This window comes from Kitasatospora phosalacinea, from assembly GCF_000716545.1.
GTDB classification, from domain to species: Bacteria; Actinomycetota; Actinomycetes; order Streptomycetales; family Streptomycetaceae; genus Kitasatospora; species Kitasatospora phosalacinea.
In genome coordinates, this window is sequence record NZ_JNWZ01000054.1 from 1 (window position 1) to 57,671 (window position 57,671).

Consider the following 57,671-nt stretch of genomic DNA (forward strand, 5'->3'; position numbering starts at 1 on the left):
CAGAAGACGGCATACGAGATCTAGTACGGTCTCGTGGGCTCGGAGATGTGTATAAGAGACAGGGGCGGGAGGCTGTAGGGCGGTGCGCTGAGGTAGCGGGCGACGAAGCGCGGCGGTTCGAGCGGCTCGCCGGGGGAGGGTGCGGGGCGGCTGGTGCCGGGGACCCAGGCGTGGCCGGCCCAGTAGCGGAGGAAGCCGGGCACCGAGGGGTCGGGGTAGTAGCCGGGCGATCCGGCGTTCCCGGACAGGGTCGCGCCGAGAATCGAGCCTGCTGTGGAGGGCCGGTCCGTCATTGCGTCTTCCTTCGTACCGGCACCGCGGCGTGCGGGTGTGCGGACGTGGGTGGGGGAGCCGCGGGCGGAGAGTCGCCGGGCAGTCACAAAGGGTAGTACCTCGAACGACCTCGTCCCCCGGGTTCACCGGAACTCGTGAAACGAGCGGGGACACGTGGTACTGCGGGTGCGCCCGGGGCGGCTGGGGCCGTTCCGGGGGCGGGAGGGCGGGGCCGCGGTCGGGCGGTCCCGGCGTGCCGGTGTTCCCGTCCGGAACAACCGGGGCGGGGCGGAAAAGGTTCTGCTGGGGGCCGCCGGAAAAAGTTCCGCGGGAAGTCGCGGAACCCGTGTAAGAGTCCGCGCCGTCCGGGCTCTCGGCTGGTGCGGGGGTCGAACGGCGGCCCCGCGAGGCGGAGAGGGTGAGGACGATGGCCGGACAGTCGACCGGAGTGGTGGAGCAGGAGTTGGAGCTGAACCTGGTGCTGTCGCCGGAGCGCAGCGTCCCGGTGGCGGCGCGGCTGTCGTACGGGAGCCACGACCCGTTCGCGGTGTACGTGACCTTCCACCTGGACAGCGGGACGCCGGTGACCTGGGTGTTCGCCCGCGAACTGCTGGTGGAGGGGACGTTCCGGCCGTGCGGTCAGGGCGACGTGCGGATCTGGCCGACCAGGTCGGGGCGGCGCAGCGTGCTGTGCATGGCGCTGAGCTCGCCGGCGGGGGACGCGCTGCTGGAGGCGCCGCTGCCGACGGTGGCGGCCTGGCTGGAGCGGGCACACCGGCTGGTGCCGCCGGGGGCGGAGCTGGAGGCGATGGACCTGGACGGTTCGCTGGCGGAGCTGCTGGCGTGAGGGGGCGCGGACGGCCGGCCCGAGCGCGGGTACGGGCGCAGTCCGGCCCGACCCGCCCGCCCGGCCGTCCCCCGGAACGCCCGCCGTCGGGGCGCCCCGGACACCCGGAGGCGGGCACCCGCGCGGAAGCGGAAGGCAGCGGTGCGGAAGGCAGCGGCGCGGAAGGCGGCGGCGCGGAAGGCGGCGACCGGGGAGGCCGCAGCGCGAGGAGCAGCCGCGTGGAGGCGGGCGCCCGCGCGGCCGCCGGGGTTCAGCGGGCCGCGGGGGCCTTCTGGGCGCCGGAACTGCCGAGGCCGTCCGAGTCGGTGCGCGGGGCGGGGACGCGCACCAGCGGGGCGCCGGCCGCGAGCCGCCGGGAGCGGACCCGGAGCGCGGCGACGGCGAGGAAGCACAGGCCCATCAGCGGGTAGACGCCCGCCGGGAACTGCTCGAACGCCGACAGGTGCAGGTCGAGGTCGCCCTTGTGGGGGACTATCCACATCGCGAAGGACAGGAAGCCGAGCAGCGTCAGGCCGAAGATCGGCCGCCAGCGCAGGCGCCGGACGGCGGCGGGGCGGGAGCGCTCGTGCGCGGCCTCGGCGGCGAGCAGCACCAGCACGGGCACGCACCACACCCAGTGGTGGGTCCAGCTGATCGGGGAGACCAGCACGGCGGTGACCAGGGCGGTGCACACGCTCCAGGCGTCGGCGCGCGGCGACCAGCGGGCGCTGCGGTGCGCCCAGACGGCGATGGTGAGGCCGGCGGCGGCGACCAGGGCGGCGAGCAGGGTGGCGACGGCGCCGGGGGTCTCGACGTGCAGCAGCCGGGCGACCAGGCCGCGCAGCGACTGGTTGTCGACGATGACGGTCTTGCCGACCCGGCTGGAGTCGAACATGTACTTCGTCCAGTAGCCGCGGGTGGCGTCGGGGAGCACCAGCGCGCCGATCAGGAAGGTGCCCACGAAGGTGGCGCCGGCCGTGAACGCGGCCCGGACCCGGCCGGTGATCAGCAGGTAGACGGCGAACAGGCCGGGGGTGAGCTTGATGCCGGCGGCGATGCCGATGGCCAGGCCCTTGCCGCGGGCGGAGTCGGGACGGGTGAGGTCCCAGAGGATCAGGCAGGCCAGTGCGAGGTTGATCTGGCCGTAGCGCAGGGTGGTGAAGACCGGCTCCAGCCAGACACCCAGTCCGGTGACGAGCAGGACGCCGACCGGACGCAGGTCGCGGCGCGGCCAGTCGACCAGTTTGAAGGACAGGTGGGCCAGGGTGGCGAGCAGCAGCAGGTTGCCGGCGGTGATGGCCACCCGCAGGAAGGGGAGGCCGAACCAGGTGGTCGGCACGAACAGCATGGCGGCGAACGGCGGGTAGGTCGCGGGCAGGCTCCACTCGGTGACCCGCAGCGCGTACAGGTCGTGGCCGTCGGCGACGGCGGCGCCCTCGGCCCGGTAGACCACCATGTCGACCATCGAGGTGCCGGCGAGGTGCCGCACCACGGCGTAGCCGAGCAGCGAGAGCAGGGCGATCCCGGCGGCCGCCAGCAGCGGGCGCCGGGGGGCGGCGCGCAGGGCGGCGGTGACGGCGGCGCACTGGCGGACGGGGGCGGTGAGGGCGCGCTGCCAGGCCGGCGCGGTCGGCCGGGCGGGGCCGCCGGGGAGTGTGCCCCGTTCCGTTTGCACCGTGGTCACTGTGTTGCTCCGTCCGACGTCGACCTGCGCTGGGCCAGCAGCCGACACTACCCGAACGGTCGGCGGGCGCCACCGGTCGCGGTCGCCCCGGGCTCCCCTCCTGGGGCTGCCGTCCGGCCGCCGGGGAGGGCGGCCGGGCGGTCGGGCCCGGCCCGGGGCGACCGCGGTTCGGGTCCGGTCCCCGGGAACGGCACGGGCCTCGGCGCGTCGGCCGGTGGTCGGCGGTGCGGTCCCCGGCGGCGCGGACGGCGCGGTGCCGGTGCGCGCGGTGGTGCCGGTCACGTGCGGCGGCCGCACCGTCCGGGGCGGAACGGGCCCCGGCGCGCGCGTACGGGTCCCGGGGGTGGAGCGGCTCCCGGTTCGCGCACGTGTTCCGGGGTCGCTGACCCCGGTGCTGGCTGACGTTGGCCGGGGCGCCGGGCCCGATCGTCCGCGCCGGTGCGGCATGAGACGGCTTTGGTCGCCGCTTAGGACGCATTTAAGGGAGGAGGGGCCGGGCCGAGCTGTCGCCCCCGCGGTGACAGCTCCGGTGCCGGCGTCGTCCGTCTCCCGGTCCGCTAGTCCTTGCGGATCAGTCGGCCGGTCCGGCGGCGTTGCTGCCGGGGCAGTTCGACTTCGGTGCGGGTGTTGATCCGCACCGTGACCTCGGCGCCGCCGAGGGCGGAGCGTCCGAGCCGGACTTCGCCGCCGGTGCCCTCGGCGAGTTTGCGGACGATGTCCAGGCCGAGGCCGGTGGAGCCCTCGCCGCCGTGGCCGGCGCCGCGGCGGATCGCCGTGGCCGGGTCGGTGATGCCGGGCCCGCCGTCGCCGACCAGGACGGCCACCGTGTCCTCGGTGGCGACCACGTCGACGGCGAAGGGGGTGCCGACGGCGGTGTGCCGGAAGACGTTGCCGAGCAGCGCGTCGACGGCGGCGGCCAGGTCGCCGCGCTGCACCGGGACGGGTGCCGGGGCGTCGTCGCCGGCCAGCTGCCAGGGGCGTCCCTCGTCCTCGGCGAGCGCGGACCAGAACGCGACCCGGTCCCGGACCACTTCGACCGCGTCGCAGCCGAGGGCGACCGGCGGGGCGTCCACCGGGTCGCGGCGGGCGGTGCGGATGATCTGGTCGACCTCGCGCTCCAGTTGGGAGACCGCGTGCCGGGTGGCGTCGGCGGCGTCCCCCTCGCCCAGGGCGGCGGCGTTGAGCCGGAGCACGGTGAGCGGGGTGCGCAGTCGGTGCGAGAGGTCGGCGGCGAGTTCGCGTTCGGCGGCGAGCAGGTGGACGACCCGGTCGGCCATGGCGTTGAACGCGTAGGCGGCCTCCCGGAGCTCCTCGGGCGCGCCCGCCGCCTCGCGCCCCTCCACCGGGACCCGGACGCTGAGGTTGCCGGAGCCGAGCGAGCGGGCGGCGGTGGCCAGGCGGCGGGCGGAGCGGATGATCCGGGTGCCCATCCGGTCGGCGACCGCGACGGACACCGCGACCAGGGCGAGCGCGACGCCGGAGAGCACCAGCCAGGCGGTGCCGACGCCGCGCGACAGGTCGGTGTCCGGGACGTACACCTCGACCATGGCGATCCCGCCGCCGTCGACGGCGACGGGCTGCAGCAGCACGTAGCCGCCGTCGACCCGGGCGGTGCCGGCCCGGACGGTGCGGGTCCAGCCCTGGTTCCCGGTGCCGGGCAGCTGGTCGTTGTCGGTGCGGGCGCTGCCGACCGTCACGCCGCCGGGCAGGTGGACGGCGAGCCGGTCCCGGGAGCCGGCGTCGGTGGAGGCCATGGCCTTGGCGACGGCCTGCTGGTCGGTGGTGATGGCGAGAGCCGGGCCGAGCGCGGCGGCCTGGCGCTCGGCGGCGGTGAAGGCCCGGTCCCGGGCGGTCTGCTGGACCATCAGGCCGAGCGGGATGAGGAAGGCGAGCGCGACCATGACGGTGCCGGCGATGGCGGCCTTGACCATCGCCCAGCGCAGCGAGCGGAGGACGCGTTTCACGTCGCCCCCCCGACCGGTCCGGAGGGCGCCTCCAGACGCACCCCGACGCCGCGCACGGTGTGCAGGTAGCGCGGGTTGGAGGCGGTCTCGCCGAGCTTGCGGCGCAGCCAGGACAGGTGGACGTCGATGGTCTGGTCGCCGCCGTAGGTCTGCCGCCACACCTCGGCCAGGATCTCCTTGCGCGGGACGACCACGCCGGGGCGGGCGGCGAGGAAGGCCAGCAGGTCGAACTCGCGGCGGGTGAGGTCGAGCCGCTGTCCGTCGAGCAGGGCCTCGCGTCGCTGCGGGTCGATGGCGAGGCCGCCGACCCGCAGGATCTGGGGGGCCGTCAGGGCGCCGCCGCCCAGTCTGCGCAGGACGGCGGCCATCCGGGCGGTCAGGTGTTCACCGGAGAAGGGTTTCACCAGGTAGTCGTCGGCCCCGTCGTTCAGCAGCCGGACGATCTCCGCCTCGTCGTCCCGCGCGGTGGAGATGATCACCGGGACGTTGGTCAGGCCCCGGATCATCTTGAGCGCCTCGCTGCCGTCCAGGTCCGGCAGGCCCAGGTCGAGGACCACCAGGTCGCAGCCGACCTGGGCGACTTCGCGCAGGGCCTCCAGGGCGGTGCCGACGGAGCGCACGGCGTGGCCGGTGTCGGCCAGATGGCGGATCAGGGCGGAACGCACAAAGGGGTCGTCCTCGACCACAAGCACTGTTGCCATGGGGCTGCACGGTACGGCATCGCGGTCGAGTGGTCTGTACCTCGGGGGGTGCCCTCCGCCCGGGCGGGAGGCGGCCGCTTGAGCTTCCCTGAAGCTCGGCGGTCCTTTTCCACAAGGTTCCCGCGGATACCCCGGCCCACTGACCTGCCCGTGACATTCGTACGGCAGGATGGGCCCGCGATGCGGAGCGGACTGGTTCAACTGGGCGCCTGGACGGCAGCCACCGGAGCGGCGGTGGCGTTGTCCTGGCTCGGCGTGCACGCGGTGCTCGTCGACACGGTGTTCGAGCAGCCGACCGCGATCCAACTGCCCTCGGTGGCCTCGTCCGCGCCGGCGGGGACGCCCGGTCCTCCCGCCTCCCCGAGCGCTCCGCCGGCCTCCCCTAGCGGTTCGCCCCCGGCGGCGGCCCCGAGCCCGTCGCCCGACCCTGCCCGGACGACGGGGGCGACCGCGACCTCGCGGTCCACCCCCACGGCCCGCAAGAGCAGCAGCCCGCCCAGCACGGTGCACAGCTACCCGGTGCTGGGCGGCCGGGTGGCGCTCGACCAGCGGCCCACCGAGGCCAAGCTGGTGTCGGCGGTGCCGGATCCGGGCTGGTCGATGCAGGTCTGGCACGGCGACCAGTGGATGCAGGTCAGTTTCTCCAAGGACGACCGGGCCTCGATGGTGATGGTGTCCTGGAACGGGCACGAGCCCGACGTACAGACCTTCGTCGTCGGCAACTGACCGGCCGCCGGGCGCGAGGCTGACGCGCGGGCCGCGCCGCCCGCACAATGTCGGTCGACGCCCGACCCCCTCGCACCGCCCTGGAGCCGCCCCGTGCCCCCGCAGCCCGACGCCATCGACGCGCTGGACGGAAAGCTGATCCGGCTGCTCGCCGAGGAGCCGCGGATCGGCGTGCTGGAGTGCTCGCGCCGCCTGCAGGTGGCGCGCGGGACGGTGCAGGCCCGGCTGGACCGGCTGCAGGCGCGCGGGGTGATCGGCGGTTTCGGCCCGCAGGTGGACCCGGCGGCGCTCGGCTACCCGGTGACGGCGTTCGCGACGCTGGAGATCTCGCAGGGGCAGGGCGCGGACGTCCGGGCGCACCTGGCGGCGGTGCCGGAGGTGCTGGAGCTGCACACCATCACCGGCCACGGGGACATGCTGGTGCGGATCGTGGCCCGTTCGAACGCGGACCTGCAGCGGGTGATCGACCGGGTGGTGGGGTTCGACGGGATCGTCCGGGCGTCCACCGCGATCGCGCTGGAGAACCCGGTGCCGTACCGGGTGCTGCCGCTGGTGGAGCAGGCGGCCGGTGCGGGGGGCGGCGGCTGAGCCTGCTCCGGTGCCCGTCCTCCTGGGCGCGCCTCCCCTTGCCGGAGGTTTTTTGGCATATGCCTTCTGCTCGTGCACGCAAAGATCGCAGCCATGAGCATATGGACCGCACTCCCCGAGTGCCCACCGGCCGTCCCTCCGTCAGCGCCCCTCCCCGGACGGGCCGTTCGTCCACGGGAGGTCCAGCGATGAGCCGGGCCGCCGAGCCGCAGACGACCCTGATCACCTCCGCGCAACGGGCCCTGCGGCTGCTGGAGGCCGCCGCCCGGCACCCCTCCGGCGCCACCGCCAAGCAGCTCGCCCGGGACACCGGACTGGCCCTCGGCACCACCTACCACCTGCTGCGCACCCTGGTCCACGACCGGTACCTGGAGCGCCACGAGGGCCTGTACTGCACCGGCCCCGCGGTCTCCGGCCTGACCCGGGAGGAGAGCCCGGCGGCCGGCCGGTCCCGGCTGGACGGGCTGCTCGGCCGGATCGCCCACCAGCTGTCCGCCGCCGTGCACTTCGCCCGGTACAAGGACGGCGAGGTCGACCTGGTCGCCGCGGCGCCCGCCCCCGGCGCCCCCACCGCCGACCCGCGGCACTTCCGGGCCGGGGCGCACGCCCACGCGGCCGGCAAGACGCTGCTGGCCCTGATGTCCGCCGACGAGCGGCGCCGGCACCTGGCCCGCTACCCGATGGTGCCGTTCACCCCTTACACCCTGCGCGAACCCGCCCACCTGCCGCTGCTGCCCCGGCACGGGCCGCAGCGGGCCGCGCCGATCACCCAGTACCAGGAGTACGCGCTGGGCATGGCGGGGGCCGCGGTCCCGATCGTGCTGGGCAGCGGGCTCGCCGCGATCGCGGTGGCGCTGCCGATGACCCAGGCCCACCGGTTACCGGAGATCGCCGCACGACTGCGCGCCCGGGTCGGCGACGACCTGGTGACGGCCGCGTTCGGGCTGTAGGCCCGGCCGCTCCCCGGGGGAAGTACGCGTACGAGGGCCGGGCGCACGGGGGTGCCACGCCCGGTCCCAGCTGTCCGCCGCGACCGCCCGCGCCGGGCCGTCAGCAGTGCGGGACGGCGCCGCCGCCGTTCAGCGCCTGGAGCGCGGCGACCGAGTCGGAGAGGGTGTCCACCGGGATCAGCTGCAGGCCGTCGGGGGTGTTGACCTTGCCCTGCGCGCACTCGCTGCGCGGTAGCAGGAACACCGTGGCCCCGGCCTCGCGCGCCGCCTGGGTCTTGAGCGGAATGCCGCCGACCTGGCCGACCCGCCCGTCCGCGTCGACCGTGCCGGTGCCGGCCACGTTCCGCCCGCCGGTCAGATCGCCGCCCCTGCCGTCGCCGGCGATCTTGTCGATGATGCCCAGCGCCAGCATCTGGCCGCCGCTCGGCCCGCCGATCTGGCCGAGGTCGATCTCCACCTTGACCTGGTCCGGCGACAGTTTCAGGTAGCCCAGCGCCGCCAGGGTGGCGCTGTCCTGGGACTGCGTCATCTGCTGCTGCGTCGCCTCGTCGGCCTTCTCCGGATCGCCCTGCGGGTAGACCTCGTCGGTGGGCACCACGGCCTGCTTCGGGTCGCCCCAGGCCGTCACCGCGTCCCACAGGGTGCTGCGCACGCCCGGGTTGGTGGCGCTGACGGTGACCACCCGCAGCTGCCCGGAGGTCTCCCGCTGCTGCGTCCCGCTGATCGTGATCACCCGGGCGCCGTCGTACGTGCCCAGGGTGTCGGCGGTCTCCCCGGGCGACTCCAGGGTGTAGGGCAGCGGCACGAAGGCGGCCACCGCGAACAGCGCGAGCACCGGCAGCGCGCACAGTCCGAGGGCCCGGGTGCGCGGGGAGGTCAGGACCGGGGGCAGGTTCTGGGAAGCCACCCCCGCATCCAAACACACCGCGGCGCCCGGCACGGACGCCCGCGCGGATCGCCGCGGTGCGGCCGGGCTCAGCGCAGCGCGTCGGCGACCTCGGTGGCGGCCTCGATCACCCGCGGGCCGACCCGCTCGGGGACGAGGCCGTTGAGCATCACCACGCCGACGCTGCCCTCGATGCCGCTGAGGCCGATCAGCGCGGCGGCCGCGCCGCTGGCCCCGGACTGCTCCTCGGCGCGGGTGATCACGCAGCCCTGCTCGGGGCGGCGCTGGCCGGGGAAGTTGCGGGCCTCCAGGATGGCCCGGCCGGCCGCGCTCTCGGAGAGCGGGTGGCGCAGGCCGGTGCGGTAGGCGACGTGGAAGTCCGTCCAGGTCGGTTCGACCACCGCGACGGCGAGCGCCTCGTTGCCGTCGACCAGGGTGAGGTGGGCGGTGGCGCCCAGGTCCTCGGCGAGCGAGCGCAGCGCGGGCAGCGCGGCCTCGCGCAGCAGCGGGTGGACGCGGTGGGCGAGCCGGAGCACGCCGAGGCCGACCCGGGCCCGGCCGCCGATGTCCCGGCGGACCAGCCCGTGCTGTTCCAGGGTGGCGAGCAGGCGGTAGACCACCGTGCGGTTGACGGCCAGCCGGGCCGCCAACTCGGTCACCGTCAGCCCGCGTTCGGAGTCGGCGAGCAGTTTCAGCACCCGGACACCCCTGTCCAGGGTCTGGGAGGTCTCAGCAGTCACGAGGCGCCAGGTCCTTTCCGCGGCAGGTCCGACCTTACGACAGAACTGCCTTTGGCCGCACCGGAATTGATCGCGCGCGGGGAGGGTGTTCCAGCGCGGGAGTCCGGCCTCGGCGACATCGACAGGGCACGGGACTCCGCGACACCCGACCGGGCCGGCGGGTGGGGTCCGGGTGAGTGTGGGGAGACGCTAATGAACGAGGGCGCCCGGTGGAAGTGGTTGTCCAAAATTCGGGCGTCATCGATGGAAAGTCGTGATGACAAACCGGACCAAGCGGCGCATAGTCCGCGCCGCGAACGCTCGAGCGTCCGATATCTGGGCGCCGCCCCGACCGGTCGGCACCCGGTCGGGGCGGTCCGGCCGCGGCGGCCGGGCGGGGCTCAGCCCTGGACGGCCCACTCGCGGATCCGGGCGATCCGCGCCTTGAGCTGGTTGGCGGTGGCCTGCGCGGTGAGCGGCCCGCCGCACTGCCGGCGCAGCTCGTTGTGGATGCTGCCGTGCGGCTGCTCGGTGCGGTGGTGCCAGGCGGCGACCAGCGCGTTCAGCTCCTTGCGCAGTTCGCGCAGCTCCTGGTGGGTGACCACGGGCCGCTCGTCGGCGGGCAGTTCGAGCAGGTCGGCCTCCTCGGCGGGCCTGCCCTTGGAGCGCTGGATCTGCCGGTGCTGGCGCTTCTGCAGCAGCATCTGCACCTGGTCGGGTTCGAGCAGGCCCGGGATGCCGAGGTAGTCCTCCTCCTCCTCGCTGCCGGGGTGCGCCTGCATGCCGAACTCCATGGCGTTGTACAGCACCCGGTCGAAGACCGCGTCGCTGCCCAGCGCCTCGTAGGAGAACTCCTCGGTGCCGGTGTCGGCCCCGTCGTTGGCCTTCTCGGCCTCGGCGAGCAGCCGGTCCTCCTCGTCGAACAGGCCCTCGCCCTCCTTCTTGGGCCGGTCCAGGACGTGGTCGCGCTGGAGCTCCATCTCATTGGCGAAGCCGAGCAGCATCGGGATGGTCGGCAGGAACACCGAGGCGGTCTCGCCGCGCTTGCGGGCGCGCACGAAGCGGCCGACGGCCTGGGCGAAGAACAGCGGGGTGGAGATCGAGGTGGCGTACACGCCGACGCACAGCCGGGGCACGTCGACGCCCTCGGAGACCATCCGGACCGCGACCATCCAGCGCGAGGTGCCCTCGGCGTAGTCGGAGATCCGCTTGGACGCCTCGGCCTCGTCGGAGAGCACCAGGGTGACCTTCTCGCCGGTGATCTCGCGCAGCATCTTGGCGTACGCGCGGGCCACCGTCTGGTCGGTGGCGATCACCAGGCCGCCGGCGTCCGGGATGCCCTTGCGGACCTCGGTCAGCCGCCGGTCGGCGGCCTGCAGCACCGCCGGGATCCACTCGCCCTGCGGGGAGAGCGCGGTGCGCCACGCCTGGGCGATCAGGTCCTTGGTCATCGGCTCGCCGAGCCGGGCCTCCAGCTCGTCGCCGGCCTTGGTGCGCCAGCGCATGTTGCCGGAGTAGCTGAGGAAGATCACCGGGCGGACCACGTGGTCGGCCAGCGCGTGCCCGTAGCCGTAGGTGTAGTCGGCGACCGACTTGCGGATGCCGTCGCCGCCCGCCTCGTACTGGACGAACGGGATCGGGTTGGTGTCGGAGCGGAACGGGGTGCCGGTGAGGGCGAGCCGGCGAGTGGCCGGCTCGAACGCCTCGAAGCAGGCCTCGCCCCAGGACTTGGAGTCGCCGGCGTGGTGGATCTCGTCCATGATCACCAGCGTCTTGCGGGCCTCGGTGCGGTTGCGGTGCAGCATCGGGTTGACGCCGACGCCCGCGTACGTGATCACGATGCCGTGGTAGTCCCTGGACAGCGGGCCCGAGGAGTACGCCGGGTCGAGCCGGATCCCTATCCGGGCGGCGGCTTCGGCCCACTGCTTCTTCAGGTGCTCGGTGGGCGCGACCACGGTGATTTGCTGCACCAGGTGGTTGTGCAGCAGGTAGGACGCCAGGGTCAGGGCGAAGGTGGTCTTTCCGGCGCCCGGGGTGGCGACCGCCAGGAAGTCCCGGGGCTGCTTCTCGATGTACAGGTCCAGCGCGCCCTGCTGCCAGGCCCGGAGGCTGGCGGCGGTGCCCCAGGGGGCGCGGCCCGGGAAGGCCGGGGAGAGGTGCGCGGCGGCGGAGGTGCCGCTCGGGCGGGGGTGGGTGCTGTCGGCGTGCGAGAACAGCGGGGCCATCGAGGAGGAGGCGGCGGTAGTCACGGTCTCCGAACGGGGTCGTCGCAGGTCAGAGCCTGTTTCAGGCCCTTCCCCCGCGGTCGGCGGGCGGTCGTGGAACCCGCCCAGCCTAGCCCCTTCCGGAGCCCCGACGGCCGCCGCGGCACGCCTCTGTGGCGCGCGTCCCACCGGATTCGTACGACTGTCACCACACCTTCACACGGCAGGGCCGGCCGTCCGGCGCGACCGCCTCCCGGGCCGGCCGCGGGTGCGTCCGGCCGCCGCCGAATGCCCGGATCGGCCCGCTGGAGTGTGGCGCGGATCACTCGGAACGGCCCCGGAACCGGCGTCATGGTTCCCGTCCCCCGTGACTCCCCATCAGCAGGAGGCGACACCGGTCGCACCCGCACCACCACGCACCCCCGGAGGAACGCCGCGTCCGCAGCGCCCGCGCCGGTCGAACAGACCACGCACGCCCGGCTGATCGTCAGCACCCACCGCTCCGCGCTGCTGCGGGTCACCCTGCGGTACCGGGCCGACGACCCGCTGGCGGTCCGGATGGTCTTCCCCGCCGAGTACGCGCTGGAGGCGGTCGACGCGCCCGACGGGCCGCCGGACGACCTGCCCGGCCCGGCCGACGACCCGGCCGACGGGGTCGAGTGGGTGTTCGCCCGGCAGCTGCTCGCCTCCGGGCTCGACCTGCCCAGTGGCGAGGGCGACGTCCGCGTCCGCCCCGCGCCCGAGCGGTGCACCGTCGTCGAGCTGCGCTCCCCCGACGGCGTCGCGCTGCTCCGGTTCGACCGCGCCGAACTGCGCCGCTTCCTGCGGCACAGCCACCTGGCGGTGCCCGAGGGGCAGGAGCTGCGCCACCTGGACTGCGACCGGGCGCTGGCCGAACTGCTGGCCCGAGACGGCCGCCGTCCCGGCCGGGCGCCCTCGCGGCCCCGCCAGGACGGCGACCGCTCAGGCCCGCTGGGTGCGCACCAGGTGCGCGTACACCACCACGTTCCCGTCGTAGCCGCCCTCCCGGGTGAAGCCGCCGCCGCAGGTGATCAGGCGCAGCTGGGCGTCCGGGGTGGCCGCGTACACCTTGCGGTCCGGGAACTCGCTCTTCGGGTAGACCTCCACGCCGTCGACCTGGAACCAGGCGCCGGCCCCGTCCGCCCGGGAGACCTCCAGCTGGTCGCCCTTGCGCAGCGTGCCCAGCCGGTAGAACACCGCCGGGCCGTGCGCGTTGTCGACGTGCCCGGCCAGCACCGCCGCCCCGCTGGAGCCGGGCGCGGCGCCGTCCCGGTACCAGCCGGCCAGGTTGCGGTCCTCCTGCGGGGGCGGCTGCAACCGCCCCTCGTCGTCCAGGCCGAGCCGGGCCACCGGGGCGTCCACCCCGAGCACCGGGATCCGCACCCGCACCGGCGGCGAGGGCGGCAGCGCGGGGACGGCCGGGCCCACCGGGGTGCCGTCGTACGCCTGCGCCGCGGCCGGCGCCGGCGGCAGGGTGCCGGCCAGCCCGCCGTGCAGCAGCCACGCCCCCGCGACGACGGCGGTCGCGGCCGCCACCGCGCCCTTCCACGTCCGTTCGCCCACCGCACGCCCTCCGCCCGCCGACCCTGACCCGCCCAGTTCACCCGGCGGCGGGGGCCGCAGCACCCCGTGGGTTCTGTCCGGGTGACGCCGGGTCAGGGGGTGCGGCCGCCGCGGCGCAGCCGGGGCCTGGTCAGGAAGCCCTCCGCCCACATGGTGGCCAGGCCGATCGCGGGCAGCTCGGAGGCCTTCTCGTACAGCACGTAGCGCGGCTCCCAGTCGGGCCGGTAGCGCGCGTTGGCCCGGTACCGGGACTCCAGCCGCCACCACCGGGACAGCAGGCGCAGCACTCCGCGCCACAGCCGCAGCACCGGCCCGGCGCCCAGCCGCGGTTCGAACGCCTCGCGGAACATCGTGAAGTTCAGCGACACCCGGGCCGTCCCGCTCCCGGCGGCCCGGCCCAGCAGCGCGACGACGGCGTACTCGACCAGCCCGCTGTCGGACTCCCGGTCGCGGCGCACCAGGTCGAGCGAGAGCCCGTCGTCGCCCCACGGGACGAAGGACAGCAGCGCGGCCGTCCGCCCGGCCCGGTCGCGGCACTCGGCGAGCACGCAGTCGCCGTCCGCGGGGTCGCCGATCCGGCCCAGCGCCATCGAGAAGCCGCGCTCGGTGCGGCCGTGCCGCCAGGCGTCGGCCAGCCGGGCCAGGTCGGCGAACTCCTCGGGCGGGACGTCCCGGTGGCGGCGGACCAGCACCGTGTACCCGGCCCGCTCCACCCGGCGGCAGGTCTGCCGCAGGCCGCGCGCCTCGCGGCCCTCCAGGGTGAAGCCGGCCGTGGCGACCACCGCCTCGTCGCCCAGGTGCAGCGCGCGCAGCCCGGCGGTCCGGGCGTAGACGGTGCCGCCGCGCTCGCCGGCGCCGGTGACGGCGGGGATCCAGGCGTGCGTCCGGGCCAGCCGGTGCCACTCCTCGATCGCCTGCGGCCACGCCTGCGGGTCGCCCACCGGATCGCCGGAGGCCAGCGCCACGCCGCCCACCACCCGGTAGGCGACGGCGGCCTTGCCGCTGGGCGAGAAGCACACCGACTTGTCGCGGCGCAGCGCGAAGTAGCCCAGCGAGTCGCGTCCGCCGTGCCGCTCCAGCAGGGCCCGCAGCGCCAGTTCGTCCTCGGGGCCCTGCCACCCGGCGCCGTGCGGGGAGCGCAGCAGGATCCGCAGGGTGAGCAGCAGCAGGGCGGTGGCGAGCAGGTTGAGGGAGAGGTCGAGCCAGCCCGGCACGTCCACGCCGGCCGCCTCGACCACGCCGGAGACGGTGACCAGCCGCAGCACCGCGTACCGGGCGGCCTCCCCCCAGCCGGGCACCGCGCCGGTGTGCCAGAGCCGGACGGCGAGGGCGCCCAGCCCGGTCAGCAGCGCCCCGCCGAGCAGCAGCACGGCGGCGGCCAGCGGCAGGTTGCCGCGCCCGCCGCGGACCCGGAACACCGGGCGGGCGGCCAGCAGGACCAGCAGCAGCGCCAGGGTGAGCGCGGTGGAGACCCAGTTGAACGGGTGCGCGCGGTACTCGGGGAAGGCCAGCGCGAGGGCGTAGACGGCGGTGTGCGCGGCGGTGATCGCCAGCGCGGCGATCCAGGCGGCCCGCTTGCGGCGGCGCAGCATCACCGCGAGCAGGCCGGCCAGCAGCGCGGTGGTGAAACCGGAGGTGACCAGCACCGGGGTGAAGTACTCGCCCCGGTCGGCCCGCTCGACCTGGGCCCGGAACGGGGCGACCAGCGCGCCGGCCAGGTTCAGCAGGGTGGCGGCCAGCAGGTACCACCGCGCGAGCACGGCGCAGCGCAGCCGCCAGGGCGCGTGGGGCGGCTCGGCCTCCGTCTCCGTCTCCGTCTCGGCTTCGGCCTTGGCCTCGGCCTTGGCTTCGGCCTTGGCTTCGGCGAGCGCGGGCACGGGTGCGGGTGCGGGCACGGACGCCGGTGCCGGTGCGGGTTCGGGCCCCGGGGCCTCCGGGTCGGCGTCGGGCTGGCCGGCCACCAGGTCGTACGCGGCGGTCTTGACCGCGACCAGGCGGCGGTGGAACCGGTCCTCGCGGCGTTCGGCCCGGGCCAGCCGACGGGGGCGGGAGCGGTAGCGCCAGCGGGCCCACGGGCTCGCGGGGCGGGCCAGTCGGACGGCGCCGACCAGGGCGACCGGCCAGAGCATGATGCCCAGCAGCCCCGTCCAGGTCTTGCCCTTGAGCAGGCTGACCATCACCAGCGCCAGCAGCACGGCCGCCCCGGCCAGGGTCGGCCCGTCGGGGTGCCGGGCGAAGCCGCCGAGCGGGAGTTCGCCGACCAGCAGCAGGCCGATCATGGCGACGGCGAACATCACGGCGTCCACCGAGGTGCGGCCCTGGGTGGACCAGTAGACGTCCTTGAGGTGCAGGACCAGCGCGAACTCGTCCAGCACCAGGCCGGCGCCGACGCCGAAACCGAAGCCGAGCAGGTTCCACCAGGCGCCGCCGTCACCGCGCACCGCGAACGCGGCGACCCCGCACACCAGCAGCAGGGCCTGGCCGAACACCACGTGGTGGATGTGCACCCCGCCCGGGGAGACGTTGCCCGGCCACCAGCGGACCCGGGCGCGGATCATGCGGGTGCTGAGCCGGATGAACAGGAACGACAGCACCAGGCCGAGCAGCAGCAGGAACAGCGGCTCCCGCCCGGTGTCGACGATCCGGTCCCGGTAGGCGTCGATCAGCGGCTGCCACATCGGCGGGTGCGACCTCCGTGTCTGCGGGCGGGCCCGGTGCGGTGCGGCGCGGTGCGCCGCCTGATGCCAAGTCAACTCCCCCGGAGCACCGCCGCTCCGACCAGGTGAGCCGAACAGGTGAGCGTCCCGGCGTGCCGTCCCCCGGTCATCCGTACCAGGGCCGTGCTTACCGGCACGACGGGCGGACGCGTGCCATGCTGAGGCCGAATCCCCCGGACGACGCATCTCTCCATTTCATCCGATGGACCGTTCATCCGGCCGGTGACTTCCCCTTGCTCCCTGGTGAACGGATGTGAGACATGGACGCCCTCTCCCGCAGGACGCTGCTGGCCGCCGGTGCGGCGACCGCCGCCACCCTCGCCGCGGGCTGCGCGAGCACCTCCGGGAGCGGGGGCTCCGCCCCGCCCGCGCAGGCCGACGGCCTCGCCTCGAGCGGCAGCCCCAGCGCCGTCCCCAAGCCCCCCGCGACCCTGATCGGCGACGGCTCCACCTCCGACACCGGCCCGCAGCCCAACCAGCCGCAGGCCGTCCCGCTGGAGGCCGGCCAGCGGCCCCCGCAGTTCGTGGTCTTCTCCTGGGACGGCGCCGGCGAGCTCGACAACCAGCTGTTCAGCCGGTTCCGGAAGCTCGCCCGGGAGCACGACGCCACCATGACGTTCTTCCTCAGCGGCATCTACACGCTGCCCGAGTCGAAGAAGTCGCTGTACCACCCGCCGCAGCACCCGGTCGGCGCCTCCGACATCGGCTACCTCAGCGACCAGCACATCCGCGCCACCATCGAGCAGGTCAGCGCGGCCTGGCTGGAGGGCCACGAGATCGGCACCCACTTCAACGGCCACTTCTGCGGCGCCAACGGCGGCGGGAAGTGGTCCCCCGAGGACTGGGACAGCGAGATCCAGCAGGCCATGGACTTCGTCATGAACTGGCGCACCAACACCGGCAACACCGACCTGCCCGCGCTGCCCTTCGACTACCGCAAGGAGCTGATCGGCGGCCGCACCCCCTGCCTGGAGGGCCAGCGCGGGCTGCTCCCCACCGCCGTCAAGCGCGGCTGGAAGTACGACAGTTCGGGCCCCGGCGGCCTGCAGATGTGGCCGCAGAAGTTCGCCGGCGGCGCGCTGTGGGACATGCCGCTGCAGTCCATCCCGTTCCCCGGGCACACCTTCCAGGTGCTCTCGATGGACTACAACATCATGTACAACCAGTCCGGCGACAACACCAAGGGCGACCCCGGCAAGCAGGCCTTCTGGCAGACCCAGGCCCGCGACGCGTACCTGGCCGGCTTCGACCGCGCCTACAACGGCAACCGGGCGCCGTTCATCATCGGCAACCACTTCGAGCAGTGGAACGGCGGCATCTACATGAACGCCGTCGAGGAGACCATCAAGCGGATCGCCGACAAGCCCGAGGTCCGGATGGTCTCCTTCCGGCAGCTCGTCGAGTGGCTGGAGGCGCAGGACCCGGCGGTCCTCAAGAAGCTCCAGGCGCTCGCCCCCGGCCAGGCCCCGAAGGAGGGCTGGAACGCCTACCTCGGCGGGACCGGCGCACCGGCCGGCGGGGCGGCGTCGCCGTCCGTCCCGGTGGTGTCCGGCGGCAAGTAGCCTCCGCCACCGGCTCCGGCCGGGTCGTGCTCCCCCGGAGCCGCGGCCCGGCCGGAGCCCTGTCCGGCGCCCGTCCCGTCAGGACTTCCCGGCCGCCGTCGCCCGCCCGGACAGCACCGCACCGACCAGCGCCACCACCGGCATGGTCAGGAACACCGCGGCGAACGCCCCCGCCGGCAGCGCCGCCCCGTCGTGGGCGGCCGCGCCGACCGCGCCGCCGCCCAGGGCCGCGAACAGCACCCCGGCCAGGCCGGTCAGCAGCACGTTGCCCAGCGCGTCGCTGAGCTGCAGGGCCGCCGAGTTCCCGCCGGTCTCCTCCGGCTTGGACAGCTTCATCATCAGCACGCTGATGCTGGCGATCGCCAGCCCCATCCCGGCGCCGCCGACCGCCCAGAACACGGCGGTCACCCATACCGGCACCGACGGGAACAGCACCAGCGCCGCCCCGCCGACCGCCACCGCCGTCGACACGAAGCCGGTCCGGATCAGCGCCGCCCGGTGCCGGTCCACGCCCGGCCGCCCCTGCAGCCAGGAGCCGAACGCCCAGGACAGCCCGCCCGGCGCCAGCGTCAGGCCCGCCATCGTCACCGACAGCCCGCGCTGGGTCTGCATCATCAGCGGGATGAACAGCTCGGACGCGAAGAACGCGCCCGCCGCGACCCCGCGCAGCAGGATCACCGTCGGCAGCCCGCGCACCGCCCGCAGCGTGCCGCGCGGCAGCAGCCGCAGCACCGCCGGGCCGAGCAGCGCCAGCCCCGCCGCCGCCGGCAGCAGCGCCCAGCCGTCCAGCCGCTGCCCCGCGTACTGCAGCAGCGCCGCGCCGACCGCGACCATCGCCGCGTCCCGGGTGCGCCGCCAGTCGTACGGGCCGGCCTGCGGCGGCTGCTGGGACTTCTCCGAGCGGCGCAGCGCCGGGCCCATCACGGCGAGCGGCAGCAGCACCAGCACCGGCACGGCGAGGAACACCCAGCGCCAGCCGAGGTGCTGGGTGACCGCGCCGGAGATCACCGGGCCGAGGATCGAGGGCAGCACCCAGGCCGCCGAGAACGCCGCGAACACCGACGGCCGCAGCCGCTCCGGGAACGCCCGGCCGACCACCACGTACAGCGCGACGATCACCAGGCCGCCGCCCAGGCCCTGGACCGCCCGGCCCGCGACGAACATCCACATGTTCACCGCCGTGCCGGCCGTCACCAGCCCGGCGGCGAACACCGCGATGCCGCTGAACAGCGGCGCGAGCGGGCCGCCGCGGTCGCACCACTGCCCCGAGACCACCATCGCCAGCAGCGTGGTGGTGAAGTACCCGGAGAACGCGAAGGCGTACAGGCCGATGCCGTCGAGCTGCTGGGCGGCCGTCGGCATCGCGGTGTTCACCGCCGTCGCCTCGAAGGCCAGCAGCAGCACCACCGACACGATGCCCAGGGTCAGCGCCCGCCAGGGGCCGCTGAGCACCCCGCCGGTGCCGTCGTCGGGGAGGGGCGGACGCGAGGGTGCTGCCGTTTCGGCCGGGGAGGTGCTGGTCACCACGACATGGTAAGTGCCGTTGACGTGTTTCGATCCTGACCTGCAGGCGGAACGGGGGCTCCGCCGACAGACCTAGGACGCACCCGGCCGCTCCGGCCGCCTCAGTGCAGCGCCTTCAGCCCGACCACCCCGGACAGGATCAGCACCAGGCAGGTGATCCGGGCCGCGCTCGCCGCGTCCCCCATCGCCGCCATCCCGTACAACGCGGTGCCCACCGCGCCGATGCCCACCCACACCGCGTACCCCGTACCCAGCGGGATCGACCGCATCGCGTACGCCAGACCACCCATCGAGAGCGCCAGCGCCACCGCGAACACCACGCTCGGCACCAGCTTCGAGAACCCCTTGGACGCCTCCAGTGCCACCGCCCACACGGTCTCCAGCACTCCGGCGACGATCAGAACGACCCAGGCCATGACGACGGACTCCTTCGCAGTAGTCGAACCACCTACCGCGCCGTCTTGTCCTGCCGGGTACGACGCACCTCGTCCGGGGGGCCGCGAACGACCGCCTCACTTCGAAGGTAACACGGCGCCGACACACGGAATTCACCGGCGAATATTGACGCCGCCCCGCTTCCGCCCGCTATAGTGAATTCACCGGAACGAACCGGCGCAGCCCTTACGGCGACAGGAGACGGCGATGAACAGGAAGACGGTGGCCCTCGCGGCGCCCCGCACCTGTGCCCCCTGTCCCGGCTGCGCGTGTTCCTGTCGCTGTTGCGCCTGAGTCGCAGCCGCCCTTCTCCGCAGGCCCGTTGACGCCCGCCGTCCCGCCTCGCCCCACGCCTGACCATGTGCCCGAGTGGCTTAGGGAACCGCCTGCAAAGCGGTTTACACGGGTTCGATTCCCGTCATGGTCTCCACCCGGAATTCACCGGTCACCCCTCCTTCCCGGACGGGCGACCGGTGAATTCCGCTGCCGTTTTCCTTTTCCGTCGGCGTTATCGGATTTCCGACGGCCCCGGGAATTCCGGCCGTACGACGGCGGCGGGCGCCGGCGGCGGCCCCCCAGGACCACCGCCGGCGCCCGCCGGCCACCCCGTCCGCCTACTCGATGACGCCGGGGTTCGCCTCGCCACCGCGCCAGGTGTCCTCGTCCTCGACGAGGTAGTCCGGGCGGTTGCTCTGGTTCTTCTTCTTGCTGTTCGCACCGCCGGTGCCGCCGTGCATCCCGGCCGCGCCCGCCTGTCCGGCGGCGCGCCCCTTCCCGATGCCCGAACCGCCCTCGGTGAACGCCCGCGCACCGGCACCGCCGGCCTTGGCCCCGCCCACCGTGCCGCCGGCCTTGCGCACCAGGCCGCTGCCGCCGCTCTTGCCGCCGGCACCGCCCCGCGCGCCACCACCGGCACCGCCGTGCATGCCGCCCATCCCGCCGGCGCCCGCGGCCCCGCGGCCACCCGCGGCACTCGCGCCGCCGGCCCCCGCACCGCCGCCCGCACCGCCGGCGACACCGCGGCCCGCCGAACCCGTCGAGCCGGAGCCCGCCGTCCGACCGCCACCGGCACCGCCCGTCCCGGCCAGGCCGCCGCCGGTCACCCGGCCGCCACCGCCGAGACCGCCGCCACCGGGCACGTACCCGCTGCCGCCGATCCCCGGCAGGTACCCGGCACCGCCGATCCCGCCGCCACCGCCGGCGCCACCGCCGCCGGAACCGACTCCGGGCAGCGTGCCGACGCCGCCGGGCGTCCCGACACCGGGGCCGATCGGCACCCCCACCGAAGGCGGCAGGTCGATCCCGTCGATCCCCGTCCCCGGCGAGTGCACCGGAGGGAGCTGCCCGGGCGCGGGCAGGGTCGAGAGCGGGGGGACTCCGGGCAGCCCAGGCTGGTTCGGGATGCCCGGGAGGCCCGGGTGGTTGATCCCCGGCAGAGACTGACCCGGCTGCGTGGGCTGCGTCGGCTGCTGCGGCGGCACGCCCTCGGGGTACTTCGGGGTCGGCATGCTCGGCGGGGTGTGGCCGGGAGGCGCGACCGTGGTCGGCGGGTCCGGCGGGAAGTTCTGCGACGGCTCCGAGACACTGCCGTCACCCAGGAGCTTCACGGCCTCGATGTACTGCGGGCTCAGGTGCTCCATCACGCCGATCGCGTACTGGTGCGCGACCTCGGTGGCGGACAGGTCCTCCGCGTTCTTGTTGACCGCGTCGATCCGGTTCATGCCCGAGGCGAGGTCGCGCTTGAAGCCGGCGTCCGAGCTGGCGAAGCCGTCGGACAGGGTCTTGCCGACCCGGTCCATGAAGCTCGGGACCTTGATCCGGTCCATGGTCGACTTGGTCTGCTCCAGGGCCTCCCCCGCGTAGTTCATCGCGACGGACGTGTTCTGCGCGTGCGCGGCGGTGGCGGTCATGCCCTGCTGGATCTGCGCGCCCTTCGCCGCGAAGCCCTGCGCGGCGGCGCCCGTCCAGTTCGCGGTGGCGTGCTCGATCGCCGCCTGGAGATCCGCGGCCGCCTGCATCAGCTCCTGGTGCACGTTCTGCCAGTGCTGCCCGACTTCCTTGATCAGTCCGGGATTCGAGCCGCTGACCATGTTCTTGAGCGGGATCAGGGCGTAGTTGTCGAACTGAGTCCTCTGGGCCATCTCTGACTCACCTCGCCTGGATCTGGGTCATGGTCGCCTGGCCGTCGTCCTCGCGGCCCACGTAACGGTCGTGGACGAGCTGGGTCTTGTCGCCGTACTCGTTGATGAGCGCGTCGATGGACGAGATCGTCTGCGTCAGGAACGCCTGCATGTTCCCGTGCGCGGCGTACAGCGCCCGGGCTTCGGCGAAGTTGCCGCCGAAGGCGTCCGGAGTGATGTCTGTCTTGTACTTGGTGTTCGTCCCGCAGGTGCTGATGTTCTGCTGGAGGGCCCGCAGTCGCTTGACGACTGCCTCCAGCTCTGCAGGGTTCACGCTGTATCCGTCGGACACGAGGCCCTCTCCCCCTGGAGTGTCGAAAACTTCCCCGTGATGCTGCTCCGGCTGTCGGGTTGTCCGTCAAGCCAGAGCGTTCGATCGTATCGCGCTTGGGCGGTGTACTGACACACCGTCAACGCGATTGGTTTCCGCCCTGGTACGGGTTGTCGTAGGGCGGTTGCTGCTGGGGCGGGTAGCCATACGGCGGCGGGGGCTGCTGCCCCGGCTGGCCGTACGGTTGCTGTGCGGACTGGCCGTACGGCTGTTGACCGGGCTGGCCGTACTGCGGCTGGGCCGGGGGCCACCCCGGCTGGGCGCCGTACGGGCCCGGGGCACCGGCCTGGGGCGGCAACTGCTGTGCGCGGTTGCGCTTGCGGCTGCTCGCCACGGCGAGCGCGATGACCACGACGAGCAGCACCAGCAGGGCGCCGGCGATGCCCAGGATCAGTGGCAGGGACGATCCTGACGACTGCTTGACGTTCGGCAAGGCTCCCGGGGAGGGGGCCCTGCCGGTGTCCGCGCCGCCGCTGCCCGAGCCCTTCGAGGTCTCGGCTCCGGCGGACGGGGCGGTTTCGGCACCGGCGGCGGCCAGCGGGCCCTGCGCCGGTCCGGCCGGGATGTTCGCGGTCAGCGCCTTGTACGGCTGGACGATGCCGTAGCCGTAGTGGGCGTCCGGCAGTTTGGCGGCTCCGGCGGGGGCGGCGGCGGTCTTCACCAGCCGGTTCGCCACCTGGCCCGGCGTCAGGTCGGGGTACTTGGCGAAGACCAGGGCCGCCGCGGCGGAGACGTACGCGGTGGCGTCCGAGGTGCCGTCGGCCTTGCAGTACTGCTTGGTGCAGGTGCCCGATCCGATGCCGGCCATCACGATGTCCACGCCTGGTGCGGTCAGCATGAGTTCGGGGCCGTAGTTCGACTTCGCCCAGACCTGCTGGTTTTTGTCCACCGCACCGACTGCCAGCACGCCGGGGACGTTCGCGGGAGTTCGGACCGGTCCCGCGTCGTTGCCGGCACCCGCCACGACCAACACCTTGTGTTGGAGGGCGTATGCCACTACCTCGGCAAAGCCGTCGTCCGCTCCTACCGGCGTGACCTGGGAGATGTTGATGACCTTGGCACCGTGCTCGACCGCCCACTTGATGCCGTCCTGCATGGATCCACCTTCGCCCCGGTAGATCGGCAGGATCTTGACACCGGGCGCGAGGCCGAGCATCCCCTCGCCGTTGCCGTGGCCGTGGGCGGCGATCAGGCTCGCCATGCCCGTCCCGTGGTCCTCCGTCGGATTGGTCTCCCGGCCGTTGCCGTCCGGGTCGTACCCGGGCAGCAGCGACCCCGCCAGGTCCGGGTGGTCCGGCTTCACCCCGGTGTCGATCAACGCGACGGTCACGCCGTCGCCCTTGGTGATCGACCACACCTTGTCGAAGTCGAAGTACTGGTTGACCCACTGCGCGTCCCGCACCTGGTCCGCCGACGCCACCGGCGCCGACGTGAACAGCGTGCCCGCTGTCAGGGCCGTCGCGCCGAGCACGCCCGCCAGTCTGGTCAGCCTCATCACACACCCCGTCGGTCGACAGCCCGTCCGCCCTAGCAACGCCCCCGGAACGCGGGACGGTTCCGATCGTATCGTCCGTCACCCGGCCGGACACGGCCGCCCGTGACGGGACCGCTACATTTCACCGGACCATGACTCCCCGTCGGCCGCCCCCGCGCGGGAGGAGACCGGTCGCATCGCCCACGGAGGGTCCGGCGGTGGGCGGGGAAAGCGGCCGGTGGGGGTGGTGGGGGGCTGTGCTATGAATGGCGCGTCGTTCACCCAGGGGGATCTCGTGACGTACCCGCCGCAGCCCGGTGCTCCCGCGCCGGGCCAGCCGCCCTACCAGCAGCAGCCGTATCCGCAGGCTCCGTACCAGCAGGCTCCGTACCAGCAGCAACAGCCTTACCCGGTACAGCAGTTCCCGCCGTACGGGGTGCCGGGGCAGCAGCCGCCACCGCCGCCCCGGCGGGGTGGGGCGGGGCGGACGCTGGCCTGCCTGGGGGTGTCGCTGGTCGTGCTGCTGGGGGTCGCGGTGGGCGGGGTGGTGGTGCTGCGCGCGGTCCGGCAGCCGCCGAAGATGGACGCGTTGAAGTCCGACACCGAGCCCTGGCAGAAGCTCACCAAGGGGCTGACGGACGCGCTGGCGGCCAAGGACGAGGAGGCGTTCGTCAAGCCGTTCGCGGCGGGGGCGACCAAGGAGAAGCAGCGGAAGGTGTTCCGCAACCTGGTCAAGATCCCCTGGGCGACGGCCCGTTGGGAGAGCAGCCTGGTGATCGACGGGCGGCTGACGGTGGACTTCGTGCACCAGGTGAAGGGGGTGGACAACTACCCGATCAGCGAGCGCTACGAGTGGAGGGTCCTGGGCCCCGACACCAAGGCGACCGGGGCGGGGCCGGAGACGGCGGTGCCCGAGGGCGCGGAGGTGGTCACCGAGGTCGGCGGCCCCACCGACAACCGGGGCAAGACCATGAGCGACGGCTACTACCCGTCCCCGTGGGACGCGTACGACGAGCTGTCCGTGCAGGTCCGGGACCACCTGGTGGTGATGTCCGACAAGGGCCAGGAGGCCGAGCTGAACCGGGACGCGGACGTCCTGGCCCGGGCGGCGAAGGACGACCTGGACGCCTGGCAGAAGTGCGCGCCGGCGCCGACCGGGAAGACCAAGGGGGCCGAGGGCTTCTTCGTGGTGCTGGAGAAGAACCGGGACGTCTACAACAAGCTGTACCAGGGCGACGGGAAGCCGGACGACAGCCTGGAGGCCGGCGTCAACATGTCGGTCTGGGCGTCGTCCTCGGCGCAGCCCGACCCGGGCCGGCCGGTGATCGGCGGCAGCCGGATCGTGATCGACACCACCGACGGCCGCTTCACGGGCAAGCAGTGGCAGGAGGGCGTGACGAACATCGGCCGGCACGAGATGGCGCACGCGACCGTCGCCACGCTGGTCTCCTCGGACGGGACGTACGCGCCGACGGACCGCCGGCAGGACTGGGTCGCCGAGGGCTTCGGCGAGTACATGGCGCTGCGCGGCAAGGACGACCGGGCCCGCGAGGACCTGGCCGTCGTGAAGCAGGTGTCCTTCGACGGGAAACTGCCCGGCGACGGGGAGGACTTCTACTCCTTCGACGCCGCCCGGCGCTCCGCGAACTACGCGCTGGCCGGTGACGCGCTGCGGTACATGGCGTCGAAGTACGGGGACGCCAAGGTCTGCGGGTTCGTGGCGGCGCAGTACACCCGGCCGAAGGAGTACGAGCAGCAGATCGCCGCGGCGACCGGGCAGCCCCTGGACCAGTTCCAGTCGGCCTGGGCGGCGCACGTCCGCGCCACGGCGTCCGTCCGCCGCTGACCGACGGCCCGGGCCGCGGCCCCCGCCCGTCGCGGGCGGGGGCCGTCAGGCCAGGACGGTGGCGTCCTCCGGCAGGATCGGCAGCCGCCCGACCGGCAGCCCGGTGGCGGCCCGGACGGCGGCCGCGACCGCGGCGGGGGCGACCACGGCGGGCACCGCGCTGACCGCCTTGGCGCCGAACGGGGCGACCACGTCGCGCTCCTCCAGCAGGGCGGCGATCCGGACGTCGGGGGTGTCCAGCGCGGTGGGCAGCCGGTAGCCGGTGAGCGAGGCGTTGACGGGCACGCCGCCCTCGGTGCGCAGGTTCTCCAGCAGGGCGAGGCCGACGCCCTGGGCGACGGCGCCCTCGATCCGGTCCTCGATCTGCCGGGGGTTGAGCGCCCGGCCGACGTCCTGGGCCACGGTGACGTCGACGACCCGGACGGCGCCGAGTTCGATGTCGACGTCGACGACGGCCCGCATCGCGCAGAACGCGATGGAGACGAACGCGTCACCCTGCCCGGTCTCGGGGTCGAGCGGCTCGGTGGGGTGCGGCCGGCACTGGGCGGTGGCCCAGAGCTCGCGGCCCTCCAGCGCCTCGCTGACCGGCATCCCGAGCACGCCGTCGTAGCTGGTGATCTTCCCGTCGTTGATGGTGAGCAGTTCGACGGACATGCCGAAGTCGGCGGCGATCGGCTGCAGCATCTGGTGGCGGACCATCAGCGCGGCCCGCTCGACGGCGCCGCCGGAGACCCAGGTGTGCCGGCCGCGGGCGGACGGGCCGGCCGCGGACTGGTCGGAGTCGACGGGCGCGATGTACACCTCGCTGACGCCGAGCACCGACTGCACGATCTGCCGGGCGAGGGTGGCGAAGCCCTGCCCGGAGTCGACGGCCGCGCAGATCACGGTGGCGTGGTCGCCGGAGACCCGGACGGTCGCGGTGGAGACCTCGTCCTCGCCCTCGGCGCCGAGCATGTGCACCATGCCCACCGCGTAGCCGATGCCGCGCCGCACCGCGGCGGGGTCGCCCGCGCCGCCGGGGCCGCCGGGCAGCAGCCAGTCGGCCTCCGGGTCGTCCAGCGGGAGGGCGGGCAGCGGGGCCCCGTCGAGCGCGTCGAGCAGCGCGGCGACGGGGGCGGGGCAGGTGACGGCCTGTCCGGTGGGCAGCGGGTCGCCGGTGGCCATGGCGTTGCGGCGGCGGATCTCCACCGGGTCGACGCCGAGCTGCCGGGCGATCTGGTCGAGCTGCGACTCGTACGCGAAGCAGGTCTGCAGGGCGCCCTCGCCGCGCATCCGGCCGGCCGGCGGGTTGTTGGTGCGCACCGCCCAGGCGTCGACGAACACGTTGGGGCAGGTGTAGGGGCCGACCGAGAAGGCGACGGCGGAGGCCAGCGCCTCGGCGGAGACGTCGGCGTAGGCGCCGCCGTCGAGCAGGATCTGCGCCTCGACCTTGACCAGCCGGCCCTCGGCGTCGGCGTGGTGGCGGTAGCGCAGCAGGGCGGGGTGCCGGGTGGTGTGGGCCTGGAAGGACTCGGCGCGGGTGAGCGTCATCTTGACCGGCCGGCCGGTGCGCAGCGCGAGCAGCGCCAGGGTGACCTGGAAGGAGAGGTCCTCCCGGTCGCTGCTGGCGCCGGGGACGCCGGTGACGACCAGGCGGACCCGGTCGGGGTCGATGCCCAGGCAGGCGGCGGTGCGGTCGCGGTCGCCGTGCGGGTCGGTGGAGGACAGGTGCAGTTCGACGCCGCCGTCGGGGCGGGGCACGGCGAGTCCGGCCTCGGCGCCGATCGGGGCCGGGTCCTGCCGGCCGACCTGGTAGAGGCCCTCGACGACGATCTCGCCGACCGCGTCCGGGTCTCCGGTGCGCAGCGGCAGGTGGCGCAGCAGGTTGCCGTCGGGGTGCAGCGGGGGGGCGTGGAAGGCGGCCTCGGGGTCGGTGACGGGCTCCAGCACCTCGTACTCGACCAGGATCGAGGCGGCGGCCAGCCGGGCGGTGTCGGGGTGGTCGGCGGCGACGGCGGCGACGGGCTCGCCGTGGTGGCGCACGACGCCGGCGGCGAGCACCGGGCGGTCGGCGGTGACCGTGCCGGCGGGGGCGCCGTCGGGGGTGCCGTCGGGGCCCGGGGGCAGGTCGGCGGCGGTGACCACGGCGTGCACGCCGGGGATGGCGAGGGCGGGGGCGGTGTTCACCGAGACGATCCGGGCGTGCGGGTGCGGGGAGCGCAGCACGGCGCCCCACAGCAGTCCTTCGGCCCACAGGTCGGCGGCGTAGGGGTAGATGCCCAGCGCCTTGGGGAGGGCGTCGGTGCGCAGCGGGGAGGTGCCGAGGCCGGTGGTGCCGGTCTCGTGGTCCGCGGGGGCGGCCGCCGGGAGCTCGGTGGCGGAGGTCATGCGTTCTCGTCCTCGGGGAGGCGGATGCCGTGGGCGGGGGTGGCGTCGTAGCCGGGGTACTGGGCGCCGTAGCCGTCGGTGGCGTAGACGGTGCCGTCGTAGGCGCCCGCGTCCTGGTAGGTGGCGGTGCCGAACGGGTCGGTGCCCGCGGGGGCGGTGCCGAACGGGTCGGTGCCCGCGGGGCCGTGCTGCCAGTCGGCCGGGACGGCGGTGCCGTGCGGCGGGGTGGGCGGGTAGGCGTAGCCGCCGGCCCGCGGGGTCTCGCCCTGCGGCTGGGCGGGGATCAGCTGGTCGGCCTCGTGCCAGAGTTCGGAGTCGGCGTACAGCGGGAGCTCGCCGCCCTGGTCGGGCTGCGGCGGGGGCGCGGCGGCCGGGGCCGGCTGTTCGGCGGCCGGGCCCGCGGCGGCGGCCTGTTCGGCGGCGTCGAGTTCGGCTTCCAGGGCGGCTTCGCGGGCGTCGGCGACGGCCTGGACGGCGGCGAGCGCGCCCCGGTACCCGGTGCAGCGGCACAGGTTGCCGCACAGCGCCTGGCGGGCCTCGACCTCGCCGGGCCGGTGGTTGCGCTGCAGCAGGTCGTGCACGGCCATGGCGAGGCCGGGGGTGCAGTAGCCGCACTGGACGGCGCCGGAGTCGGCCAGCGCCTGCTGGACGTCGCTGGCGCCGCCCGCGCCGGACAGGCCCTCGACGGTGCCGATCTCGCTGTCGGCGGCGAGCGCGGCGGGCACCAGGCAGCCGTTGACCAGCTGCCCGTCGACCTGGACCGAGCAGGCCCCGCACTCGCCCTGTTCGCAGCCGTCCTTGGCGCCGGCCAGGCCGAGCCGCTCGCGCAGCACGTACAGCAGGCTCTCGCCGATCCAGGCGTCGGTGACGGGCCGTTCGACGCCGTTGACGCGCAGCGTGTACGAGGCGGTGGGGCGCACGTCGCCGGTGAGCGCCCCGGGGTGGTTCAGCAGTTCGTCCGTCACTTGAGCGCCCTTCCCAGTGCCCGGCGGGCCAGCACCGCCACGGTACGCCGCAGGCGGGCCGCGTCCGCGCCCGCCCCCTCTCCGTGTGCCCCGCCCTCGGGGACGCACGCCCCGGCCACGTACTCGCCGAAGGCGACGAGCGCGGCGGGGTCGATCAGCACCGCGCCCTCGGCGCCGCGGGCGTCCCAGTCGATGCAGCCGGCCACCCAGCTCTCGGCCTCCAGCGGCCGCAGCGGGACGGGGGCGACGGCGCCGACGGCGCAGCGCACGCCGCGCCGGGCGGGGTCGAGGACGAGGGCGACGGAGGCGGCGGCGCGGGCCGGGCCGCTGCGGCCGCTGGACTTCAGGAACACCTGGGGGGCGTGCAGCAGCGGGACCCGCACCCAGGTGAGCAGTTCGCCGGGGCGCAGCGGGTCGAGGCCGGTGAGCAGGTGGCTGACCGGTACGTCGCGGACGGCGCCGGCCCGGGCGAGGGTGGCGGTGGCCTCCAGGGCGGCGAGCACCGGGAGGGTGTCGCCGGCCGGGGCCGCGGTGGCGATGTTGCCGCCGAGGGTGCCGACGTTGCGCACCTGCGGGGGGCCCGCGGTGCGGGCGGCGTCGGCGAGGGCGGGGATGAGCGCGGCGAAGTCGGGGCGGTCCATCCGGGCGTGGGTGAGCCCGGCCCCGAGGACGGCGGTGCCGCCGTCCTCGTAGCGCCAGCCGCGCAGTTCGGTGATCCGGCCGAGTCCGATCAGTGCGGCGGGCCGCAGCCGCCCCGCGTTGACGGCCTCCATCAGGTCGGTGGCACCCGCCACCGGTACCGCCCCCGGGGTGGCGGCGAGCGCTTCGACGGCCTCGTCGACCGAGGCCGGCAACATGATCGTCCGGTTCACCAGGTTCCCACCGTGCTCCATTTGCAGTGCGGCCTGCCGCCCGTAGGGTACGGGCGATCGGTGCGGGTTGGGCAACTCTGGCACACAAAGACCGCTGATCACTTCCCGGGTCACGGACAGGTCCGAACAACTCGGGACAACTCCGGACGCGGCCGCGATCGGCGCGTGTCCGAGGTGATCGGTTGTTCACCTGGTCACGACGATCGGGCCGCGCCCGGAGTTCCCCCTCCCTGACTCTCCGTCACCGGCTCCGCGGGCTCACGGGGCGGTGCCCGCACCGGACGGTCCGGGCGGACCGGCCAGCGGGCGGCCGACGATGCCGGGCTTGCGCTGCCAGGGGCGCGGGCCCTCCGGGCGGCGGTACTCGATGCCGAGCGCGTCCAGGCGCGGGTAGTGGCCGGCCATCCGGCGCTCGAAGCCCGCCCAGTCGCGGGCGGCCGGGTCGCGGGGCAGGTCGGACCAGGCGACCTCGGCGAACGCGGCCAGCCGCGGGAAGGCCTTGTAGTCGACGTCCCGGCCGTCGTTCATGAACTCGGTCCAGATGTTCGCCTGGGCACCGATGACGTGCGCGGCGGCGGCCTCGTCGAGCTGCGGCGGGACGGGCTCGAAGCGGTAGACGTCCTCCAGCGTGCGCACCCAGCCGACCGGGACCGGCTCGTCCTCGCCGTCGGCCTGCCGGTGGTCGAGGTACACGTGCTGCTCGGGGCACATCACCACGTCGTGCCCGGCGTTCGCGGCGACGATCCCGCCCTCGTACCCGCGCCACGACGACACCGCCGCGCCGGGGGCGAGCCCGCCCTCCAGGATCTCGTCCCAGCCGATCAGCCGGCGGCCGCGCTCGGCCAGCCAGCGGTCGAAGTGCCGGATGACGTGGCTCTGCAGCTCGAACTCGTCCTTCAGGCCGAGTTCGGCGATCCGGGCCTGCGCGGCGGGACTGGCCTTCCACTGGTCCTTGGGGCACTCGTCGCCGCCGAGGTGCACGAAGGTGGAGGGGAAGATCTCCAGCACCTCCTCCAGCACGTTCTCGTAGAAGCGCAGGGTGGCCTCGGAGGGGTTCAGGATGTTCTCGCTGACGCCCCAGTCGGTCCAGGTGCCGAGCGCGGCGGTGTCGACCACGTCGGTGTTGCCGAGCTCGGGGTAGGCGGCGATGGCGGCCTGGTTGTGGCCGGGCAGGTCGACCTCGGGGACGACGGTGACGTGCCGGGCGGCCGCGTAGGCCACGATCTCGCGCAGGTCGTCCTGGGTGTAGTAGCCGCCGTGCGGCTGGTCGTCACGCCGGCCGCCGGCCCGGTAGCCGACCATCGAGCGCTCGCGCCAGGCGCCCGCCCCGGTGAGCTCGGGGTAGCGCCGGATCTCGATCCGCCAGCCCTGGTCGTCGGTCAGGTGGAGGTGCAGCACGTTGAGCTTGTGCGCGGCGAGCTGGTCGATGAAGCGCAGCACCCCGGCCTTGGGCATGAAGTGCCGGGAGACGTCCAGCAGGGCGCCGCGCCAGCCGAACCGGGGCGCGTCGCGGACCTCGACCGCGGGCACCGTCCAGCTCGCGCCGGGCAGCGGGGCGCTGCGGTACGCGGCGGGGCCGAGCAGTTGGCGCAGGGTCTGCCCGGCGTGCGCCAGGCCCGCGGGGCCGCCACCGGTGAGCCGGACGCCGTCGGCGCCGGCGCTCAGCCGGTACTCCTCGGCGGCGAGCTCCGGGTCGAGCTCCAGCACCAGGTCGCCGTCCCGGCCGGCCGGGGCCGGGTCGAGGTCGAATCCGGTGGCGGCGGAGAGTTCGGCGCGCAGCCGGCGGGCGGCGGCCTCGGTGCCGGGGGCGGCGGCGATCCGGGTGCCGGCGTGCAGGACGAAGGGCGGGGCACCGGCGCCGGTCTGGACGTGCAACGGGGCGGGGATGAGGTCCATGCGCCCCATCCTGCCCCGGGCCACCCCTATTGGCATAGACCAGTTGAGGGGTATCTGCGCAGGTGACCGCGGTCAGTCCTTCTTGTCGTCCCCGCCGGGGTTGTTCAGCCCGTCGAAGATCTCCTTGCACATCGGACAGACCGGGTACTTCTTCGGGTCGCGCCCGGGCACCCAGACCTTGCCGCACAGCGCCACCACGGGGGACCCGGAGAGCGCGCTCTCCATGATCTTGTCCTTCTGGACGTAGTGGGCGAAGCGCTCGTGGTCGCCGTCCCCGTGCGAAGTCTGCGGGACGGGCTCGACCAGGGTGCCGGTGCCGAGACCGCGCTCGGGCTCAAGAGTGCTCATGGGGGCCAAGTCTATGGGGGCCGCCCGGGACCGGGCCACTACAGGAGGAGACCCGGCGGCTCAGTTCAGCAGCGGGTCGTCGGGGTAGGTGGCGAGCATCGCCAGCGGGCCGCGCTGGCGGCGCAGCACCTCCCGCCAGAGCCGGTCCGGCTCGGTGCAGGAGAGGTCCCCCGCCTCGCAGTCGACCAGGTGCCAGGCGCCCTCGGCGATCTCGTCCTCCAACTGGCCGGGCGACCAGCCCGAGTAGCCGGCGAACACCCGCATCCCGCCGAGCACCCCGGCCAGCACCTCGGGCGGCGCCTCCAGGTCGACCAACCCGATCGCGCCGTGCACCCGCCGCCAGCCGAGCGGCGCGGCGCTGTGGTCCTCGCCGGGGACGACCGCGACGGCCAGCGCGGAGTCCAGCGCCACCGGGCCGCCCTGGAAGAGCACCGCCGGGTCGCCGGCCAGCGGCGCCCAGCCGTCCAGCACCGCCGCGACGTCCACCGGGGTGGGGCGGTTGAGGACCACCCCGAGCGCGCCCTGGGCGTCGTGGTCGAGCAGCAGGACCACCGACCTGGCGAAGTTCGGGTCGGTCAGCACGGGCGTCGCCACGAGCAGTCGCCCGGTGAGCGAGGGGGCCGCTTCCATGTCTGACATCATGCCCCGTACCGGCCTTCCCGGGACACCCGGCGGCTGTGGCCGGGAGCCACCCGTCCGGCCCAGTGGCACTGCCGTCGAACCGGCCTTACAGCATGATCACCATTAGGGCACACCGCAACCAATCGTCCACCCCCTACCATCTAGTGGTGGCGAAGGGCCCTTCCCCCAACTCCGCAGCCGAAAACCTCCCCTGCGCACCCGGATTGCGAGAACGATGACCGACGACGTCCTGCTGGTCCACGGCGGAAACCCGCTCGAAGGCGAGATCCAGATCCGCGGCGCCAAGAACCTGGTCCCCAAGGCCATGGTCGCCGCACTGCTCGGCCAGGGCCCCAGCAGACTGCGCAACGTGCCGGACATCCGGGACGTCAAGGTCGTCCGCGGCCTGCTGCAGCTGCACGGGGTGACCGTCCGCACCGGTGACGAGGACGGTGAGCTGATCCTCGACCCGTCGCACGTGGAGTCCGCCAACGTCGCGGACATCGACGCGCACGCCGGCTCCTCGCGGATCCCGATCCTCTTCTGCGGCCCGCTGCTGCACCGGCTCGGCCACGCGTTCATCCCGGGCCTGGGCGGCTGCGACATCGGCGGCCGGCCGGTCGACTTCCACTTCGAGGTGCTGCGCCAGTTCGGCGCGACCATCGAGAAGCACCCGCAGGGCACCTACCTGGTCGCCGCCCAGCGGCTGCGCGGCACCAAGATCGAGCTGCCGTACCCGTCGGTCGGCGCGACCGAGCAGGTGCTGCTGACCGCGGTGCTCGCCGAGGGCGTCACCGAGCTGCGCAACGCCGCGATCGAGCCGGAGATCGTCGACCTGATCTGCGTGCTGCAGAAGATGGGCGCGATCATCTCGCTGGGCACCGACCGCACCATCCTGATCACCGGCGTGGACGAGCTCGACGGCTACACCCACCGGGCCCTGCCGGACCGCCTGGAGGCGGCCTCCTGGGCGTGCGCGGCGCTGGCCACCAAGGGCGACATCTACGTCCGGGGCGCCGAGCAGATCCCGATGATGACCTTCCTGAACACCTTCCGGAAGGTCGGCGGCGCCTACGAGATCGACGACGCGGGCATCCGGTTCTGGCACCCGGGCGGCGAGCTCAAGGCCATCGCCCTGGAGACCGACGTGCACCCGGGCTTCCAGACCGACTGGCAGCAGCCGCTGGTGGTGGCGCTGACCCAGGCCGCCGGCCTGTCCATCGTGCACGAGACGGTGTACGAGTCGCGGCTGGGCTTCACCGGGGCGCTCAACCAGATGGGCGCGCACATCCAGCTCTACAGCGAGTGCCTGGGCGGCACCCCGTGCCGGTTCGGGGCGCGCAACTTCAAGCACTCCGCGGTGGTCTCCGGCCCGTCCAAGCTGATGGGCGGCGAGCTGGTCATCCCCGACCTGCGCGGCGGCTTCTCGTACCTGATCGCGGCGCTGGCGGCCGAGGGCACCTCCACGGTGCACGGCATCGACCTGATCAACCGCGGCTACGAGAACTTCATGGACAAGCTGCGCGACCTGGGCGCGCACATCGAGCTGCCGTCGGCGACCGAGGTGGCCGAGGTCCTGCTGACCGCCTGAGCGCGGCGCGCGGGAAAGCGGAAAAGCCGGTGGCCGGCCTCCCCGAGGGGAGGCCGGCCACCGGTGCGTTCAGCTGCGGGGGGTCACTTGCCCTTCGCGGCTTCCTTCAGCTTCGAGCCGGCGCTCACCTTGACGCTGTAGCCCTCGGCGATCTGGATCGGCTCGCCGGTCTGCGGGTTGCGGGCGGTGCGGGCCGCGCGCAGGGTGCGCTCGAAGGTCAGGAAACCGGGGATGGTGACCTTCTCGTCGCCCTTGGCGACGACCTCGCCGGTGATCTCGGCGAAGGCGGCCAGCACGGCGTCGGCGTCCTTGCGGGTCACCTCGGCACGCTCGGCCAGCGCGGCCACCAGCTCACTGCGGTTCATGTGTACTCCTGTGGTCTGTTGCTCTGCCGTGCGCGGAGGCATGGCCGGTCCGCGCGACGGTGCTCGTTCAGGCGAGGGGTGGTCAGGGGCCGGGCTCGCACCGCGAAGCGCCGCAAACTGCCCGCCTGGGTACGAATCCTGCCCCGACCGGCACTGAGAAAGCCAATCGGGAACCGGCGTGGTTGACCCGAACAGCGCCCGCCGGACGGAGGTGTGACGCTCCGTCGGCTCCGGAGTGGCCGGAGCGGGCGGCGGTCGGGACGACACGCCGTGACGCAACCAGGGACGTACCGTACTTGTCGGACACGCCTCCCCGTCGCAGGGCTACCGTACGCCCTGGCACCGACAAGCCCAAACACACCCCTTGCCCTTGTGTCGCAAGGGCTCCGGCGCCCTCGTCGCGAGCCGGGCCCGGCGGGGGGCCGGACCCGGCCGCGGCACTAGAGCTGAACGGCCGGGAAAGCGCCGGTGTCGAGCGTCCCGACGATGCCCGCGGTGGGCTTGTCCGGGGCCGCCTCGGCGCCGCCGCGGGCGGCCACCGCGGCGTCCCGGACGGCGGCCGCGACGGTCTTGGCGACGCCCGGGTGGAAGACGCTGGGGATGATGTAGTTCGGGTTCAGTTCCTCGTCGGTGACGGTGGTGGCCAGCGCCCGGGCGGCGGCCAGCATCATCTCGGTGTCCACGCTGGCGCTCTGCGCGTCCAGCAGGCCGCGGAAGACGCCGGGGAAGACCAGCACGTTGTTGATCTGGTTGGGGAAGTCGCTGCGGCCGGTGGCGACCACCGCGGCGGTCTGCCGGGCCACCGCCGGGTCGACCTCCGGGTCGGGGTTGGCCAGCGCGAAGACGATCGCGTCCTTGGCCATGGTGGCCAGGTCGTCGCCGTCCAGCACGTTCGGGGCGGAGACGCCGATGAACACGTCGGCGTCGGCCACCGCCTCCTTGAGGGTGCCGGTGCGGCCGGAGCGGTTGGTGTTCTCGGCGATCCAGCGCAGGCTGCCGTCCAGGTCGTCGCGGCCCCGGTGGACCACGCCCCGGACGTCCGCCACGGTGGCGTGCGCGACGCCGGCCGCCATCAGCAGCTTGAGGATCGCGGTGCCCGCGGCGCCGGCGCCGCTCATCACCACCCGGATCTCGCCGATCTCCTTGCCGACCACCTTCAGCGCGTTGGTCAGCGCGGCCAGCACCACGATCGCGGTGCCGTGCTGGTCGTCGTGGAAGACCGGGATGTCCAGCGCCTCGCGCAGCCGGGCCTCGATCTCGAAGCAGCGCGGCGCCGAGATGTCCTCCAGGTTGATGCCCGCGAAGCCCGGCGCGATCGCCTTGACGATCGCCACGATCTCGTCGGCGTCCTGGGTGTCCAGGCACAGCGGCCAGGCGTCGATGCCCGCGAACCGCTTGAACAGCGCCGCCTTGCCCTCCATCACCGGCAGTGCGGCCTTCGGGCCGATGTTGCCCAGGCCCAGCACCGCCGAGCCGTCGGTGACCACCGCGACGCTGTTGCGCTTGATGGTCAGCCGGCGGGCGTCCTCCGGGTTCTCCGCGATCGCCATGCAGACCCGGGCCACGCCGGGGGTGTAGATCATGCTCAGGTCGTCGCGGTTGCGGATCGGCAGCTTCGAGGACATCTCGATCTTGCCGCCGAGGTGCATCAGGAAGGTGCGGTCGGAGACCTTGCCGATGCTCACGCCGTCGATGGTGCGCAGCTTCTCGACGATCTCCTGGCCGTGCGCGACCGAGGACGCCGCCACGGTGACGTCGATCCGCAGCGCCTCCAGGCCGGAGGCCGTGACGTCGAGACCGGTGACCGAACCCCCGGAGGACTCCACCGCGGTGGTGATCGAGCTCACCGCGTTGCCGGTGGCCGGGACCTCCAACCGGACAGTGATCGAGTTCGAGACGCTGGGCACCGTCGCCATCGACGTTCCTTCTTCCTGAATCAACAAATTGTTGAAGTTCATGCCGCTCGGCATGCTAGACCTCGATGGTCGCACCGACCAAGGGCTCGCCAGAAATAACGGTCGGGGAGTGTGCGGATCCGACAAACCGACCGGCCCGGAGCCGGTTCTCCTTGCCCGTCGGCAGGGATGCGTTACATTGGAACGGCACCGGCTCGATCCAAGCCCCCGGGCCCAACCTTCGTCCCTTCGAGGGACCACTTGCCGCGAGGCGAGCATGGCGGGCCGGTGTTCAACGTGACGAAGGCCCCCCACCTCCGGGTGGGGGGCCTTCGGTCTTCCCGGCCGCTACTTCAGCAGCGCGGGGACGCCCGCGGCGTCCGGCAGGTCGTCCGGGCCGGACAGCACCGTCAGCCGCTGGGTGGCCCGGGTCAGCGCCACGTACAGCACCCGCAGGCCCGCCTCCGACTCGCCCGCGATGCCGGTCGGGTCGGCCACCACCGTGGCGTCGTACTCCAGGCCCTTGGCCTCCAGGCTGCCCAGCGCCACCACGCGCCCGCCCAGCCCGGCGGTCCAGCCCGCCGCCTCGGCCCGGCGGTCCATCGGGACCACCACCGCGACGGTGCCGTCCACCTCGGCCAGCAGCCGCTCCAGCTCCGCCCGGGCCGCCGCGCCGAACGCCGCCGCGTCCGGCTCGCGGACCGCCGCGAACCGCGGGTGCGCGCCGGTGGCCCGCACCGCGCTCGGCGACGGGGTGCCCGGAGCGGCCAGCTCCAGCACCTTCGCCGCCACCTCGGCGATCTCCGCCGGGTTGCGGTAGTTCACGGTCAGCGTGTGCCGGCGGCGCGGCTTGCCCGCCAGCACCTCGTCCATCGCCGCCTGCGCCTCCTGCGGGAACGGCCAGGACGACTGCGCCGGGTCGCCGACGATCGTCCAGGTCGCCATCCGGGAGCGGCGCCCGATCATCCGCCACTGCATCGGCGTGAGGTCCTGCGCCTCGTCGACGATCACGTGCGCGTACTCGCGCCGCTCCTCCGGGACGCGCTCGCGCTGGCGGTACGCCCGCTCGCCGTACGTGGTGACCTCGTCCAGGCCGGTGAGCAGGTCCACCGCGTCCACCTCGCGCACCTTCGGGCGGGCCGGCTCGCCGAGCAGCACCTGCAGCTCGTCCACCAGCGCCACGTCGTGCGCGGACAGCTCGCCCGCGCCGCGCTCGTCCAGGTGCCGCCAGGACGCGGCGAGCAGCCGGGCCTCCTCCGGGGTGACCGCGCGGCGGGCGATCCGGTTGGTGTGCCGGTGCTGCTTGAGGGTGGCCAGCACCCGGCGCGGGGTGATCGCGGGCCACCAGGCGTCCAGGAAGGCCAGGAACGGGGCCTCGTCGGACACCTGCTCGTCGAAGGACTCGCGCTCCTCCTGGCGCTGCTCGCGCTCGGCGTACGTGCCCGGCTTCGGCAGGTCGCGGACCGCCTCCGACCACAGCGCGTCCAGCAGCAGGCGGCGGGCCCGCGGGCGCAGCAGGTTCAGCGGCGTGCCGCCGCCGCCCACCACGTTGCCGCGCACCGCCTTCAGCCGGCCCGCGTCCAGCCGCAGCACCCGGCCCCGGGCGAAGATCCTCAGCTCGGTCGGCGCGCCCAGCTCCAGGGCCGCCCGGGCGGCCCGGCGCAGCAGCTGCACCATCCGCGCCGAACCCTTGATCCGGGACACCTCGGGGCTGTCGTAGCGGGACGCCTCGATCCCGTCCACCAGGCTGCCGACCGCGCGGATCGCCACCTGCCCCTCCTCGCCCAGCGAGGGCAGCACGCCCTCGGTGTACGAGACCAGCAGCGGCGTCGGGCTGACCACCAGGATGCCGCCCGCGTACCGGCGGCGGTCCTGGTAGAGCAGGAACGCCGCCCGGTGCAGCGCCACGGCGGTCTTGCCGGTGCCGGGGCCGCCGGTCACCAGCGTCGCGCCCGCGGCGGGCGCGCGGATCACCTCGTCCTGCTCCTTCTGGATGGACGAGACGATGTCGCGCATCGAGTGGCCGCGGGCCCGGCCCAGCGTCGCCATCAGCGCGCCGTCGCCGACCACGGCCAGCTCCTCGCCGTCCAGCGTCGGCGCCAGGTCGGGGCGGAGCAGGTCGTCCTCGACGCCGATCACCTTCCGGCCCTTCGACCGGATCACCCGCCGCCGGACCACCCGGCCCGGCTCCAGCGGCGTGGCCCGGTAGAACGGCGCGGCGGCCGGGGCCCGCCAGTCGATCACCAGCGGGCCGTACTCGGCGTCCAGCACGCCCAGGCGCCCGATGTGCAGGCTCTCGGCGACGGCCGGGTCGGACGGGTCCAGCGGAGTCTGGGACGGGATCCCGTGCTCCTCCGGCGCGTCGGCCTGCTGGAGGTCGATCCGGCCGAACAGGAAGTCCTCGAACTCGTTGTTCAACCGCTGCAGGTGCGCCCCGGCCCGGTACACCTGCGCGTCCCGCTCGGCGAGGGCGCCGGGCGTGCCGACCTGCACCCGCTTGGCGGCGTCCTCCAGGATGTACTCCGCCTCGGCCAGCTTCTCCTCCAACCGCCGGTAGACGGTGTCGAGATGCGACTGCTCCCCGGCGATCTCGCGGTCGCGGACAGTGTCGGATCGGTGCTCGGTGGAACCGTGCGCGCCCAAGGAGCCCCCAAAGGTGCGGAGAAAAAGGCGGACGGAAGATCTTACAGGGAACCGGACACCTTTCCGACGACCAGGGCACCGGGAGGGCCCCGCCGCTCCCCGGGCCCCTGGTTCCGCGCCTCCTCCGCCGCGGGCCCTCCCGTCAGTGGTCGAGCGTCAGCCGGTAGCCGCGCTTGACGACGGTGGTGATCAGCCGCGGCGCGCCCAGCGCCTGGCGCAGGCGGGCCATCGCGGTCTCGACGGCGTGCTCGTCGTCGCCGCTGCCCGGCAGGGCCTTGAGCAGGTCGGCGCGCGGGACGACCCAGCCGGGGTGGCGGGCGAGGGTGCGCAGCAGGGCCATGCCGGCCGGGGGGACGGGGCGCAGGCGGCCGTCGACCAGGGCGGCCTGGCCGCGCAGTTCGAGGGTGTGGCCGGCCACCGGGAGGCGGCGGGCGCGTTCGGGGAGGGCGGTGGTGAGGGTCTGGACCATCGCGCCGAGCCGCATCCGCTCGGGCCAGACGGTGGGGACGTCGAGCTGGTCGAGCGGGGCGGAGGTGACCGGGCCGACGCAGACCGCCAGGACGTCGCGGCGCAGGGCGTGCAGCAGTTCCTCCGTGCGGCCGCGCTCCGCGGCCCGGTCGAGGAGGCTGATCGCGGCGGGCGCGGAGGTGAAGGTGACGGCGTCGAGCGCGCCGGCGCAGGTCGCGTCGAGGAGGCGGTCGAGCGGGCCGAGGTCGGCGGGCGGGAGCCAGCGGTAGACCGGGACCTCGACGACGTCCGCGCCGGCGGTGCGCAGCGACTCGACGAAGCCGGGCAGCGGGGCGCCGTGCAGCTGGACGGCGATCCGGCGGCCGTCGACGCCCCGGTCGAGGAGGTGGGAGAGCACCTCGGTGGAGGACTCGGTGGCGGCGGAGAAGGACTCGCGCAGCCCGGCGGCCCGGATCGCGCCCTTGGCCTTGGGGCCGCGGGCGAGCACGGAGGCGTGGCCGAGGGCGGCGCGCAGGTTCTCGCCGAGGTCCCAGCCGTCGGCGGCCTCCAGCCAGCCGCGGAAGCCGATGCCGGTGGTGGCGACGGCCAGGTCGGGCGGGTCGGCGATCAGGGAGCGGGTGGCGTTGTGGAGTTCGGTGTCGTCAGCGAGCGGCACGATCCGCAGCGCGGGCGCGCGCAGCACGTTCGCGCCGCGGCGCTGCAGCAGGGCGGTGAGCTCGTCGGCGCGGCGGGCGGCGGTGATGCCGATGGTCCAGCCGGCGAGCGGGCCGCTCTCGGCGGGCTCGGGTTCGTCCTGCAGGCGTCGGGTCGGGTCGGCCATGCGGTGTCGTCCTTAGGTGCGCCGTCCCGGGGCGTCCTGGCTGGGGACGGGACGGCGGTCGGTCGGGTGGGTGGGTGGTGGTCAATCGTGGCCGGTCACGGTGTCACCCCCGGGTCGCTCCGATTACCGGCGTGTTTCGCCGCTGGTCGGAACGGTCCCGGGGGTGTGACGGCGGCTCAGACCTGTGCGAGGGCGGGGGCGTCGGCGCTGGCCGCGGCGGGGGCGGGGCGGCGGAGGTAGACGGTCCAGGTGAGGGCGAAGCAGACGGCGTAGGCGGCGAGGAAGGAGACGAAGGCGGGGGTGCCGGACTTGGCGACCAGGAAGGACTGCCGGAAGGCCAGGTTGATGAAGAGGCCGCCGAGGGCGCCGACCGCGCCGATCACGCCGATCGCGGCGCCGGACATCTTGCGGGACCAGGCGGCGGCGTCCTCGGGGGTGTCGCCGGCCGCGATCCGGTCCTGGGCCTTGGCGTCGAAGATGCCGGGGATCATCTTGTAGGTGGAGCCGTTGCCGAGGCCGGCCAGGGCGAACAGGGCGACGAAGCCGGTGAGGAAGACCGGCAGCGAGCGGATCGACGAGGCGTAGGTGACGACGCCGGCGGCGACGGCCATCGCGGCGAAGTTCCACAGGGTGATCCGGGCGCCGCCGAAGCGGTCGGCGAGCTTCCCGCCGAGCGGGCGGACCACCGAGCCCAGCAGCGGGCCGAGGAAGGTCAGCTGGGCGGCCTGCAGCGGGGTGCGGCCGAACTGGTTCTGCAGCACCAGGCCGAAGGCGAAGGAGAAGCCGATGAAGGAGCCGAAGGTGCCGACGTACAGCACCGACATCAGCCAGGTGTGCTTCTCCCGGACGATCGCGGCGAGCGATCCGGTGTCGGCCTTCATCGGGGCCAGGTTGTCCATGAACAGGGCGGCGCACAGCGCGGCGACCACGATCAGCGGCAGGTAGATGCCCAGGACCAGGCGGGGGTGCCCGGCGCCGGCCCAGGAGATCACGCCGAGCGAGACCAGCTGGATCACCGGCACCCCGATGTTGCCGCCGCCCGCGTTGAGGCCGAGCGCCCAGCCCTTGTGCCGGGCCGGGTAGAAGGCGTTGATGTTGGTCATCGAGGAGGCGAAGTTGCCGCCGCCGAACCCGGTCAGCGCCGCGACCAGCATGAAGGTGGTGTACGAGGTGCCGGGGTGCATGACGTACGCGGCGGCGAGGGTCGGCAGGAGCAGCAGCAGCGCGGAGACCACCGTCCAGTTCCGGCCGCCGAAGCGGGCCACCGCGACGGTGTAGGGGATCCGGACGAAGGAGCCGACCAGGGTGGGCATCGCGACCAGGAAGAACTTCCCGGCCGGGTCGATGCCGTACTCCTTGCCCATGAAGAGCACCATCACCGACCACAGGCTCCAGATCGAGAAGCCGATGTGCTCGGAGAGCACCGAGAAGGCGAGGTTGCGCCGGGCCGTCCGGCGGCCGGTGGCCTCCCAGAACGCGGCGTCCTCCGGGTCCCAGTGCTGGATCCAACGGCCGCCCGTCCTGCTGTTCGTGGTGGTGCCGTCCATGGGGTCGCTCCTTCGAGTGCGGGTGTCCAAGACCCTGTGCCACTGACGCTAGGAGCCCGTGATTTCGGGTTCGTTGTGCGGTGTGAAGCGTGCGGAACCGTCCTCTCACCCGCCGCCGGCCCGGCGTGTGAGGGGCCGGGAACGCACGAGAGCCGCCCTCCGGAACGGAGGGCGGCTCTGCGATGCACATGGGGTGGTGGAGATGCCGGGAATCGAACCCGGGTCCAGTGAAGTGGATTCAGGACTTCTCCGAGCGCAGTCCGCTGTGATTTTCTCGGCCCTGGCGGTCACGCGGACAAGCCGCCAACAGGCCCAGTCACTGTTTGGTTTCCCCGCCACCCCCGTGACCGGGGTGGAAGGTTGAGTTCCCTAGATTATGCCAGGATCCGGGTCGGGAACGCCCCGGGCTGACACCCATTCACTTTCGCAGATCAGGCTGCGAGAGCGAACTGCTGGGAATCGCGCTTAGAGTTGGCGATTATTTTTTTGCGACAGGTGGTTAACGAGATCATTGCCGCGTTCCTCGGCTCGCTTCTCCTGTTTCGACTGCCACTGTCGAAACCGATCATCCCCATGTTTTTTTGACAAACAACTCCGGCGGGAGGCGGACCGCCCTCCGGGTGGTGCACCGCCATAGTACTCAACCGGCCCGTCAAGGGTCCAGCGCATTAACCGCGGGTGGCGGCTCAGCCCTGTCCGGAGCGCCGGCGGGCGGCGGCCACCGCCCGGTCGGTCTCGCGGCGGTCCTGCCGTTCGCGCAGGGTCTGCCGCTTGTCGTACAGCTTCTTGCCGACCGCGAGGGCGAGTTCGAGCTTGGCGCGGCCGTCCTTGAAGTACAGGGACAGCGGGACCAGCGTGTGGCCGGTCTCCTTCACCTTGGACTCGATCTTGCGGATCTCCATCTTGTGCAGCAGCAGCTTGCGCTTGCGCCGCGCCGAGTGGTTGGTCCAGGTGCCCTGGGCGTACTCGGGGATGAAGACGTTGTCGATCCAGGCCTCACCGCCCTGGACGTACGCGTAGCCGTCGACCAGGTTGGCCCGGCCCTCGCGGAGCGACTTGACCTCGGTACCGGTGAGCACCATGCCGCACTCGTAGGTGTCGAGAATGGTGTACTCGTGCCGCGCCTTCTTGTTCTGCGCGACCAGCTTCTTGCCCGTTTCCTTTGCCATAGCCCGGCCATTCTCGCACCTCGGCGGCGAACGCGGCAGCCCCTTTACGGCGCGGCGGGCCCGGCGGGGTCGGTCGGGCCGGCGGGCCGGGCGGGCGCACCGGGCCCGGCAGGGTCGGTCGGCCCGGAGCCGGTCAGCCCGTCCAGCACCCTGAGTGCGAGCGCCCCCGGGTCCTCGCCGGCGGCCGGCACGTCGGGCTGGACGCCGGTGCCGTCCGGGGAGCGGCCGGCCGGGGTCTGGTAGCGGCCGACGGTGAGCTCCAGCACCGAGCCGTCGGCGAGCCGGCTGGGCTGCTGGACGGTGCCCTTGCCGAAGGTGCGGCTGCCGACCAGGACGGCCCGGCTGCGGTCCTGGAGCGCGCCGGCCAGCAGTTCGGCGGCGCTCATGGTGCCGCCGTCGACCAGCACCACCAGCGGGACGGAGGTGTTCCCGCCCGGGGCGGCGGTCAGTTCGCGGTGCTCGCCGCGCACCTGGTAGCTGGCCACCGGTCCGCCGTCGAGGAACACCGAGGCGGTGGCGACGGCCTCCTCGACCAGCCCGCCGGAGTTGCCGCGCAGGTCGAGCACCACGCCCCGGGCGCCGGCCGCGGCGGCCCGCACCTGGTCGCCGACGCCCTCGGTGAAGGCGTGCACGGCGATCCGGGCCACTCCGGGCGCCGGGTGGTCGGCCTCGACCTCGCGGGTGGACAGCTCGGCCCGGGTGAGGGTGAGTTGGCGCACCGGCCCGGCCTCGCCCCCGCCCTCGACGCCGACCGCGACCGCGCTGCCGGCCGGCCCGCCGCGCAGCCGGGAGACCACCTCGGTGACCGGCAGTTGCTCGGCCGGCGTCCCGTCGACGGTGACCAGCCGCTGGCCGGCCTCGATGCCGGCCCGGGCGGCGGGCGAGCCGGGCAGCACCTCGGCCACCAGGGTCGGTCCGCCGGCCTCCCGGTCCACGCTCAGCCCGACGCCCGCGTACCGGCCGCCGGTGAGGTCCGCGTACTGCTGCGGGCTCAGGTAGGCGGCCCAGCGGTCGCCGCTGGCGCCGACCAACTGCCTGGCCTGCTGCGGGCTCAGGTCGGCCCCGGTCAGGTCGGTGGCGGGCGGCCCGGCGTCGGACGACGAAGGGGCCCGGGAGGAGCCGTCCGGCTCTCCCCAGGCCCCCGAGGCGGCTCCGGCGAACAGCACCGCGCCGAACACCAGCCCGAGCGTCATCCCCTGGCGTACTCGCGGTGCTGTCGGCATGCCAGCGAGTCTAGGCGGGCGGGTGCGCCGACCGGTAGCACCGACGGTGCGTCAGACCTTCAAGTACTTGCGGAGGGTGAAGAACGCGGCGATCGCCGCCATCCCCATGCCGACCACCACCAGCAGCGGGATGACCGCCAGCACCGAGGACAGGCCGATGAAGGTGATGAACCCGACCTTCTTCGCCAGCCACCCGTGCACGAAGAAGTGCCCGCCGATCAGCAGTCCGGAGGCCAGCACCGAGCCGAGCAGCGCGGCGAACGCGGCCTCCGCGATGAACGGCATCTGCACGTAGAAGTTGGACGCGCCGACCAGGCGCATGATGCCCGTCTCGCGCCGTCGGCTGAACGCGGACACCCGGACGGTGTTGACGATCAGCAGCAGTGCGACGAACAGCATCAGCACCATGATCACGAACGCCGCGGTCTGCAGGCCGCGCAGCAGGCCGAACAGGTTCTCCAGGATCTTGCGCTGGTCGTCGACCGACTTGACGCCCGGCTTGCCCGCGAAGGCGCTCTGGATCACGTCGAACTTGGTCGGGTCGCTCAGCTTGACCCGCCAGGACTGCGGCATCGCGTCCGGACCGACCGCCGCCAGCAGCGGGTTGTCCGGGTTGCTCTCCTTGAAGTGCTTGTACGCCTCCTGGGAGGACTCGTAGGTCGAGCTCTGCACCAGCGGCGCCATCTTGTCCAGGTCCGCCTTCACCTGGGCGACCTGGTCGTCGGTGGCCGCACCCGACGCGCACTGCGGCGAGTTGTGGTCCGCCTTGATGCAGAAGTAGATGCTGACTTCGACCTTGTCGTACCAGTAGTCCTTCATGGAGTTGACCTGGTCGCGGACCAGCAGCGAGGCACCGGCGAGGGCGAGCGACAGTGCGACGCTGACCACGACGGCGATGGTCATGGTCAGGTTGCGGCGGAGGCCGACGCCGATCTCCGACAGAACGAACTGGGCGCGCATGCTTCTCTCTTCTAGCTCTGGTAGCCGTAGACGCCGCGAGCCTGGTCGCGGACCAGCAGGCCCTTGTCGAGTTCGATGACGCGCTTGCGCATCTGGTCGACGATCGCCTGGTCGTGGGTCGCCATCAGCACGGTGGTGCCGGTCCGGTTGATGCGGTCGAGCAGCTTCATGATGCCGACCGAGTTCTGCGGGTCGAGGTTGCCGGTGGGCTCGTCGGCGATCAGCAGCATCGGCCGGTTCACGAACGCCCGGGCGATCGCCACGCGCTGCTGCTCACCGCCCGACAGCTCGCCGGGCATCCGACCCTCCTTGCCGCCGAGGCCGACCAGGTCGAGCACCTCGGGCACCACCTTGTTGATGGCGCTCTTCGGCTTGCCGATGACCTCCAGGGCGAACGCCACGTTCTGCCCCACCGTCTTGTTCGGCAGCAGGCGGAAGTCCTGGAAGACGGTACCCAGTTGGCGCCGCATGTGCGGCACCTTCCAGTTCGAGAGCTTGCCCAGGTCCTTGCCCAGCACGTGCACCGCGCCGGTGGACGGGCGCTCCTCGCGCAGGCACAGGCGCAGGAACGTCGACTTGCCGGAACCTGACGAACCGACCAGGAAGACGAACTCGCCCTTCTCGATCTCCAGCGAGACGTTGTCCAGGGCCGGACGGTTCTGCTTGGGATAGGTCTTGGAGACGTTGTCGAATCTGATCACGGCTGCATCACGGGGCCATCCTAGGTGGATCGGAGCCAGTGACCTTACGCGATGCCCCACCGCACTCGCAGTCGCCGGACGCCTACCGACCGTGGTTTCGTCAGGTGTTGTTCCGGTTCGGACCGGAAATTGCGAGGTACGTCACAGATCGATAACCCTTCCCCTCCGGGAGCCGAGGGGTACGGAACCTGGCAGAGTGGTAAGCAGTCGGAACCGAATCCGCCTCCGGCGCGTTGGCTATGCAGCAAGGAGGAGATCGCATGACCTGCGACCAACTGGTGTGCGCCAACTGCAACGGCCGCGTGAGCGACGGCCGCTGCCCGGTGTGCCGCGCCAACCGCGCCCGGCTCCAGCAGGAGCAGCACGGGCCGTTCCCGACGCTCAACAACGCGGTGCTGCTGGCCCTGCTGTTCGCGGCGGTGCTCGCCCTGGCGCTGCTGCTGCGCTGACCCGAGAGACCACGAAGGGCCCCACCGCCGAGGCGGTGGGGCCCTTTCGCTGCGCGCGCTCACGCTTCGCGCCCCGCGATCAGTTCTCGCGCTGCTCGCGCCACCGGATGCCGGCCTCGATGCTGCGTCCATCGTTCATCTCGGCCGGCCTCCTCGCGCCCCGCGATCAGTTCTCGCGCTGCTTGCGCCACCGGCGGTGCGCAGGTCCTTGACCATCTGGTACGGGTGCAGGACGTAGGAGCGCATCTGGTTGCCCCAGGACGAGCCGCCGTCCTTGAGGGCGTCCATCGCGGCGCGCTCCTCCTGGCGGCGGCGCTCCAGCAGCTTGGCCTGGAGGACGTTCATCGCCGAGGCCTTGTTCTGGATCTGGGAGCGCTCGTTCTGGCAGGAGACCACGATGCCGGTGGGCAGGTGGGTGATGCGGACGGCGGAGTCGGTGGTGTTGACGCCCTGGCCGCCGGGGCCGGAGGCGCGGTAGACGTCGATCCGCAGGTCGCCCTCGTCGATGTCGACGTGGTCGGAGGTCTCGACGACGGGGAGCACCTCGACGCCCGCGAAGGAGGTCTGGCGGCGGCCCTGGTTGTCGAACGGGGAGATGCGCACCAGGCGGTGGGTGCCCTGCTCGACGGAGAGGGTGCCGTAGGCGTAGGGGGCCTTGACGGTGAAGGTCGCGGACTTGATGCCGGCCTCTTCGGCGTACGAGGTGTCGTAGACCTCGGTCGGGTAGCCGTGCCGCTCGGCCCAGCGCAGGTACATGCGCATCAGCTGCTCGGCGAAGTCGGCGGCGTCGACGCCGCCCGCCTCGGCCCGGATGTTGACCAGGGCCTCGCGGGCGTCGTACTCGCCGGAGAGCAGGGTGCGGACCTCCAGCTCCTCGACGGCCTTCTTGACGGACGTCAGCTCGGCCTCGGCCTCGGTGCGGGTGTCCGCGTCGTCCTCGTCCTCGGCCAGTTCGAACAGGACGCCCAGGTCCTCGACCCGGCCGCGCAGGGTCTCGAACTTGCGCAGTTCGCCCTGGAGGAAGGAGAGCCGGCTGGTGACCTTCTGCGCGTTGACGACGTCGTCCCACAGGGTCGGGGCGGCTGCCTCCTCCTCCAGGGTTGCGATGTCGGCCCGGATCTTGTCCAGGTCGAGGACTGCCTCGATCGACGCCATGGTCGAGTCGAGGTTCTTGAGCTCTTCGGAAGGATCGACGGCTGCCACGCCTCAAGGGTAATGGTTCCGCGGGGGGGCTCGGCTACAACCGGGGGTGCCAGGAGGTGCGCACCGCCGCGGAGGCGCCGGCCGGGGGTTCGGCGGCGAACGCCGTCCACGCGGCGGCGGCGCCGGCCAGCAGCAGGACGACGGCGATCAGCACGGCCAGGGTGCGGCGGCGGCGGATCATCTGGGCCCGGGTGCGGCGGTGGGCGGCGGCGGGCCGTTCGCGCTGGGCGCGGGACTCCTCGGCGTAGGAGGCGAGCTCCCGGGCGGAGGGGCGGCGCAGGCTGGTGTGGGTGTCCCGGGTGGAGTCGGGCTGCGGGGGCGGCACCAGCGGGACGGCGGGGCCGCGGCGGCGGCGGTGGGTGCCGCTGCCGGCGAAGGCGTCGGCCTCGGCGTAGACGGCCTCGCCGGGGGTGGGCACCTCCTCGGGGACGCCGCGCTGGGCGGGCACCGCGAGCGGGCCGAGCCCGGCCAGTTCGGGGAGCAGTTCGCGCAGCCGGGCGGCGAGTTCGGCGGCGCGCAGCCGGGAGGCGGGGGCCTTGGCCAGGCACTCGGAGATGATCCGCCACAGGCCGTCCGGCATGCCCTCGACCGGGGGGACGTTCTCGGTGACGTGCCGGCGCAGCACCGCGCCGGTGTGGCCGCCGCCGAACGGGGTGGTGCCGGTGAGCAGTTCGTACAGCACGGTGGCGGTGGCGTAGATGTCGACGGCGGCGCGCGGCTCCAGGCCCTCGATGATCTCGGGGGCGAGGTAGTCGGGGGTGCCGATGATCCGGGTGGCGCGGGTGCGGCGGGGGGCGTCGACCAGGCGGGCGATGCCGAAGTCGGTGAGCTTGGCGCGCGGGGCGCCGCCGGGGCCGGGCGGGGCGGCCAGGTCGAGCAGGACGTTCTCCGGCTTGACGTCCCGGTGCACGATGCCGGCGGCGTGCGCGGCGGCCAGGCCGTCGGCGACGTCGGCGATCACCGCGGCGGCGACGGCCGGGCTGAGCACGCCGTCGCGCTCCAGCCGGGTGCGCAGGTCGCTGCCCCGGACCAGGTCCATCACCAGGGCGAGGTCGTTGCCGTCGACCACCATGTCGTGGACGCCGACCACGTGCGGGTGGTCGAGACCGGTGAGGGCGGCGCGCTCCTGGACGAAGCGGCCGACCAGCACCTGGTCGGCCGCGAGGTCCTCGCGCAGCAGCTTCACCGCGACCGGGCCGTCGGGGCCCTCGCCGAGCCACACGGTGCCGGCCGAGCCGCGGCCGATCACCTGGTGGACGGTGTACCGGCTGCCGATCTTGCGTGCCAATGCTGCTCCGTGGGCTCGTGAGGTCGGTGCTCGACGAACAACCTACGCGTCCGCGGGGCCTCCGGGGGCGCCGGAGGGGCCCCTCGGCGGTACCGATCCGGTGGAATTTCGCGGGATTGTCGACAAAGCGTCAATTCCACCGTCAGGTGTGGCTGGTGACCCAGTCGCTCGCCGAGTGGTACCAGCCGACCACGTTGTCCCAGTAGTGCGGCAGGGGCGTGAAGTTCCACAGCGCCAGGCAGCCCAGCGCCAGCACCACCAGCACCAGCAGGCAGCCCTTGAGGCAGCCCAGGCCGGGGATCCGCGTCCGGTTCGGGCTGCGCCGCCGCGGCTCCCGCTCCCGGGGCGCCTCGCGGACCGGCTCCGGTTCGCGGTACGGCGGCTCCTGGCGGCGCGGCGGCGCGGGCTCGGGACGGCGCTGCGGCGCGCCGCGGCCCTCCGGCCGGCCGCCGTAGCCGGGCGGCGGGCCGGGCTGCTGGGCCTGGTACGGCGGCGGGGCGACCGGCGGGCGGCCGCCGGGCCCCTGCTGCGGGTGGCGGCCCGGCTGGGGGTGCGGCGGCTGCGGGGGCTGGTACGGGCCCTGCTGCGGGGCGTAGCGGCCGTCCTGCGGGGGCCGGCCGCCCGGCGGGGCCTGGTACGGCGGCGGGGCCACCGGCGGGCGGCCGCCGGGGCCCGGCTGCGGGTACTGGCCGGCCTGGTAGGGGCGCGGGGCGACCTGCGGCTCGCCCGGGCCCTCCGGCTCGAAGTAGCCGATCCGGGTCTGCGCGTTGCGGTCCCGGGCGGCGCGCAGCTGGGTCTGCCACGGGTGCGGCCCCTCGGGCTGGGCCGGGGGCTGCTCGGGGCCGGGCGGCACCGCGGGCATCACCCGGGTGCGGTCCGCGGGCGGCGCGGCCGGCGGCGGGGCGATCAGCTGGGTGTGCTCCTCGGCGCCCGGCACGGCCGGCCGGTGCGCCATCACCTGGGTCGCGGCGGCCGGGTCGTACCCGCCCCCCAGGGTGGCGTCGTGCGCGGCGGGCGCGTCGTGCGCGGCGGGCACGGCGGGGGCCGGCGCCGGGTCGGGCACCAGCAGGCCGCCGACGGCCATCGCGGCGTCCACCGCGGCCGGGGAGGAGTGCACGCCGACGCCGGCCGCGACCACCCGCAGCGCCTCGGCCAGCGAGACGGCGGTGGGGCGCTGGGCCGGGTCCTTGCGCAGGCAGCGCTCGACCACCGTCCACAGCGGCTCGGGCATGGTGCGGGGGCGCTGCGGCTCCTGCGCGAGGTGCGCCTGGAGGACGGCCATCGGGTTGTCGCCCTGGAACGGCGGGCGGCCGGTGACCAGTTCGTACAGCAGGATGCCGGCGCCGTAGACGTCGACCGCGGCGGTCTGCGGGCGGCCCTCGGCGGACTCGGGGGCGACGTAGGCGGGGGTGCCGACGAACTCGTGGGTGCGGGTGATGCCCGGGGAGTCGGCGAGCCGGGCGATGCCGAAGTCGGTGAGCATCGGGTGCATCCGCTCGCCGCCGTCCACCGCGAGGGTGGCCAGCAGCACGTTGGCGGGCTTGAGGTCCCGGTGCACGACGCCGTCGGCGTGGCTGGCGGCCAGCGCGTCGGCGATCTGGGCCATCAGCAGGGACCCGGCGATCGGCGACAGCGGGCCGGACTCGCGCAGGTAGCGGTACAGGTCGGGGCCGTCGACCAGGTCCATCACCAGGGCGAGCAGCTCGCCCTCGACCACCAGGTCCCGGGTGCGGACGATGTTGGGGTGGGTCAGCCGGAGCAGGACGGAGCGCTCGCGCAGGAAGCGCATCACCACGTCCGGGTCGGCGGCGAGCTCCTCGCGCAGCACCTTGACCGCGACCGCCTGCCCGGGCAGCAGGCCCGGCACCGCGGCGTCCTCGCGCACCCGGCCGCGCCAGACCGTTCCGGTCGCGCCGCGCCCGAGGCTCTCCTCCAACACGTACTTGCTGCCGACAGGCCGCACCTGTGCACTCCGTTCGGTCACCCGGCGCCCGCTGCCGGGGCCGCGTTCCGGCACTCCCCCGTTCCCGTGAACGGCGCCGGGGCCTGGGGAGTCCGCCCGGCCGGACGGGCTCCCGTATTTTCGGCAACTCTAACGGTGCCCGCCCGGGTTTCCGAGGTGTTGCCCGGCCGGGCCGCGCGCTGCGTGCGGCGGGGCCGCCCGGGTCTCCTTGACCTGACTCCCCGTCGGATTCACCATGGCGGTGATCGCAAGATCGTCAAATCCGGTACCGTGCGCGGACTGTCCGTCCCGAGTGGCAGGATGGCACGCACCACACGTGTGCAGAAGGGACCCCGGGCGAGATGCAGATCCGGCTCACCGTCCTTCGACCGCGCAGCGGCCCGGCCGCCCCCGGCAGCGCCGTCGACGTCCTGGTCACGGCACCGGCCGGCACCGTGCTCGGCGCCGTCGCCACCGCCCTGGCCGGCGCGGTCGGCGTCCGGGGTGCCCGCTCCGCCACGCACGTCCACCTCTACGACGGGGAACGCCGGCTGGACGAGCAGACCCCGCTCGGCCACCCCCCGCTGGTGGACGGCGCGGTCCTCTCCCTCGGCGAACCCGACCCGGACGCCGAGGGCGCCGACGAGCGCCCCGCCGCCGAACTGCGGGTGGTCGGCGGTCCCGACGCCGGCGGCGTCCACCGCCTGCACGGCGAGCGGATCCGGATCGGCCGCTCCACCGAGGCCGACGTCCCGCTCGACGACCCGGACGTCTCCCGCCTGCACCTGGCCCTGCACCTGGCCGAGGACGGCCGCGCCACCGTCCAGGACCTCGGCTCCACCAACGGCACCCGCCTCGACGAGCAGTGGCTGCCCGAGGGCCCCGCCGAACTCGCCCCCGGCGCCCTGCTGCGGATCGGCGAGTCCACCCTGCAGCTCGCCCGCGCCGAGGGCATAGCGGCCCGCCCCACCGTCCCCGACGGCGAGGGCCGGCTCCGGCTCGCCCCGCGCACCGGCGCCCGCACCGCCCCCGGCCGCCCCGCCGCGCCCCCCGCCGACGGCGGCGACCGGTCCGACGAGCCCCCCGCCGGCGGGGGCGTCGGCCGCTGGCTGCGCCGCGGCAAGGCCGAGCCGCCCGCCGCCGACGGCGGCCGCCAGCACGACGCCGCCCGACTGCGGCAGGCCGCCAACCAGCGCGAGCGCTGGCCCGACCCGGCCGCCCTGCTGCTCACCGCGCTCGGCACCGGCCAGCGGCTGTGGGAGCGCGGCCCCGACCACCCGGACGCGCTGACCCTCCGGCTCGGCACCGCCGACCTGCCCGGCGGCCCCGGCACCGTCCCCGGCAGCCTGCTGCCCGCCGTCCCCGTCACCGTCGACCTGCAGACCGCCGGCAGCCTGGGCCTGGCCGGTCCCCGGCACCGCCTCACCGGCCTGGCCCGCGCCGCCCTCGCCCAGCTCGCCGCCCTGCACCCGCCCAGCGGCCTCGCCCTGGTCGTGGTCAGCGCCGAGCAGCCCGCCGAGGACTGGGCCTGGGCCCAGTGGCTCCCGCACCTGCGCCCCGCCCACGGCCAGGCCTGCCGGCTGCTCTACGGCCTGGGCCCCGCACAGGCCGAGGCCCGGCTCGCCGAGCTCGCCGCCGCCACCGCGGGCCCGCCCGCCACCGTCGTCCTGGTCGACGGGGACCCGGGCACCGAAGCCGGCCGGCACGCGCTGGCCCTGCTGCTGCGCCAGGGCCCCGCGGCCGGGGTCTTCACCCTCTGCCTCGCCGCGGCCCCCGAGGAGCTCCCCACCGGCCTCGGCGCGCTGGGCCTGATCACCGGCGAGGTCTCCACCCGCCTCACCCTCGACCGCCCGGCCGTCGGCGGCCGCGAGCGCCTCACCGACGTCGCCCTCGACGCGGTCTCCCCCGCCTGGGCCGAGCGCCTCGCCCGCACCCTCGCCCCGCTCGCCGAGACCGACACCGGGGCGCCGCCGCGCGGCCCGCTGCCCGACGCGCTGCGCCTGCTCGACCTGCTGCGCGCCGAGTCCCTCTCCCCCGCCCGGCTCGCCGAGGGCTGGCAGTCCCTGCCCGCCGGGGCCGGCGGCGCCACCGCCCTGCTCGGCACCGCCCGGACCGCCGGCGGCGAGGAGGACTGCACCGTCGACCTCGCCGAGGACGGCGACCACCTGCTGATCGGCGGCGGCCCCGGCTCCGGCAAGTCCGAGCTGCTGCGCAGCCTGGCCGCCTCGCTGGCGGTCTCCGAGCCCCCCGGCCGGCTCGCCCTGCTGACCGTCGACGGGGACCGCGCCGAGGACGGCGGCCTGGCCGGCTGCACCGACCTCCCGCACGTCACCGCCCACGTCAACGCCGCCGAGGACCCGCGCGGCGCGCTGCTCGCCGCCGAGCGCCTCACCGACGAACTCGCCCACCGCGAGGCCCTGTTCAACGGCCTGACCTTCACCGAGTGGCACACCCGCCGGGCGCTCGCCAAGACCCCCGCGCTGGTCGGCGGCCCCGCCGCGGACTCCACCGCGCAGGTCCGGGTGGTCGAGCCCCGCCGCTCCCCCGACGCGCCCCCGGCCGACGCGGTGCCGCCCCGGCTGGTCGTCCTGGTCGACGACTACGACGCGCTGCTCGGCCCCGCGTCTCCCGGCGGCCGCCCGCTGGCCCGCGCCCTGGCCGCCGTCGCGGTGCACGGCGCCCGGCTCGGCGTGCACGTGATCGCCGCGACCGGCTCGCCCGAGGCCACCGCCGGCACCGAGGTCGACGAGGCCGCGCAGCTGCGGATCGCCCTGCGCACCGAGCAGTCCGGCGACTCCGCCCTGCTCGTCCACCTCCCCGACGCCGCCGCCCTCCCCGGCACCACCCCCGGCCGCGGCTACCTCCGCCGCCCGGACGGCGCCGTCACCGCCTTCCAGGGCGCCCGGGTCAGCGGCCGCATCCCCCGCACCGCGACGCTCCGCCCCACCGTCGTCGCCCAGCGCCTGGAGGACCACGGCGCCGCGCCCTCCCCCCGCCCGGTCCGCGAACTCGGCAACGGCCCCACGGACCTGGCCCTCCTGGCGTCCGCCCTGCGCCGCGCGACGGAGAGCTGACTCCGGCGAGGCGGGGCGAGGCGAGGCGGGGCGGGAGCGGGCAGGGGCCCTCCCCGGCCGTTCAGCCCGCCGCGTCGGGCCGTTGCGCCGGGCAGGTGCCGCCCGGCGCGGTGAGCAGTTCGAAGTGCCACATCTCGTTGGCGTACACCTGGCAGAGCCCGTAACGGGCGCCGTGCCGGTTCAGCCAGTCGTCGGCGTCGGTGGGGCCGATGTCGACGGCGCGGCCCGAGACGTGGGTGGACTTCTCGGGGGTGTTGACGTAGCGGCGGGCCAGGTCGGGGGAGCCGTAGCGGGTGACCGCCTCGTCGAGGAGGCGCTGCTGGTCGGCGGGGCTGCGCCGGCCGGAGGTGACGCGGAGCTCGATGCCCTGCTGCCGGGCGTCGGCCGCGGCGGCGCGGAGGGCGGCGAGCAGCTGCGGGTCGAGGCCGCGGACGGCGGGGACGTCCGCGTCGAGGGCGACCGAGCCGCCGGCCGGGATGCCGTCGGCCGTGCCGCCGCGGCCGTCCGGGAGCACGCTGTACGCGGCCACCGCGCCGAGCAGTGCCACCGCGGCCAGTCCGGTGACCGTGGTCCGTGTGTGCTTCTTCATCGTCTCCGCCTCTTCCTGCTCTCCGGTTGCCGCTCCCATTGCAGGTCGGGCGGTGTTGCGCGGGCGTCTGCGTCCGCGCATACGTTTTCGACACGCCCGGTGGTGTCCAATGGCGGGGAGCGTCGAGGAACGGAGCCGTGCGTGCGGGTGCTGGTGGTGGAGGACGAGGAGTACCTCGCCGAGGCCGTGCAGGCGGGGCTGCGGCTGGCGGCGATCGCCTGCGACGTGGCGGGGGACGGGGAGGCGGCGTGGGAGCGGCTCTCGGTGCACCGGTACGACGTGGTGGTGCTGGACCGGGACCTGCCGGGGATGCCGGGCGACGAGGTATGCCGGCGGATCGTCGCGGCGGGGCTGGGCTGCCGGGTGCTGATGCTGACCGCGGCGGCCCGGCTGGACCAGAAGGTCGCCGGGTTCGAGCTGGGCGCCGACGACTACCTGACCAAGCCGTTCGACCTGGCGGAGCTGGTGGTGCGGCTGCGTTCGCTGGCCCGCCGCCCGGCCGGGTCGGCACCGCCGGTGCTGGAGCGGGCGGGCGTGCGGTTGGACCCGTTCCGCCGGGAGGTGTTCCGGGACGGCCGCTACGTCGCGCTGTCCCGCAAGCAGTTCGCGGTGCTGGAGGTGCTGATGGCGGCGGGCGGCGGCGTGGTGAGCGCCGAGGACCTGCTGGAGCGGGCCTGGGACGAGCACGCCGACCCGTTCACCAACGCGGTGCGGATCACCATCTCGGGCCTGCGCAAGCGGCTCGGGGAGCCGTGGGTGATCCACACCGTGCCGGGCGTCGGCTACCGGCTGGACGCGGTGTGAACCGCCCGCGGCGGCTGACCGCGCGGATGCGGCTGACGCTCAGCTACACCCTGTTCACCATCACCACGGGCGTGCTCTGCCTGGCCGTGGTGTACGTGGGCATGCGGTACGTGCCGAACTACCCGCTGATGCCAGCCAATCCGCGCGACCGGGCGGACGCGCCGTCCCGGCAGGAGATCCTGGAGTCGCTGCTGACGGCGTCGGGGTACGCGCTGGCGCTGCTGACGGCGGTCGGGATGGCGGGCGGCTGGCTGGTGGCCGGGCGGGTGCTGCGCCCGCTGCAGGAGGTGACGGCGGCGGCCCGGCGGGCGTCGGACGGCGACCTGGGGCACCGGATCGCGCTGGCCGGGCCGCGCGACGAGTTCACCGAGCTGGCCGACGCGTTCGACGAGATGCTGGCCCGGCTGGAGCGGTCCTTCGACGCCCAGCAGCGGTTCACCGCGAACGCCTCGCACGAGCTGCGCACCCCGCTGGCGATCAACCGGACGATGCTGCAGGTCGCGGCGGCGGACCCGGCGCACCAGGACTGGCCGCGGCTGGTGGCCCGGCTGCAGGACACCAACCAGCGCGGCATCGAGGTCACCGAGGCGCTGCTGCAGCTGGCCGAACTCTCGCACCGGGAGCCCGAGTCGGCGCCGCTGGAGCTGTCGGCGGCGGTCCGCGAGGCGCTGGCCGCGACGGCGCCGGAGGCCGGGGCGCTGGGTGTCGGGGTGCGGGCCGAACTGGACCCCGCACCGACCGTGGGCAACGCGGTCCTGCTCCGGCAGGCGGCCGTCAACCTGGTGCAGAACGCGCTGCGGCACAACCTGCCCGCCGGCGGCGGGGCCGAGGTGCACACCGGTCCGGACGACCGGCGGCCGGGGTGGGTGCGGCTGGTGGTGCGCAACTCCGGCCCGGTGCTGGACGGGGCGCTGGTGACCACCTTGACCGAGCCGTTCCTGCGCGGCGGGGGGCGGACGGCGCAGCGCGATCCGGCGCGGCGCGGCCACGGGCTAGGCCTGGCGATCGTGGCGGCGGTGGCCCGCGCGCACGGCGGGGAGCTGCGGCTGACGGGCCTGCCGGAGGGCGGCCTGGAGGTGGTGCTGGCGCTGCCCGGCCGGACCGTTCCCGTCTCAGCGTCCGTTGCGCAGCAGGGTGCGGATCACCCGCATCGCGACGGAGAGGCTGGACAGCTCGTAGTTGCCCGAACCCCTTATGTCGTCGAGCGTGGCGCGGGCCCGGCTGAGCAGCGTGCTGTTGAGCTCGGCCCAGGCCGAGTAGCGCTCCTCGGGGCTGGACCCGGCGGGCCCGGCGGCGAGCACGTCCGCGGTGAGGGCGGCGTGCGCGGCGAACAGGTCCTCGCGGATCGCGGCGCGGGCCATCGAGGACCACCGGTCGGTGCGCGGCAGGTCGATGACCCGGTCGAGCAGGTGGCTGATCTGGAGCCGGTCCCCGAGGTCGTAGTACAGCTCGGCGACCTCCATCACGTCGGTGCCCGAGCGGTCCGCGACGCCGACGATGTCGAGGGTCGGGAACGCGGAGGACAGGCCGGCGATCCGGGTGGCGAGTTCGTCCGGGACGCCGGCCTCGGACAGCTCGCGGTGGACGGACTCGAACCAGGCGAGGTCCTCTCCGGCGAGCGGCTTGGGCAGCGCGTCCCAGACCTGGTTGACCCGGTCGTGGAAGAACTCGATGGTGTCGGCGATGTCCAGCGGCTGGCGGTTGTTGAGCATCCACCGGGTGGCGCGCTCGACCAGTCGGCGGGCGTGCAGCCGCATCTTGGTCTGGACGCGGGCGGCGACCTTGTTGTCGAGCCGCTCGATCCGGTCCCAGAGCTGTTCCAGGCCGAAGATCGCGCGGGCGGCGGCGTGGGTGCGGGCGATCTCCTCCATGGTCGCGCCGGTCTCCTCGCGGAGCCGGAACGCGAAGGTGCAGCCCCCGCGGTTGATCGTGTCGTTGACGATCAGGGTGGTGATGATCTCGCGGCGCAGCGGGTGGTGGTCGATCTGCTCGGCGAACCGGGCCCGCAGCGCGCTGGGGAAGTACTGGTGGAGCACGTCCCGGAAGTACGGGTCGTCGGGCAGGTCGGTGGCGAGCAGCTCGTCGGCCAGGGTGATCTTGGTGTAGGCGAGCAGCACCGACAGCTCGGGCTGGGACAGGCCGCGGCCGGCCTGCTGGCGGTCGCGGATCTGCTTCTCGGTGGGCAGGTACTCCAGGGCCCGGTCGAGCTGCCCGTTGGCCTCCAGCCGGTTGATCATGCGGGAGTGCACGTTGACCATGCTGGCGGCCTGGGCGACGGCGTTGGCGAGCACGACGTTCTGCGCGTAGTTGTTGCGCAGCACGAGGTGGCCGACCTCGTCGGTCATCTCGGCGAGCAGGGCGTTGCGCTGCTTGACCGTCATGTCGCCGTCGGCGACGACCTGGTTGAGCAGGATCTTGATGTTCACCTCGTGGTCGGAGGTGTCCACGCCGGCCGAGTTGTCGATGGCGTCGGTGTCGATCCAGCCGCCGGTGCCGCCCGGGCCGCCGGTGGAGGCGAACTCGATCCGGCCGAGCTGGGTGCAGCCGAGGTTGCCGCCCTCGCCGATGACCCGGGCCCGGACGTCGCCGCCGTTGACCCGGATCGCGTCGTTGGCCTTGTCGCCGACCTCGGCGTTGGTCTCGGTGGCGGCCTTGACGTAGGTGCCGATGCCGCCGTTCCAGAACAGGTCGACGGGG

42 protein-coding genes, 1 tRNA gene, 1 other RNA gene, 4 pseudogenes and 1 riboswitch (1 of these 49 running past the window's edge) are annotated in these 57,671 nt (G+C 74.2%); of the genes and pseudogenes, 13 read left to right on the forward strand and 35 right to left on the reverse strand.

Annotated features, from left to right (window positions below):
- Window positions 1–110: 110 nt before the first annotated feature.
- Window positions 111–293, reverse strand: a pseudogene (locus OO48_RS39335) (DUF2510 domain-containing protein); the annotation flags it as partial.
- Between the two features lie 407 nt (window positions 294–700).
- Between OO48_RS39335 and OO48_RS24460 the strand changes: the two are divergent.
- Complete coding sequence (locus OO48_RS24460; protein WP_014135973.1) at window positions 701–1,120, forward strand: SsgA family sporulation/cell division regulator; 420 nt, start codon at window positions 701–703, stop codon at window positions 1,118–1,120.
- A 250-nt stretch (window positions 1,121–1,370) separates the two neighbouring features.
- On the opposite strand, the gene OO48_RS24465 is transcribed toward OO48_RS24460, so the two are convergent.
- The 3 genes from OO48_RS24465 to OO48_RS24475 form a co-directional block, all read right to left on the reverse strand.
- Window positions 1,371–2,783, reverse strand: a complete 1,413-nt coding sequence (locus tag OO48_RS24465) for a glycosyltransferase 87 family protein (protein ID WP_051732682.1) — start codon at window positions 2,781–2,783, stop codon at window positions 1,371–1,373.
- A 557-nt stretch (window positions 2,784–3,340) separates the two neighbouring features.
- On the reverse strand, window positions 3,341–4,726 hold the full coding sequence (locus OO48_RS24470; RefSeq protein WP_033219981.1) for a sensor histidine kinase: 1,386 nt from the start codon (window positions 4,724–4,726) through the stop codon (window positions 3,341–3,343).
- Between the two features lie 17 nt (window positions 4,727–4,743).
- Window positions 4,744–5,448: a response regulator transcription factor gene (locus OO48_RS24475; RefSeq protein WP_081952343.1), complete on the reverse strand. Its 705-nt coding sequence runs from the start codon at window positions 5,446–5,448 to the stop codon at window positions 4,744–4,746.
- Window positions 5,449–5,628: 180 nt separating this feature from the next.
- Here OO48_RS24475 and OO48_RS24480 point away from each other — a divergent pair, with 180 nt between their 5' ends.
- From OO48_RS24480 to OO48_RS24490, 3 genes are all read left to right on the forward strand, one after another.
- Window positions 5,629–6,174 carry a hypothetical protein gene (locus OO48_RS24480; protein ID WP_033219893.1) on the forward strand — a complete coding sequence of 182 codons (546 nt, stop codon included), beginning with the start codon at window positions 5,629–5,631 and terminating at the stop codon, window positions 6,172–6,174.
- 93 nt (window positions 6,175–6,267) lie between these two features.
- Window positions 6,268–6,762 (forward strand): Lrp/AsnC family transcriptional regulator, encoded by a 495-nt coding sequence (locus OO48_RS24485; RefSeq protein ID WP_033219895.1) that lies wholly within the window; start codon window positions 6,268–6,270, stop codon window positions 6,760–6,762.
- Between the two features lie 188 nt (window positions 6,763–6,950).
- Window positions 6,951–7,712: a helix-turn-helix domain-containing protein gene (locus OO48_RS24490; RefSeq protein ID WP_051732684.1), complete on the forward strand. Its 762-nt coding sequence runs from the start codon at window positions 6,951–6,953 to the stop codon at window positions 7,710–7,712.
- A 100-nt stretch (window positions 7,713–7,812) separates the two neighbouring features.
- Here the strand turns inward: OO48_RS24490 and OO48_RS24495 are convergent, their stop codons facing one another.
- From OO48_RS24495 to OO48_RS24505, 3 genes are all read right to left on the reverse strand, one after another.
- Entirely contained in the window at window positions 7,813–8,619 is an 807-nt protein-coding gene (locus OO48_RS24495; RefSeq protein WP_081952345.1) for a hypothetical protein, read from the reverse strand.
- Between the two features lie 68 nt (window positions 8,620–8,687).
- Complete coding sequence (locus tag OO48_RS24500) at window positions 8,688–9,338, reverse strand: IclR family transcriptional regulator (RefSeq protein WP_033219897.1); 651 nt, start codon at window positions 9,336–9,338, stop codon at window positions 8,688–8,690.
- 380 nt (window positions 9,339–9,718) lie between these two features.
- Window positions 9,719–11,542, reverse strand: a complete 1,824-nt coding sequence (locus OO48_RS24505; protein ID WP_033219899.1) for a DEAD/DEAH box helicase — start codon at window positions 11,540–11,542, stop codon at window positions 9,719–9,721.
- A gap of 537 nt (window positions 11,543–12,079) precedes the next feature.
- Between OO48_RS24505 and OO48_RS41065 the strand changes: the two are divergent.
- A pseudogene (locus tag OO48_RS41065) lies at window positions 12,080–12,322 on the forward strand (SsgA family sporulation/cell division regulator); the annotation flags it as partial.
- Window positions 12,323–12,484: 162 nt separating this feature from the next.
- Here OO48_RS41065 and OO48_RS24515 read toward each other — a convergent pair.
- Window positions 12,485–13,105, reverse strand: coding sequence for a class F sortase (locus tag OO48_RS24515; protein ID WP_081952346.1), 621 nt, complete (start codon window positions 13,103–13,105; stop codon window positions 12,485–12,487).
- A 92-nt stretch (window positions 13,106–13,197) separates the two neighbouring features.
- Window positions 13,198–15,783: a phosphatidylglycerol lysyltransferase domain-containing protein gene (locus OO48_RS24520; RefSeq protein WP_033219907.1), complete on the reverse strand. Its 2,586-nt coding sequence runs from the start codon at window positions 15,781–15,783 to the stop codon at window positions 13,198–13,200.
- A gap of 299 nt (window positions 15,784–16,082) precedes the next feature.
- Here OO48_RS24520 and OO48_RS24525 point away from each other — a divergent pair, with 299 nt between their 5' ends.
- Window positions 16,083–17,384 (forward strand): polysaccharide deacetylase family protein, encoded by a 1,302-nt coding sequence (locus OO48_RS24525; RefSeq protein WP_033219913.1) that lies wholly within the window; start codon window positions 16,083–16,085, stop codon window positions 17,382–17,384.
- 78 nt (window positions 17,385–17,462) lie between these two features.
- On the opposite strand, the gene OO48_RS24530 is transcribed toward OO48_RS24525, so the two are convergent.
- Entirely contained in the window at window positions 17,463–18,908 is a 1,446-nt protein-coding gene (locus tag OO48_RS24530; protein WP_033219989.1) for an MFS transporter, read from the reverse strand.
- A 101-nt stretch (window positions 18,909–19,009) separates the two neighbouring features.
- On the reverse strand, window positions 19,010–19,324 hold the full coding sequence (locus OO48_RS24535) for a DMT family transporter (RefSeq protein ID WP_033219918.1): 315 nt from the start codon (window positions 19,322–19,324) through the stop codon (window positions 19,010–19,012).
- Window positions 19,325–19,358: 34 nt separating this feature from the next.
- A riboswitch (guanidine-III (ykkC-III) riboswitch) is annotated at window positions 19,359–19,422 on the reverse strand.
- Window positions 19,423–19,698: 276 nt separating this feature from the next.
- Here OO48_RS24535 and OO48_RS24540 point away from each other — a divergent pair.
- Window positions 19,699–19,773: transfer RNA gene (locus OO48_RS24540), tRNA-Cys, on the forward strand.
- Between the two features lie 184 nt (window positions 19,774–19,957).
- Here the strand turns inward: OO48_RS24540 and OO48_RS40795 are convergent.
- From OO48_RS40795 to OO48_RS24555, 3 genes are all read right to left on the reverse strand, one after another.
- Window positions 19,958–21,484, reverse strand: a complete 1,527-nt coding sequence (locus tag OO48_RS40795) for a WXG100 family type VII secretion target (protein WP_051732686.1) — start codon at window positions 21,482–21,484, stop codon at window positions 19,958–19,960.
- A gap of 7 nt (window positions 21,485–21,491) precedes the next feature.
- Window positions 21,492–21,797 carry a hypothetical protein gene (locus tag OO48_RS24550; protein WP_157845526.1) on the reverse strand — a complete coding sequence of 102 codons (306 nt, stop codon included), beginning with the start codon at window positions 21,795–21,797 and terminating at the stop codon, window positions 21,492–21,494.
- Between the two features lie 136 nt (window positions 21,798–21,933).
- Entirely contained in the window at window positions 21,934–23,349 is a 1,416-nt protein-coding gene (locus tag OO48_RS24555; protein ID WP_051732688.1) for a S8 family serine peptidase, read from the reverse strand.
- A 274-nt stretch (window positions 23,350–23,623) separates the two neighbouring features.
- Between OO48_RS24555 and OO48_RS24560 the strand changes: the two genes are divergently transcribed.
- Entirely contained in the window at window positions 23,624–25,174 is a 1,551-nt protein-coding gene (locus tag OO48_RS24560) for a hypothetical protein (RefSeq protein ID WP_081952347.1), read from the forward strand.
- 45 nt (window positions 25,175–25,219) lie between these two features.
- Here the strand turns inward: OO48_RS24560 and OO48_RS24565 are convergent, their stop codons facing one another.
- The 6 genes from OO48_RS24565 to OO48_RS24590 form a co-directional block, all read right to left on the reverse strand.
- On the reverse strand, window positions 25,220–27,541 hold the full coding sequence (locus OO48_RS24565) for a xanthine dehydrogenase family protein molybdopterin-binding subunit (RefSeq protein ID WP_033219924.1): 2,322 nt from the start codon (window positions 27,539–27,541) through the stop codon (window positions 25,220–25,222).
- Window positions 27,538–28,506 carry a (2Fe-2S)-binding protein gene (locus OO48_RS41230; protein ID WP_425338576.1) on the reverse strand — a complete coding sequence of 323 codons (969 nt, stop codon included), beginning with the start codon at window positions 28,504–28,506 and terminating at the stop codon, window positions 27,538–27,540. Before OO48_RS41230 ends, OO48_RS24565 begins: the two co-directional genes overlap by 4 nt.
- Window positions 28,503–29,399 carry an FAD binding domain-containing protein gene (locus OO48_RS24575; protein ID WP_033219926.1) on the reverse strand — a complete coding sequence of 299 codons (897 nt, stop codon included), beginning with the start codon at window positions 29,397–29,399 and terminating at the stop codon, window positions 28,503–28,505. The genes OO48_RS41230 and OO48_RS24575 overlap by 4 nt, the downstream gene beginning before the upstream one ends.
- A gap of 237 nt (window positions 29,400–29,636) precedes the next feature.
- On the reverse strand, window positions 29,637–31,274 hold the full coding sequence (locus OO48_RS24580) for a beta-N-acetylhexosaminidase (RefSeq protein ID WP_033219928.1): 1,638 nt from the start codon (window positions 31,272–31,274) through the stop codon (window positions 29,637–29,639).
- 72 nt (window positions 31,275–31,346) lie between these two features.
- Window positions 31,347–31,622 (reverse strand): DUF3039 domain-containing protein, encoded by a 276-nt coding sequence (locus OO48_RS24585; RefSeq protein ID WP_030459614.1) that lies wholly within the window; start codon window positions 31,620–31,622, stop codon window positions 31,347–31,349.
- Window positions 31,623–31,682: 60 nt separating this feature from the next.
- Window positions 31,683–32,261 (reverse strand): YqgE/AlgH family protein, encoded by a 579-nt coding sequence (locus OO48_RS24590; RefSeq protein WP_033219993.1) that lies wholly within the window; start codon window positions 32,259–32,261, stop codon window positions 31,683–31,685.
- Between the two features lie 217 nt (window positions 32,262–32,478).
- Between OO48_RS24590 and murA the strand changes: the two genes are divergently transcribed.
- Entirely contained in the window at window positions 32,479–33,834 is a 1,356-nt protein-coding gene (gene murA / locus OO48_RS24595) for a UDP-N-acetylglucosamine 1-carboxyvinyltransferase (RefSeq protein ID WP_033219930.1), read from the forward strand.
- Window positions 33,835–33,917: 83 nt separating this feature from the next.
- Here the strand turns inward: murA and OO48_RS24600 are convergent, their stop codons facing one another.
- The 10 genes from OO48_RS24600 to ftsE form a co-directional block, all read right to left on the reverse strand.
- On the reverse strand, window positions 33,918–34,199 hold the full coding sequence (locus tag OO48_RS24600) for an HU family DNA-binding protein (protein ID WP_030459611.1): 282 nt from the start codon (window positions 34,197–34,199) through the stop codon (window positions 33,918–33,920).
- Between the two features lie 440 nt (window positions 34,200–34,639).
- Complete coding sequence (locus OO48_RS24605) at window positions 34,640–36,115, reverse strand: NAD-dependent malic enzyme (protein WP_033219932.1); 1,476 nt, start codon at window positions 36,113–36,115, stop codon at window positions 34,640–34,642.
- Window positions 36,116–36,442: 327 nt separating this feature from the next.
- A complete protein-coding gene (locus OO48_RS24610) occupies window positions 36,443–38,737 on the reverse strand; it encodes a HelD family protein (protein ID WP_033219934.1) in 2,295 nt (764 codons plus the stop codon).
- A gap of 142 nt (window positions 38,738–38,879) precedes the next feature.
- Window positions 38,880–40,025 carry a uroporphyrinogen-III synthase gene (locus OO48_RS24615; RefSeq protein WP_033219936.1) on the reverse strand — a complete coding sequence of 382 codons (1,146 nt, stop codon included), beginning with the start codon at window positions 40,023–40,025 and terminating at the stop codon, window positions 38,880–38,882.
- Between the two features lie 176 nt (window positions 40,026–40,201).
- Window positions 40,202–41,572, reverse strand: a complete 1,371-nt coding sequence (locus tag OO48_RS24620; RefSeq protein WP_033219938.1) for a nitrate/nitrite transporter — start codon at window positions 41,570–41,572, stop codon at window positions 40,202–40,204.
- Window positions 41,573–41,766: 194 nt separating this feature from the next.
- Window positions 41,767–42,145: a transfer-messenger RNA gene (gene ssrA / locus OO48_RS35775) on the reverse strand.
- Between the two features lie 113 nt (window positions 42,146–42,258).
- On the reverse strand, window positions 42,259–42,741 hold the full coding sequence (gene smpB / locus OO48_RS24625; protein WP_033219940.1) for an SsrA-binding protein SmpB: 483 nt from the start codon (window positions 42,739–42,741) through the stop codon (window positions 42,259–42,261).
- Window positions 42,742–42,785: 44 nt separating this feature from the next.
- A complete protein-coding gene (locus tag OO48_RS24630; RefSeq protein ID WP_081952349.1) occupies window positions 42,786–43,964 on the reverse strand; it encodes a S41 family peptidase in 1,179 nt (392 codons plus the stop codon).
- A 51-nt stretch (window positions 43,965–44,015) separates the two neighbouring features.
- Window positions 44,016–44,924 carry a permease-like cell division protein FtsX gene (ftsX, locus tag OO48_RS24635; protein WP_033219942.1) on the reverse strand — a complete coding sequence of 303 codons (909 nt, stop codon included), beginning with the start codon at window positions 44,922–44,924 and terminating at the stop codon, window positions 44,016–44,018.
- An 11-nt stretch (window positions 44,925–44,935) separates the two neighbouring features.
- A complete protein-coding gene (gene ftsE / locus OO48_RS24640) occupies window positions 44,936–45,625 on the reverse strand; it encodes a cell division ATP-binding protein FtsE (RefSeq protein ID WP_033219943.1) in 690 nt (229 codons plus the stop codon).
- A 260-nt stretch (window positions 45,626–45,885) separates the two neighbouring features.
- On the opposite strand from ftsE, the gene OO48_RS24645 reads away from it, so the two are divergent.
- Complete coding sequence (locus OO48_RS24645; protein ID WP_033219944.1) at window positions 45,886–46,074, forward strand: hypothetical protein; 189 nt, start codon at window positions 45,886–45,888, stop codon at window positions 46,072–46,074.
- Window positions 46,075–46,153: 79 nt separating this feature from the next.
- Here OO48_RS24645 and prfB read toward each other — a convergent pair.
- The 3 genes and pseudogenes from prfB to OO48_RS24660 all read right to left on the reverse strand — a co-directional run bounded on the left by prfB (window position 46,154) and on the right by OO48_RS24660 (window position 50,528).
- A pseudogene (gene prfB / locus OO48_RS34545) lies at window positions 46,154–47,277 on the reverse strand (peptide chain release factor 2).
- 34 nt (window positions 47,278–47,311) lie between these two features.
- Entirely contained in the window at window positions 47,312–48,565 is a 1,254-nt protein-coding gene (locus OO48_RS24655) for a serine/threonine-protein kinase (protein ID WP_033219946.1), read from the reverse strand.
- Window positions 48,566–48,707: 142 nt separating this feature from the next.
- Window positions 48,708–50,528 (reverse strand): serine/threonine-protein kinase, encoded by a 1,821-nt coding sequence (locus OO48_RS24660; protein WP_033219951.1) that lies wholly within the window; start codon window positions 50,526–50,528, stop codon window positions 48,708–48,710.
- 341 nt (window positions 50,529–50,869) lie between these two features.
- On the opposite strand from OO48_RS24660, the gene OO48_RS24665 reads away from it, so the two are divergent.
- Window positions 50,870–53,581 (forward strand): FtsK/SpoIIIE domain-containing protein, encoded by a 2,712-nt coding sequence (locus tag OO48_RS24665; RefSeq protein ID WP_033219953.1) that lies wholly within the window; start codon window positions 50,870–50,872, stop codon window positions 53,579–53,581.
- 61 nt (window positions 53,582–53,642) lie between these two features.
- On the opposite strand, the gene OO48_RS24670 is transcribed toward OO48_RS24665, so the two are convergent.
- The gene (locus OO48_RS24670) at window positions 53,643–54,170 is read right to left on the reverse strand and encodes a M15 family metallopeptidase (protein ID WP_033219955.1); all 528 of its coding nucleotides are present in this window, start codon (window positions 54,168–54,170) and stop codon (window positions 53,643–53,645) included.
- Between the two features lie 141 nt (window positions 54,171–54,311).
- Between OO48_RS24670 and OO48_RS24675 the strand changes: the two genes are divergently transcribed.
- Together OO48_RS24675 and OO48_RS36620 are read left to right on the forward strand one after the other, a co-directional pair.
- Window positions 54,312–54,974 (forward strand): response regulator transcription factor, encoded by a 663-nt coding sequence (locus OO48_RS24675; protein ID WP_033219957.1) that lies wholly within the window; start codon window positions 54,312–54,314, stop codon window positions 54,972–54,974.
- A 236-nt stretch (window positions 54,975–55,210) separates the two neighbouring features.
- Window positions 55,211–56,008 (forward strand): annotated as a pseudogene (locus OO48_RS36620) (sensor histidine kinase); the annotation flags it as partial.
- A gap of 78 nt (window positions 56,009–56,086) precedes the next feature.
- On the opposite strand, the gene OO48_RS24685 reads toward OO48_RS36620, so the two are convergent.
- On the reverse strand, window positions 56,087–57,671 hold the end of the coding sequence (locus OO48_RS24685; RefSeq protein WP_033219960.1) for an NAD-glutamate dehydrogenase. It continues 3,353 nt past the right edge of the window; 1,585 of the gene's 4,938 nt are visible here — the last part of the coding sequence; its start codon lies beyond the right edge, outside the window; its stop codon occupies window positions 56,087–56,089.

Coding starts and splice junctions, on each gene's coding strand:
- OO48_RS24460 (WP_014135973.1), top strand. CDS start 701: ATGGCCGGACAGTCGACCGGAGTGGTGGAGCAGGAGTTGGAGCTGAAC.
- OO48_RS24475 (WP_081952343.1), bottom strand. CDS start 5,448: ATGGCAACAGTGCTTGTGGTCGAGGACGACCCCTTTGTGCGTTCCGCC.
- OO48_RS24480 (WP_033219893.1), top strand. CDS start 5,629: ATGCGGAGCGGACTGGTTCAACTGGGCGCCTGGACGGCAGCCACCGGA.
- OO48_RS24490 (WP_051732684.1), top strand. CDS start 6,951: ATGAGCCGGGCCGCCGAGCCGCAGACGACCCTGATCACCTCCGCGCAA.
- OO48_RS24505 (WP_033219899.1), bottom strand. CDS start 11,542: ATGGCCCCGCTGTTCTCGCACGCCGACAGCACCCACCCCCGCCCGAGC.
- OO48_RS24520 (WP_033219907.1), bottom strand. CDS start 15,783: ATGTGGCAGCCGCTGATCGACGCCTACCGGGACCGGATCGTCGACACC.
- OO48_RS24525 (WP_033219913.1), top strand. CDS start 16,083: ATGGACGCCCTCTCCCGCAGGACGCTGCTGGCCGCCGGTGCGGCGACC.
- OO48_RS24535 (WP_033219918.1), bottom strand. CDS start 19,324: ATGGCCTGGGTCGTTCTGATCGTCGCCGGAGTGCTGGAGACCGTGTGG.
- OO48_RS40795 (WP_051732686.1), bottom strand. CDS start 21,484: ATGGCCCAGAGGACTCAGTTCGACAACTACGCCCTGATCCCGCTCAAG.
- OO48_RS24555 (WP_051732688.1), bottom strand. CDS start 23,349: ATGAGGCTGACCAGACTGGCGGGCGTGCTCGGCGCGACGGCCCTGACA.
- OO48_RS24565 (WP_033219924.1), bottom strand. CDS start 27,541: ATGACCTCCGCCACCGAGCTCCCGGCGGCCGCCCCCGCGGACCACGAG.
- OO48_RS24575 (WP_033219926.1), bottom strand. CDS start 29,399: ATGGAGCACGGTGGGAACCTGGTGAACCGGACGATCATGTTGCCGGCC.
- OO48_RS24580 (WP_033219928.1), bottom strand. CDS start 31,274: ATGGACCTCATCCCCGCCCCGTTGCACGTCCAGACCGGCGCCGGTGCC.
- OO48_RS24585 (WP_030459614.1), bottom strand. CDS start 31,622: ATGAGCACTCTTGAGCCCGAGCGCGGTCTCGGCACCGGCACCCTGGTC.
- OO48_RS24590 (WP_033219993.1), bottom strand. CDS start 32,261: ATGTCAGACATGGAAGCGGCCCCCTCGCTCACCGGGCGACTGCTCGTG.
- murA (WP_033219930.1), top strand. CDS start 32,479: ATGACCGACGACGTCCTGCTGGTCCACGGCGGAAACCCGCTCGAAGGC.
- OO48_RS24600 (WP_030459611.1), bottom strand. CDS start 34,199: ATGAACCGCAGTGAGCTGGTGGCCGCGCTGGCCGAGCGTGCCGAGGTG.
- OO48_RS24605 (WP_033219932.1), bottom strand. CDS start 36,115: ATGGCGACGGTGCCCAGCGTCTCGAACTCGATCACTGTCCGGTTGGAG.
- OO48_RS24615 (WP_033219936.1), bottom strand. CDS start 40,025: ATGGCCGACCCGACCCGACGCCTGCAGGACGAACCCGAGCCCGCCGAG.
- OO48_RS24620 (WP_033219938.1), bottom strand. CDS start 41,572: ATGGACGGCACCACCACGAACAGCAGGACGGGCGGCCGTTGGATCCAG.
- smpB (WP_033219940.1), bottom strand. CDS start 42,741: ATGGCAAAGGAAACGGGCAAGAAGCTGGTCGCGCAGAACAAGAAGGCG.
- OO48_RS24630 (WP_081952349.1), bottom strand. CDS start 43,964: ATGCCGACAGCACCGCGAGTACGCCAGGGGATGACGCTCGGGCTGGTG.
- ftsX (WP_033219942.1), bottom strand. CDS start 44,924: ATGCGCGCCCAGTTCGTTCTGTCGGAGATCGGCGTCGGCCTCCGCCGC.
- OO48_RS24645 (WP_033219944.1), top strand. CDS start 45,886: ATGACCTGCGACCAACTGGTGTGCGCCAACTGCAACGGCCGCGTGAGC.
- OO48_RS24665 (WP_033219953.1), top strand. CDS start 50,870: ATGCAGATCCGGCTCACCGTCCTTCGACCGCGCAGCGGCCCGGCCGCC.
- OO48_RS24670 (WP_033219955.1), bottom strand. CDS start 54,170: ATGAAGAAGCACACACGGACCACGGTCACCGGACTGGCCGCGGTGGCA.